This is a genomic window from Paraburkholderia silvatlantica, assembly GCF_003096715.1.
GTDB lineage: Bacteria > Pseudomonadota > Gammaproteobacteria > Burkholderiales > Burkholderiaceae > Paraburkholderia > Paraburkholderia silvatlantica.
In genome coordinates this window covers 1-57,671 of sequence record NZ_QEOL01000034.1, presented here as the reverse complement: position 1 = coordinate 57,671, position 57,671 = coordinate 1, and the positions used below count along the sequence as shown (strand labels likewise).

The window sequence follows — 57,671 nt, the reverse complement described above, 5'->3', positions numbered from 1 at the left end:
ACCCGCTGTTCGTCTGGCTCAATGGAATCTATCAAGAGTTGATGCACCGGAAGGATCCGCTTCTCGAGGCCGCCTTGTTCGTTCCGCTGATCCTGCTGGCCAGCTATCTCATCATGCGTTTCGTCGATACGCCCGCGCGCGCTGTTCTGGTCTCCCGGTTTGGCCGATCAACCGTCAAACCGGTACTCGACAGTACGGCGGCCGATACGCCTGTTTGAGCCGAAGTACGGGAATGACCTGTCGCCGGGGCGGACATACGCACGTGTTTGCGTGCGGTAGCCAGCAGTGCCGCGCTCGCTGTGCCGATAGCATACTGCCTGGAGAAAGCTGCGTTGTCGCGCGTCACGTCGGCAGCGGCGTCGTTGCAGTATCGCGGCGGCTGTTCGAGCGATAGTCCGATGGGCCAGCAGGACTTCATGTGAGAAAGACTGACGCTTGCGTGCATGGGAATGGTATGGAAAGGATCGCGTCGAAAACGATAGCGTTCAACGGCAAGTTCTTCGGGGCAGGGCCGACGGGCGTGCACAAGGTGGCCGAGGAGCTCATCGCCGCGACCGATGCCTTGATTGCAGGGCAAGCCGCAAATGGCATGGATTACGCTGTCGTCGCCAGAGATGGCGTGGAGGTGCCACCCTATCGCCATATTCCCTGCGTTCGCGAGCGTCCGTGGGCCCGCAGGATGCACAAGATAGCGTGGGAGCAGTTCTATCTGCCCCTGGCGAGCAGAAAGGGCTTCATTCTCAATCTCTGCAATCTCGGACCACTGCTCCATCGCAACTCGGCGACGCTGATACACGACGCCCAGGTGTATTCCGCGCCCGAATCATATTCCCTGTCTTTTCGGCTCTGGTACAAATTCCTGTTCTTTTTCATCGGGAAGCGGCACAAGATCATCTTCACTGTTTCTGAGTATTCCAAAAGAGAACTCGTGCACTATGGCGTTGCGCGCGCAGACAAGATCGTCGTCGTGCACAACGGCTGCGATCACGTCTTGCAGATCCGGCCAGACGATAGACAAATTGCGGTGTTGGACCTCGATCGGAGGCGCTATGTCGTTGCGCTCGCGAACACCCAGAAGCACAAGAACATTGGCGTGCTGCTCAAGGCCTTCGCGGGCGAACCGTTGAGAGACGTCCCACTCGTGCTGTTTGGCGGCGCGACGCGAGCTGATTTCGAGAGTCTCGGACATGCCGTGCCACCCAACGTGCGATTTACGGGCCGGATTGCCGATGCGGAACTCGTCGGGCTGTTGGCCAATGCCGGCGCGCTGGCGTTTCCTTCCCTAACCGAAGGGTTTGGTTTGCCGCCGCTGGAGGCGATGGCGCTCGGCTGCCCGGTGGTGGCCGCGCCCTTCGGCGCGCTTCCCGAAGTTTGCGGAAACGCTGCGCTTTATACCGACCCGCTTAGCCCGGATGCATGGCGATTGAACATTCTCTCTGTGCTCAACGACGAAGCCGTGCGGCAATCCCTGATATCCGCCGGGCACCGGCAGGCCGGCGGCTTCACATGGAAGCGCGCGGCACGCGACCTGTTCGAGACAGTCAAAGCCGTGAACGGCTGATTTCATTAAAGAAGGCGATATTGGGGGTAAGCAATGTCTATAGATGTCGATTTCTCATTGGCGCTCAATGATCGAACCGGCAAGCTATTTCTGGGCAAAGATATTATCTCGACGCTTGGCGGCAGGGTCGCGAGTATCCACTATGGACGATTCCACGAATTTCCACGCAACGATTTGATGCGTCGTATCGCGGGCAGGCTGACCCACAAGGAAACCATTGCGAGGGTACATAGCTCGCGGCTGGTTTCGCTTTTGCCGGTCATCCGCGATCCGCGTCCCACACTGCATCTCGACCCGCTGAGCGTCGTGCGCCATCGTCTGGAAGCGCGTGACATTGTGCTCTGCCACGATGTCGGTCCGATCACGCATCCCCAATACTTTGCGCCGGGCGTGAAGGACTTGTACCTTCGGGCTTATGACCAGATCCGGAAGGTGAGGCCTCACATGGTATTTGTCAGCAAGACCTCTCAACGTGAATTTCACGAGCTTTATGGTGATGACTTTGCCTCGTCGACCGTTATTTATATTCCAACCCGTTTGGGAGTCAAGGACGGAGAGGGGCGTCCGGTGAAGGGCGTCTCGCCCCGTTTTCTGTTGACGGTGGGGAGTATCGGTGACCGTAAGAACCAGGCCCGCTGTATCGAGGCGTTCTCGGCAAGCGGGCTGGTGGAGAAAGGGTGGCAGTATGTCATTGTCGGAGGGCGCGAGCCTGGTGCCGACGCCGCCATCGAACTCGCCAGGCAATCTCCGGGCGTTGTGATGCCGGGATATACGCAAGACGACGAGCTTCGTTGGCTCTACCGCAATGCATCTGGTTTCGTACTGATGAGTCTGCTGGAGGGATTCGGAATGCCAGTGATCGAGGCGATAGAGCATGATTTGCCATGCCTCGTTTCCCGCGCGAGCATCTTGACGGAAGTGGGAGGGGACGCAATGCTGTGCGCCGACCCGCTTGCACGGGAATCCATCGCATTCGGTATGCGTTCGTTAGCGGAAATGCCGGGCGAGGAGCGTAGCCGGCGAATTTCCCAGGCTCGCGCGCATCTCGAGACGTTCGCGCGCGAACCGATACTCGCTAGCTGGAGGGAACTGGTAGAGAGGGTGGGCTGAGTCGCTGGATTGTATCGGCCTCATGCCGGACGCTCGACCTGCATCACACGACACGGCGCGCCGCTATGCGCCCCCGGCCCGGCGCGCCGACAAAAGGGCCGTTACCTCCCGAACCCTATTAGGTGACATCTCCAAACGTGTAAAGCCAGGCAGTCGTCCCCTTCAGTGGTACCCAGCCAGGACCGGGCGCGATTTTCGGCATCGATAGCGACACAACGGCTCGCGCTCCGCTTTGAGAGAATGCTGTCATCACCTGTTCACGCTGTTGCGGCGTAAGCTGCGTCCAGAAGATTTCACTGTAATCCGGCCAGAGGGGCTCGTCCTTACGATCGAAGCGATTGCGGTCTTCGGGTTCGATACGGTACGGGAGAGCGCCGAACTCGGCGACGATGCGCAAGCGCGACACATAGGCCCAACTGACCCTGACGGCAGGTGCGCTATCCCGGATAACCGCCACCGCGTCGCCCGGTTGTAACCCTGACGCAGTTAGCGCGTTCGCGAGCTGCCATCCCGGGTCGTCGTGATAGTCCGCACGGCGAAACGCCGCATTGAACGAAGGCGCATCGCTCAGCACAAGTTCGCCGAGGGCACCTGCACCATAGATGATGACGAGCGCGGTGGTGAGCTGGCGACGCGAAGGCAGCTTCACGTCCATTAATGGCGCACAGGACACAAGCGCCAAAACCATCATGAATGCGCTGAGATAGCGATCTTCGACATGAACGAGGAAATACGTGCCAAAGCCTGCGATAGTGGGCAGCAGCAATGGCCACATTTGCACCATTGTCTTGATGAGCGCCGTTCGCCATGGCCGCTTCGCGAGGCATAACAGGAAAGCCGCCGCGACCGCCACTACGCCCGGATGCTGCCTGAGGATCTGCTGCAAGCTCCATAGCGAGCGGCCCATTGCGATAAGTTCGAGCCGTAAGCTGAAGAATGATCGAAAGCCTTTGTACCAGTATGCGACGTCGTTATAGGGCGGGTAAGTCGTGTGGAAAGGTGTCCCAAAGCCAAAAGCCGGCAAGCCCGCTACAAGCTGGCTGGTCGGATGGATCGGCCGGCCGAACTGTGCCGGACCGCCTTGCCAATTGGTCAGATGAGGCAACTCGTTTACGTGCCAGGGGACATTCAACGCGCCGGAGGCGCCAAGCGTAAATTCGCCATAGGACCAGGAGATTCCGGCGACATAGGTGGCAAAGAAAATGCCAAAAACGCCTGCTACCACACCGAACGGTCGCCACAAGCGTCCTCGCGCGCAGCAATAGATGAACAGCGTGAGAAGAAACAGGCAAGCAAACGGAGTGAATACCCCTTTTACCCAGACGCCGACACCCAGGACCAGACCGAGCAAGGTCGCCGACAACACGTCTTTCCGCCGGATCAGGGCGAGAAGCAGGCCCGAACCAAGGATGAAGCCAGTGGTCACCAGCATGTCCGGGCACACGGCCGAAACAGTGTCAAGCCCGAGGCAGGCGCCAAGAAAAACGCATACCCCGATCCAGATCGTAAAGGGATGCTGGGTCAGCGCAAGCGAACCAGGCCAGTACAGCGCGAACGCATTTCTGATCAGACCGCGCCAGGACGCGTACGCAACCAGATAGATCAACCAGTTTGCGACAGTGATCGCATGCCATTCTCCCTCCGGGGTAGGGGCGGCCAGCGCCCGCGCAGCGGCAACTACGGCGGGATATCCAGGATTCCAGAAAGGGTTGAAGATTTCTCGCCAATCAATGTGCGTGACGGCCCAGCTGACATTCAGGTATGAAATCCAGTCGCCGTAGTATTGCGTCCGGCCGTAAATTCCTTCGACGATCCCGAGTGCGCCGATGACGATCCAGGAAAGGACGAGATGTGCATTCCCGGGCGGCCATTTAATTGTCATGAAAGCATCTCCGCGCTCACGGCCAGAAGATCAATAGATAAGGGAGTTAACCGCCCTGAGGTCCGATCAGTAGAAGGAGCCATTAACGCCAAATATCAGCCGAGGTATGACTCCTCGTTCGACGTCGCTCCGGCTGTCGCTTGAGGTCCGGACGCCTCGTGTGCGCCCGTGCAACACAAGTCACGCGACGAATGTAGCCGGCAAGCGATATCCCCTCTGTGCGTTGGACAACGCGGTTTTCGATCGGGCAAGGCAGGCTCTCCTGCCTGCGCTTGCATACAACGCATGGCTTGCCGCTCGTCATCCGGTCTCGATCGTTGAATGGCAGCCTGTTGTATCAGGGTCATCGGGATGCGACAGGACGCGCGGCGATGCACTGTGCGTCAGTTCGATTTCGTAGTGGGCGTCGGGAAACCCGTAACCGTTGGTGCGGTTGGGGATTTCCTTCGATCTGAAACTGCGAGTTATGTCTGTCAACACACTAACGTACTGTACTTGCGCAGGTTACCTTTGCAGCGCAAGCCATTGCAGAAAGCAGCCGGGAAGCGCCATGAGACCTTCGAATACGAGCTCGAGATATGCGACGCTTGACGGACTGCGTGGCGCGGCGGCGATAGTCGTTGTCTTCGTGCACTTCCATGCGCTGTACCACCTGCCCGACATTGAACACGGCTATCTCGCCGTGGACCTCTTTTTTGCGATGAGCGGCTTCGTTATCGCAAATGCATATGACAGACGGCTTTCATCGGGAGAATTGAGTTGGCAGCAGTATTTCGTACTGCGACTGTTCCGTCTGTACCCGCTCTACTGCGCAGGCCTCGTGCTCGGCGTCATTGCCTTGCTCTATCGGCTTCCCGCATCTGACTGGCGTGAAATTGCTTCCGCGGTCCCGGCCGGTTTGCTAATGTTGCCATCGCATGCCCCTTTACGGACTTTCTATCCTTTTCCAGAAAGATACGACTTCATCTATCCGCTGGATTTTCCTGCCTGGTCGTTGTTTTTTGAGCTCGTTGCAAGCCTCGCCTATGGCCTGTTCTTTCGCCATCTGACGACAAGGCTGCTCATCTGCGTCATGTGCGTGTCGGGTGTTTCACTCGGGATAGCGGCTTATGTATCGGGCCTCGCCCACGGCGTCGAATGGCCGACGTTCTGTGTGGGATTTGCGCGACTCGGCTATGCGTTTCCCGCCGGTCTGTTGCTATACCGGTTTCATCGACCGGCCCGCAGGCGCGAATCGCTTTCGGCGGTCCTCATTGTCGCAGTAGTGTTCGGGCTGCTCTTCATGCCATGGTCGACGCTTCATCAACCCGCGGTTGATCTGCTGATCGCGCTCGTCGTCCTCCCGGCAATCGTTTGGGCAGCATGCCGGGTAGAGCCCTCTGCGCGCTTGTTGCCGCTCTTCGCGTTTTCGGGGGCGATTTCGTACGCCATCTATGTCCTGCATGTGCCATTCGCGTTCCTTCTCCAGGATCTCGCCTTCCGTGGTCATTTTCTCTCGCATCCGTATGCCTTGAGTGCCGTGCTCCTGTTGCCCGGCATCGTGCTGCTTACATGGTGCGCAGACCGGTATTACGACACGCCCGTGCGCAGGGCATTGCTCGCACGCTCGCGCCGCTGGCTCACGGCGCGGCCGGTGCGCACTGCCGCAGCGGACGCAACCATGCCGGAATAGGGCCGGGGCGCCGCCAGGCCTCGCGGCCTCCGGAAGATAGTGCGGCGCCCACGCAGTCCATCGCCTCGGCGGGATTTGGCCCGTGGTGCAATCGCTTCGCAGCGGCGTTCAGGATGACGGAGCGTCGTCCGGCGACGGGACCTTGTTGAACGTGGGGGGCATGGACCCATGCGTGCGGCGCCTGTGCTCGTTGAACGTCCACTTCGAGTTGAGCAGGTAGGTCAAGCCCAGAACGAGCGCGGTCGTAACCAGTTGGGCGATCAGATAGTTCAGCCCAGGAATTGTCGTGAAGAACTTCATGCACACGCCGTTCATCAGTACGCCAAGCAAAGCGATGATGGCGAACTTTGGTGCGGTCGACAGAGGGTTGCTGTTGCTTCGGAACGTAATTTGGCGGTTGAGGGTGTAGTTGACGATTGCGCCGATCGTCGCGCCGGCCATGGAACTCACGGCCGGAGAGGCGAGACCGGAGTGGACCATCGCAATGAGTATCGCATACTGCGCGCCGGTGCCGATCGCACCGACGCCTGCATAGACCACGAACCTTCGTGCCGCGCGCAGATCAGGCATCGTTCGCGCCTGCGGATTGATAGCGGCGGCGAATCAGGTAAACCGGCCGGTTCTTCGATTCGTAGTAGATGCGGCCGATATATTCGCCAAGTACGCCAATGCCGATCAATTGAACGCCGCCAAGCAGAAGGACGGCCGAGATCAGCGACGCGTAGCCCGGTACGGCGACCCCTTGAATCAGGGTACGCACAATGAGAAACGATGCATACAGAATGGCGATACATGCCACGAAGCTGCCGACGTAGGTCCATACGCGAAGCGGCAACGTGCTGAAACTCGTGAAGCCCTCCAGCGCGAAGTTCCACAGTTTCCAGCCGGAAAACTTCGACCGGCCGGCGAGGCGAGGTTCGCGCACATACTCGACGACTGCGGTCCGATAGCCGACCCAGGCAAACAGCCCCTTCATGAAGCGCCGCGTCTCGGGGAGCTGTTTGAGCGCGTCCACGACCTCCCGTGTGATCAAACGGAAGTCGCCCACGTTCTCGGGGATCTTCGTGTCGCACATCGCGTTGTGTATGCGATAAAAGATCGCCGCGGTCTGGCGCTTCAGGAAGGAGTCCGTGAGCCGGCTCACGCGTTTGGCGACGACGACGTCGTGGCCTTCGCGCCACTTCTCGACCAATTGCGGAATGATTTTCGGCGGGTCCTGCAAATCCGCGTCGAAAGGAATCACAATGGCGCCGCGCGCCTCGTCGAGCCCTGCCGAAAGCGCGGCCTCCTTACCGAAGTTGCGCGTCAGATCGATCACACGGATGCGGCTGTCTTCCTTCGACATGCCGATCAGCATGCGCAGCGTGTCATCGCGGCTGCCGTCGTTCACGCAGACGATCTCGAACCCGGTTCCGTCGATCGATTCGAGGACAGGAATGACCGTGCTAAAGAAGGCGTCGATCATCTCCTCTTCGTTATAGAACGGCACGACTAGCGACAGCAGGCAGGGTTCATCAACGCAGGGAACTTCCGCAAGCGTAGGACTCGTTCGCGCAGCCATTTCGCGCGCGCCTGCCGGCAAGATTGACGCTTCCCTCAACAGAGGCTCCGGAGCCAGAAAGTGAGGGCGGCCGATATAGTCCATGATTACCTCGCGCAGATGCCGCGGTTGTCCGGCTGGCGTAACGATTTCATCGCGGGCGTTCAGCGTTTGACCAGCCGCCGAACCGCATTCAGCGGGGACTTCAATCGGGTCACCGGCGAGTGAACGACTTCCGCAAACGTTTTGGGATGGCGGTGTTCCAGCGTCGAGATGACCTTTCTCTTCAAGCTGTCGCGCAACGGTGAAACACCTGGCGGCAACGGCTTCAGCCCCATCATGCGCAGAACATAGTTGGCCTGATAAACCCGCGCGCGCTGCTCGAGCGACCTCATGCAATAGTTGATGCTGATACTCACCGAAATGTTGTCGTCATTTTTGACCCAATGCGGCGCCAACGAGGGGTGATGCACCACTTCGCCCGGGTTGAGCCGGAAGATCGTCCCGCGACTCTGCAATTGACGGCGATAACGCGCAGCTTCGAAGTTGCCGGCGTAGTAGCGTTCGACTTCCTGGTCCGGCACCAGCTCGCGATCGGTTGCGGGAAACAGACATACGTCCTTCGAGCCCTGCAACTGGAAGAGGAAGTTGGTTTCGTGATCGATATGGAAGGGCGTCGAGATCTTTGGCGAGGAGACCAGCAGCGTCATCGTCACCAGGGTGATGTCGCTGCGCAGCGGGTAATCGGACAACTCCTCGAGCTCGGCCGTAATCGAGTCAAGGACATGGGCGTAGTCCGTGTCGTAAAGGTGTGCCTGAGTTAGCTTGATCCATGAGCCGTTCTCGTGAACGCTCGCAAACGCCTCTTTCAGCCTCGTGCTATGCGGCATGGCGCTGAATCTGGATTCCAGCGAACTATTCTTGAAGTTGATCGCACGGACGTTACCATTCCTTTCAAGCATCCGCTGGGCGACCTCGGCGATCCTGGGGATCTCGAACAAGCCGCTTTCATGCAATAGATGATTGAATTTGAATGGATGCAGATTGAAGTTGATTTTGAATTCCTGATTGAAAGCGTGCAGGATTTTTCCGTCTGAGGTTAGTCGGGGTGATGCTTCGGCCAACATCGCACCATTGCTAGTCGCAGACATGGCACACCTTCGTAGACTTGAGGGTAGTGCTTGCAGGCTACTATCGCGCCTGGGCACCAGATGTGCGCTGACGAACATCCAAACCATTTTGGGCGTTTACCCGGAATTGAGCGGTATCTTTAACCGGTTCGCCGCTGGTTGCCGGTGTGGTGTCGGCCGCTCTGAAGCTTGGCCTGAGGAAGTCGATCACCTCGGCATCTGTGATCGGAGTGATATGCAGCCCGAAAGCGGCGTTCAGCGAAGTGACAAGGTGCTGCGTCCAAAGCGTATTCCAGACTACGCCCGCGTGCGAGTCTGCAAGGACGGCATTGTGCGGATCGTCGCCCGAGGTGTTGGTAATGGCCCAGCCAGGCCCCAGATGGACCGTCTTGTAGTTCGGACGGCCGTATTCGTCACGACGGCCCCACAGGCTTCTGAACCACGCGCCATCTTCGAGAACATGGACGTGCCGGTCCGCCGCGGCGAGCGCGCGCAAGCCATTGTTGAAGCGATCAATGCCTGCGTCGATATTGGCTATCTCTTTCGCAGATTGCCAACTGTCGAACTCGCCCGGCCAATCCGCGTTGCTGCCCCCAGCCGAGAGCGCGATATAGGTATCCGGGTGATGCTTGCGGATCAGCGCGACGGCCTGTTCCACTGCCTTGATGCAGGCGTTGATCGCGGCCACGGGGCGCGGCGCGGCCGGATCGCGGGACAACTCGTCAAGAACCTCGTGGCTGCCGAGATCATTGGCGCTTGTCCTGATGAACACGATGCCACCTCGCCACGCCTGCGGTTCCGTGTCCATTAAATGGACCAGACGAATCGCCTGACGCTGCGAGTGCCCCATGAGTTCGTCGCAGGTCGCACCGGTAATCGCGAAGTTGTAGCGGAAGTCCTCCTTGGGGGGCGTGCGGGCGAGTGCACCTAAAGCTTCGCTGGCAATAGCCCAATACTTCCCCGTTCCCCAAACGCCCCATTTGCCCTGGTCGATCTGGTCTGCCCGCAACTGGGCAAGCACCTCGGTCCACTGCCAGGTGGTCGCGCGCCACTGGCCTCCTCGCGCACGCGGATCGCCCAACATGAGTGTGTCGTGGTAGGACTGGCTGTCGGAGTCCCCGAGCACGGCAAATCGTATCCTTCCGGATGGACGCTCCGACGCAGTTGCGACGGCGACTGGCGCACGGCGAAGCAGGCCAGGAACGGCCAGTCTGACAAAAAGACACGCTACGGTCAGTGCGCCGAAGCATGCGACGAGCAAGAACTTGCGCGAACGGGACATAGACCATTTACCCTATCGGGACGCATCGAGATCATGGCCCTTCATCGGCGGTTTCCTGTTCGTCGTGCGCGGTTTCGGCAAAGCGCTCCAGCAGTTGCTTGCCCATGACCGCCGCGCCGGCCGCGCGGAACATCTGGTTGTGCATGCCGGGAACCTCGGTGACGACCAGCTTGCCGCTGACCACTTCGCCCCAGCCCATGTCGTGCGCAAAGAGCCGCCCCTTGAGCACCTGGCCGCTGCGAAAGATCTGAACATCGCCGTCGTAGGGCTTTGGACGATACCGCACCTGCTGGTCCCGCAGATAGCCGATATTGCGGCCATACCAGAGGTTGTCGTCGATCATGTTGTTCGCACCGTCGTTCTTCAGGATGCCGAACTTCACCGCAAGCTGCGTGAGACGCAGCCAGCGCACGGTCCGAAACTGCTGGAGGAACGCAATCATGGACATCTCGCCGCGCTTCGCGAGGCGGTAGTCGCGCGGGATGTCGTCCATGCGCACCTGGAATTTGCGCAACAGGCGATCGTACCAGGGCATTGTTTCCCGATATCCCGGGCACCATGAGTCGGTGAGGACGACGAGTTCCACCGTTTCGCCCTCGCGGCGCAGCTGGTGGGCCGCCTCCAGCGCCATCGCGCCCAGCACGCAGTAGCCCATGAGGATATACGGGCCGCGCGGCTGGATCAGCCTGATGAGTCGCACGGCGTCCGCGGCGAGATCCTCGAACGCGCGCAACGGGAAGTTGGGCTGAGGCGTGTTTGGCACCATGGGAACATCGACGATGGGCCGCTCGTCGCCGACCTGTCTGGCCAGCTCATAGAGGACCGCGATGTTGTTGAGCACGATGATGGGCGTTTGCGAACCCTCCTCGTTGAAGTGCACGACGTTGTGCGCTTTCGCCTCCAGTTCGGCCCGGCTGAGGAAACCGCTGACGCCCACGCCGCCCGCAACCTGCTCCGTAGCCGCCGTGTCCTTCCCGGCCGCGGGCGTGAGCGCCCGCTGCGGCACGACCTCGGCGGTTTCCAGCACCTCGCGCCATTGGGCCAGATGCCGGTCGATCGTCTCGATGTCGTAGAGGTCCGTGTCGCCCTCGCACGAGATACGCCAGCCTTCCGGGCGCCGCACCATGAAGAAGTTGAGGTCGTAGAGCGCGCCCGCGTTGAAGGAGGGCGAAGTCGTCGCGGCGAACTCCTGGCGGCGGACCTCGTCGCCCATGCCGACGAAGCTTTGCTGCAAAGCGAAGTTGACCGAGCATAGCGGCGGCCGATGCATACCGGACACTTCGCCCGCTATCTCCATCATCTCTTCGAACGGCAGATGAAGATGCTCGATGGCGTCGCTGAGCTTGGCGCCGCATTGCGCGGTCACATCGGCAAGCGTGCTGCCCTGGGTCACGTCGAGGCGCAGGATCACCGTATTGATGAGCGGCCCGATCACGCCCTCGAGTTCCTGCTGATCGCGCACCGACATCTGCGTGCCCATGGCGACTTTGCTCTGGCCGGTCGCCTTTTGCAGCGACATCGCAAGGGCCGCAGCCGCGACGCTGAAGAGCGTCACGCCTTGCGCCTTGGCGGCCGCGATCAGGCGTTCGCTGAGCGCGTCCGGCAACAGAATGGAGCGAATGACGCCCTGGAAGCGCCGTTGCTGCGGTCGCGGACGATCCCCTGCCACGTCGAAACGGCTGAAGCCTTTGAGTTCCTCGCGCCAATGGACGCGCGCGCGATCGATCGCCGCGCTGGCCAGGAACTCGCCCTTCCACAGCGCGTAGTCGCCGTGGTGAAGGTCGACGTCGGGGTAATCGGGATCATGGCCCGCGTGCAGCGCCGCGAGTCCTTCCACGAGTTCGCGCACGAGGATCGCGAAGGACCAGCCGTCCATCACGAGTGAATGAAAGGTCAGCTGCAACTCGCCTTGTGTGCTCGACCTCGGCAACCACACGGCCCGGAAGAACGATGCGCACGACAACTCGAAAGGCGTGCGTGCCTGCTCCTGACCCACACGCTGCGCCTCGGACAGCGCCGCCTGTTCGTCCAGACCGCCGAGATCCACCACATCGAGCCGGAAGGGGACACGGCTCCAGACCTGCTGGCGCAGCCCCGCGCCCGTCATCAGGAAGCCCGTGCGCAATATCTCGTGCCGCGCCACCAGTTCGCCGAGCACCTGTTCGATGCCCGCGGCCGTGAGCGGCCCCGACAATTGCAGCCGGAAGGCGATGTTGAGCGCGGAGGCCTTCGGCGACGCCTTCTGCTCGTGCCAGTAGCGTACCTGGCAGGCGGTCGCCGGGAACAGGGCGTGGCCCGCTTCGACTTCCTGCACAGGTGCGATATTCAAGGCTATCGAGTTCATCGCTCAGGCTCCCTCGGCAATCCTGCGCTTGAAGTTGAGGATCGACGGCCTCGCCACGGCAGGCGCTTCGGCCAGCGCGTCCGTCTGCGTGCCGTCGAGGCTCGCGGCCAGCTGCTCGATCGTGACGTTCTTCATGAGCTGACGCGCATCCACGCCCAGCCCGCGTTCGTTCATGCGCGCGACGATGCGAAAGAGCTGCAGGCTGTCTGCGCCGAGGCTGAAGAACTTCTGGTCGATGCCGATCTGCTGGAGGCCGAGCACGTCGCCCCAGATCGCGGCGATGGTGGACTGCGTCGGCGTCAGGGCCACGGGTTCGGCCTGGGCGACGATGATCTGCGCCGGTTCGTCCGGCTGCGGCTCGACAGCCGCGGATTCGACCGGCAGCGGCGCTTGCGGCACGACCTTCAGCGCAGCATGCGGCTGGCGCACCGGCACGGCGACCATGTCCGCCGTCGGCACCGGCAGGGCCTTGCGGTCGAGCTTGCCGTTCGTGGTCTGGGGCAGCGCGTCGAGCGTCATCCACAGCGTCGGCACCATGTAGGACGGCAGTTGGCCGGCGGCATGCGCTGCGACCGCGCTCTGGTCCGGCTTGTCAGAGCCGGCGCCGACGAGGTAGCCCACGAGGCGCGGGCTGTCGCCCACGGTATGCAGGGCGACGGCGGCTGCGGCAACGCCGGGCGCCCGGCGCAAGGTGGCCTCGATATCCTCGATCTCGATGCGGAAGCCCCGCAGCTTGATCTGCTGGTCGCGACGGCCCAGGTGCTGCAGCGAGCCGTCGGCGAGCCGCTTCGCCAGATCGCCGGTGCGGTAGAGCCGGCGCGGCGCGGCGCCTTCGATGGCGACCGACCTGAACGCGGCATCCGTCAGGTCGGGGCGGTTGAAGTAGCCCTTCGCCAGGCCTTCGCCGCCAATCCACAGTTCGCCGCTCACGCCTTCGGGCGCCAGATGCAGGTCGTCGGTCAGCACGTGCAGGTCGGTATTGGCGAGCGGCGCGCCGATCACCACAGGGGCGTTCGCCACGACGCGCGAGGCGGAAGACCAGATCGTCGTCTCGGTCGGGCCGTAGAGGTTCCACACCTCCGCGCCGGTCGCGAGCAGCGCGTCCGCGAGGTCGCGCGGCAACGGCTCGCCGCCGCAGAGGATCTTGAAGCCCTTCGGCGCCTTGAAGCCGGCCTCGAGCAGCATGCGCCACAGCGAAGGCGTCGCCTGGAGCACGGTGGCGGCCTCTTCCTTCAGGCGCGTCACCAGTTCGAAGCCGGTGCGCACTTCCGCGTGCCCTGCAATGAAGGTCCGGCCGCCTGCGATGAGCGGCAGGAACAGCTCGAGACCCGAGATATCGAAGGAGAAGGTCGTCACCGCGACAATGCTGTCCCTGACCGTGAAGCCCGGCGCGTGCGCCATCGAGAGCAGGAAGTTGCTCAGCGCGCGATGGCCGATCTCCACGCCCTTGGGCTGACCCGTCGAGCCCGACGTGAAGATCACGTAGGCCGAATCCGCATCCGTGACGGCGGGCAGTGCCACCGTCTCGTCGTCGTCCTGCGCGAGGAGCGCCTCCACGTCGAGCACGCGATGCGCGCCCGGTTCCAGCACTGTGAGGCTGGCCTCATCGCTGAGAACGGCGGCGATGCCGGCGCCATCGAGAATCTGGCGCAGGCGTGCAGGCGGCATCGTCATGTCGAGCGGCACGTAGGCGCAGCCGGCACGCCATACGCCGATCATGGCGGCCACGGTCATCGCCGTGCGTTCCATCGCGATGGCGACGCGTGAGCCCGATGCGATCCCCGCCGCCACGAGCCGGCGGGCGATCTGGTTGGCGCGAGCGTCGAGTTCGCCGTAGGTGAGGCTCGTCGAGTCGTCCGACACGGCAGTCGTATCCGGGGCCTGCCAGGCCTGCGCGGCGATCAGCGCCGGGGTCGTCTGCGAGAGATCGTAGTCGCGCCGGGACGCGTTCAGCTCGTCACGCAGATGGTGGATTTCGGCGTCGCTTAGCAGCGGCAGGGCCGCGACCGGCGTTTCGGCGTCGCGTGCGATCGCCGTCAGCAAGGTTTCGTAGTAACCGAGCCAGCGCTGGATCGTCGTTTCGTCGTAGACGTCGGTATTGAAGTCGCAATCGAGCCGCAGACCCTGCGCCGATTCGATCACGTTCAGGAACAGATCGAAGTTGCTGTAGGCCTTGGCGTTCGGCGTGAAGTGCGTGGTGACGCCCGCCATGTCGAGTTCGCCGTCGACCTTTTCCAGGTTGAACTGCAGATCGGTCAGCGGCAGACGGTTGAGATCGCGCTTGATGCCGAGATCGCGCACGAGCGCGCCGTAGGTGTAGTTCTGGCGGTCGCCTGCGTCGTAGAGGTGATCGCGCACGGCCTTCATGTGCGTGGCGAAAGGCTTCTCGCGGTCGAACTTCACGCGCAGCGGCAGGAAGTTGACGCAGTGCCCGACCAGCAGCGCTTCGCCCGCTTGCGACTGGCCAGCCATCGGTGCGGCGATCACGACGTCGTCATTGCCGGACAGGCGGCCGAACAGCACCTGGGCCGCGCCGAACAGCGTGGCGAACAGCGAGCAGCCCTGCTTCGAGGAGGCGGTCTTGACCTGCTTGAGCAGGTCGGCACCCAGATGGCGGGTCGTCGAGGCACCGCTGAAGCTCTTGCGTTCCGGGCGCGGGCGGTCGCCGGGCAAGTCGGGTTGCGGCGCCGGGTCGCGGTGGACGTTCATCCAGAACTCGCGCGTTTCCTTCTCGACGCCGATCTCGTCCTGCGCCCTGGCGAAGGCGAGGAAGCTCTGCACCTCGTCGAGTTCGGGCTGCGTGCCCCAGACTTGCGCGGCGTAAAGGGCGGCCAGATCGCGCAGGATGATGTTGATCGACCATCCGTCGCAGACGATGTGATGCGCCGTGAACACGAACGCCCACTTCTGCGCTTCGAGGCGCACCAGTGCGGCGCGCGCGAGCGGCGCCTGCGTGAGATCGAAGACCTCGCGGGCTTCCGCGTCGACGATGGCCTTGAGCTCGCCCGCCGGATCGGCGTGGCCGGAAAGGTCGATCGGCACCAGCGGCACGGTCGTCGTCGGTTCCGCGAACATCATGTCGCCCACGCGCGAGAAGTGCACGCGCAGCGCATCGTGGCGGGCGACAGTCGCGGCAAAGGCGCGTTCGAAGGCGGCCTCGTTCAGCTTGCCGTTGAGTTCGAGCGTGAACGACTCATTGAACGCGAGCGAGGCTTCGTGGCCCTGCTGAGCCGACATCCAGATTTCCTTCTGCGGCTCGGTGAGCGCCGACTGCGTGAGCGGCGGTTCGGCCTGCGCAAGTGCCGCGGCGTCGTGCGTCCCGCCGAGAATGCCGACGCGCTGGAGCGCGTCGATACTCGCGATGAAGGCGTCGCCGATCTTGCGGATGTCCTCGTCCGAGTGGCTCGTCGTCAGGAAGCAGGGGAAGCCTTCCATGATATGCACGCCGAGGTAGCGCATGTATGGATAGAAGAGGCTGCCGAGGCGATCCTCGCCCGCGAGATTCACATAGAACCAGCTCGAGAAGGACTCCGCCCGCGTGGCGATGCCGACCTTCTCCAGATGCGCGTTGACGCGCTGCACGAGGCCTGCCATGCGCTCGCCGAGCCCTTCCTGCAGCGCCGGGCCCGCTTCCTTGAGATGCAGGAGGACGGCTTTCATTGCGGCCAGCACGACGGGGTGGCGCACGAACGTGCCTGCGAAGAACGTGGGCGGCACTTCGGGCACCGAAGCATCGCCGAACTGCCATTGACCGCCGTCGAGCGCGTCCATGTACTGCGTGGTGCCGGCGAGCACGCCGATCGGCAGGCCGCCGCCGACCACCTTGCCGTAGGTCGCCATGTCGCCCTGGATGCCCCACAGGCCCTGCATGCCGGCCGGATGGACGCGAAAGCCCGTCACGACCTCGTCGAAGATGAGCGCCGAGTCATTGGCCGCCGTCACGTCGCGCAACTGCTGCACGAACTCCTTCGGACGCAGATTCGGATGGCGCGACTGCACGGGCTCGATGAGCACCGCTGCGATATCGTCGATGTTGGCCTTGATCCACTCGAGGCTTTCGGGGCGGCCATACGGCAGCACGACCATGTTGCCCACGGAGGTCTGCGGGATACCGGGGGCGAGCGGGAACGCGCGCGGCACGCCCGCTTCGCTGCCGGGCTTCACGAGCACTTCGTCGAACTGGCCGTGATAGTCGCCGTCGAAGCAGACGACCTTGTCCTTGCCGGTCACCGTGCGCGCGAGGCGCATCGCCGCCATCACGGCTTCCGAACCGGTATTGCAGAACGTGACGCGCTGGTGGCCCGTCATCTCGGAGAACATCTGCGCGACTTCGCCCGCGAGCGGCGACTGCGGACCGATAGCGAAGCCTTCCTCCAGTTGTGCGTTGACCGCGGCAACCACGAAATCGGGCGTGTGGCCGAACGCGGTCTGGCCATAGCCGTTGACCACGTCGATGTATTCATTGCCGTCCACGTCCCAGATCTTCGAGCCCTTCGAGCGCTGGGCGACGATCGGATAAACGAGCTCCTTCCATTCCTCGCGGAAGCCGCTGGCGGTGCGCGGATCGGCGAGCACGGCCCGGCACGACTGCGTACGCGCCTTGGAGGTGGCGGTTTTGGCCGAGTAGCGCGTGGCCAGATCGGTGATGAAGGCCTTCTGGGCGTCGGTCATCTGGGCCGAGTGCGTGGCGCCGGGCTTGTACGCGGTGAAGCGCGACGGGCGGTTCTCCTCGAACTTGATCTCGGGGCCGGCGGAGCGCGCGGACGCAGCGGCCGATGCGGGCGCTGCGGGTGCTGCCGCTGCAACAGCCTGGGCGGCTGCCACGGCTGCCGGTGCCGCGATTGGTGCCGCTGCAGGTTGCTGCACGGCCAGCGGCGTACCTTGGAGCACCTCGAGCTGACGCGCCATCACCGACTGCATCGCGGCGAGCTGGTCGCGGATCACCGACTGGAGGTCACCCGTGGCAGGCGCCACGGCCATTTGCAGGGCCACAGGCGCGCCCGCCGGTGACGCCGCAATGGCGCCAGGCGCGGCCGCTGGCTGAACAGCGACAGGCGCAACAGCAGATGCAGCAACAGGCGCGGCTTCGGCAGGCACTTCCGGATCAGGCGGCATGGCGCCATCGAGGAACTGCGCGAGGGCGGGCAGCGTCGGATAGTCGCTCATGATCTGCCGGAAGCTGATCGTGACGTCGTAGCGGCGGCGCAGCTGGCGGGACACCTGCCCCATGAACAGCGAGTCGTAACCGAGATCCCAGAAGGTCACGTCCGGATCGGACGTATCGGGTGCCTCGCCGGACATTTCGGCGAGCAGTGACGCCAGTTCGGCGACGAGACGCGGTTTGCGGTCGATTTGGACGGTTTGGGCCATGGCGGTCTGAGGAATATCGATTAGGGCTTCGGACGGGGCTTGTGCGGCAATTGCTGGGGCAACGGTCGTCGGCTGGCGTGAAGAGGCGGTTGCCGGGGCGTCAATCCAGTGCCGTTCCGGCTCGAAGGGATAGGTCGGTAGCGAAACGCGGCGGCCGGTTCCCGCCCCCAGCGTTTTCCAGTCCGGCTTGACGCCGTTCAGCCACAGGCGCCCGGTCGCCTCGGCGAGCACGGCAAGCTCGCGCTCGCGCGTTGCGAAATCGGGCAGCGAGACAATCGCGCCTTGATACCGGTCCTTGGGCAGGCCCTGCAGGACGAAGGTCGAGAGCGTGCGGCCGGGGCCGATTTCGAGCAGCAGCGGCTTGCCCTCTGCCGTGACCGTCGCCAGCGCGTCGCCAAAGCGCACGACATTGCGGCAATGGCTGGCCCAGTACTGTCCCGGGACCGGCTGATCCATCGCCGCCCACTGCCCGGTCACGCAGGACACGTACGGGATTTTCGGTCTCGCGAAAGAAAGGCTGTTGGCCACCTTCGCGAGATCGTCGACGACGCCGGACATCATGCGCGAGTGGAACGCGTGCGAAGTGTGCAGACGTCGATGCTCGATATCGCGCGCCTTGAGCGTGGCCTCGAAGGCTTCGATGGCCGCGAACGGGCCGGCCACGACGCTGAGCGCCGGCGCATTGACCGCGGCGAGATCGACGTCCGCGGGCAGCATGGGGCTCAGTTCGGCCTCCGGCAGGCGCACGACCAGCATCGCGCCCGGTTCGGCCGACTGCATGAGCGCGCCGCGTTGCGCGATGAGGCACAGCGCATCCTCGAAAGCGATCGCCTCCCCCACGCAAGCGGCGACCAGCTCGCCGACGCTATGACCGATCATGGCTGCCGGCTTGATGCCGCGCGAGATCCACAACTGCGCCAGCGCATATTCGACGAGGAAGAGTGCAGGCTGCGCGTAGATCGTCGAGCGGATCGGGTGCGGGGTGTCTTCGCCTTCCGGGGCTTCGCCAAGCAGCAGCGTGCGGATGTCAAGGCCCAGATGGGGCTCAAGCGCCTCTGCGCCCTTGTCGATCCATTGGCGATAGACCGGCTCGGTGCGATAGAGCTCGGCGCCCATGCCCGGATACTGCGCGCCCTGGCCCGGAAACATGAAGACGACTGCCGGCGTGGCCTGCGGCGCCTGTGCTTCGATCGCGCCTTTCTGGAGCCTGGCCTGGGCCTGCTCCACGCTCCCGGCGACCACCACGGCACGGTGCGCGAAATCGCGGCGCCCCGTTTGCAGCGTCGCGGCCACGTCGGCCAGTGCGATCTCCGGATGGCTCGCGAGATGGGTCGAGAGATTCGCCTTCGCGCGTTCGAGTGCGGCGGCGCTGCGGGCCGATACGGGCAGGATCTGGAGTCCTTCGCTTTGCTCGCCCGAGGCGTGACGGCAAGGCGCCTCCTCCAGCACCATATGGACGTTCGTCCCGCCGACGCCGAGCGAACTCACGCCGGCGCGGCGCGGCGTGGCGCCATCAGTCCAGGGACGCACGGCCGTATTGAAGAAAAACGGACTGCTGGTCGGGTCGATGCCAGGATTGGGCGAACGGAAATGCGTGAGCGGCGGCAAGGTGCGGTTGCGCAGGGCGAGCGACGCGGCGATGAAACCCGTCACGCCCGCGGCCGCGTCGAGGTGCCCGACATTGGCCTTCGCCGAGCCGAGCGCGCAGAACTGCCCACCCTCGGCGCCGCCCAGGCGAAACGCCTGCACGAGGCCCGCGAATTCAATCGGATCGCCGAGCGGCGTTGCCGTGCCGTGGGCCTCGATATAGCCAATCGACGACGGATCGATGTCGGCCTCGGCGTGCGCGATGGCAATCGCGCGAGCCTGCGCGTCGACGCTCGGGGCGGTGAAGCCGACCTTGTCGGAGCCGTCGTTGTTGATGCCCACGCCGCGGATCACGGCATAGATCGGATCTTCGTCGGCGATGGCGTCTTCGAGACGTTTGAGCAGGACCACGCCCGCGCCGCTGCCGAACACCGTGCCTTTCGCATCGGCATCGAACGGACGGCACACGCCGTCGGGCGCGCCCATGCCGCCTTCTTCATAGAAGTAGCCGCGCTTTTGCGGGAAGGTGATCGAGACGCCGCCGGCCAGCGCCATGTCGCAGCGTCCCGCGCGAAGATTTTCGACGGCGAGGCTGATCGCGGTGAGCGAGGTGGAGCAGGCCGTCTGTACCGAGATGGCCGGCCCCGTAAGCCCGAGCTTGTAGGCGGTGCGGGTGGCGACGAAGTCACCGGCGCCCATGAGCTTTTGATACTCGCCGATCTGGAACTGGCTCGTGAATTCGTCGATGACCGCGCGATCGGACAGGACGTGCTTGAGGAAGTAGGTGTTCATCGACGTGCCGGCGAACACCCCGACGGCGCCGGCGATCGTTGCCGGGTCGTATCCGGCATCTTCGAACGCTTCCCATGCGATTTCGAGGAAAAGGCGCTGTTGTGGGTCGGTCAGCGCCGACTCGCGCGCGAGCATGCCGAAAAAGCCGGCATCGAAGCGGTCCACGTCCGCGAGTATCGGCCGCGCCTTGACGTAGCTTTTATCGCGGCGCAAGCCGTCATCGAAGCTGTCTTCGAGTTCCGCCACGTCGAAATGCGTGACGCAGTCGCGCCCGGCGAGGATGTTGGCCCACAGTTCGGAGACACTGCGCGCGCCCGGAAACCGCCCGGACATGCCGACGACTGCGATGGCTCCGCCTTGCGCGCCCCGGCGCTGGCGGATGGCGTCCATGCTTGCTGCCGGGAGGGTCGTGCGCAGCTGCGCGGCCAGTGCCTCGACATTGGGGTGGCGGAACAAGTCCACCAGCGCGACCTTGGCCGCGACGTCGCGCGCGATGACGGCGTGCGCGCGCATCAGATCGAGCGAGCGCAATCCGAGGTCGAAGAAGTTCGCGTGGCGATCGACGGGTTTGCCGAGAAGCCCTTCGAACACGGATGCGAGCTTGTCGGCGACATCGTCGTCCACGGGCGGGGCCGCCACCGATGATTCGGATTGCGTATCGATCTGCGAAAGCAGTGCCTTGCGGTTGATCTTGCCATTGGGCGTCAGCGGAAAGTCCGGCAGCACACGCAGCTCCGACGGCATCATGTAGTCGGGCAGCGCGGATTTGAGATAAGCGCGGATTTCCTTCAGGAGGACGGCGGCGTCTGCGGCATCGGCTTTTACGAAGCCCGCGATGGCCTTGCCCATGCGGCCATCGAACGCCGCCACGGCTGCGTCAGCCACGCCGGGCGCCACGCGCAACGCATGTTCGATTTCGTCGAGTTCGATGCGCTTGCCTGCAATCTTGATCTGCCGGTCGTTGCGGCCCAGAAATTCGATTGCCCCGTCCGGGCGGCGGCGCACGAGGTCGCCGGTGCGGTAGAGCCTGGCGCCGGGAGCGAAAACGTCGTCGACGAACTTCTCGGCCGTCAGTTCGGGCCGGTTCAGATAGCCGAGCGCGACGCCGTCGCCGCCCGTGACCAGTTCGCCGACTTCGCCATCGGCAACCGGTGCGAGCTTGTCGTCCACGATGTAGGCGCTTGTGCCCGCAATGGCGTAGCCGATGGGAATGGCGTCGCCATTCGCGAGCGCCTCGCCGTCGCGCGGAATGCGGTAGCAGCACGTAAAGGTCGTGTTCTCGGTCGGACCGTAGCCATTGATGATCTGCAGGCCCGAATGAGCCTCCATGACCTTGCGTACGTGGACGGGGGACAGCACGTCCCCGCCCGTCAACGCCTCCTTGAGCGGCAGAAAGGCTTCCAGCCGATAGTCGGCGAGCGCATTGAAGAGGCCAGCCGTGAACCAGGCGCTGGTAACGCCGAGTCGCGCTATCTCGGACGCGATCGTGTCGAGAGAGGGCTGGACCTCGTTGACGATGGCGGCACAGCCGCCGTTCAGGAGCGGTCCCCAGATCTCCAGCGTGCTCGCATCGAAGGCGAGCGGCGCGAGGTTGAGGAAACGCGTGTGGGGCGAAAGCTCGGTGAAGGTCTGGCCCTGCACGAGGCGCAGAATCGCGCGCTGCGGCACGATCACGCCCTTGGGCTTGCCGGTCGAGCCGGAGGTGTACATCACGTAAGCCGCGTCGTCGCGGCTGCTGGCATGAAGCGGTGCGGGGTCGGCTGCTTCGGCCGCCGCCACGACATGCTCGAGATCGACCGAGACGCCGTTCAGCTCGCCGACGCTGGCGAGCGCGGCCGCTTCGGCGATGATGAGCCTGGGCGCGCAGTCGGCAACGATGAAATCGAGCTGCGCCTTCGGATAGGCGCGGTCCAGCGGTACGTAGACGGCGCCCAGCCGCAGGATCGCCAGCATCAAGGCGAGCGTGTCGCGGCTACGCGAAACCATGATCGCGCAGCGCTCGCCCGGCTCCAGTCCCATTTCGTGCAGGACGGTTGCGAGCCGCGCCGAACGTTCGCCGAGGGCGGCGTAATTTTCCTCGCCCGTGGCGTCAATCACAGCAAGATGATTGCCGAACCCGGCGCATATGGCATCGAAGCGCGCTGCCACGCCAGGCACAGGATCGGTCCCGCCCGGCAAAACGCCTGAAAGTCCATCTCTGTGTGACATTTGCTACTCCCCCACAATTTTGACGAAGGTCCGGTGCTGGGCAAGGACCGGCGATGGGCTCGCGGCACTTACGCCGAACGGCAGCCTGTCACGGGAAGCACAGGAGCCAGGCGGCCTTGCGCACCTGGCTCGTGTCCCAAGTTTGAAATTTGCTGTAGGAGGAAGTTAATCTTCCGCGGGATGCCTATCCGTTCGCCGTCGCACACACGATGTGCTGCAGCAACACGTCGCACCGGGGCTGTGTGGGCGGATTCGTGTGCAGGCTGTGGCCCGCTTTCCGCCATGCGGGTGGGTTTGGCGGCAATCGCGGCGTGGGTCCTCTGTGTGCGCTCCTTCGAGGCGAAAAACAGCGTGGTGTTGTGCGTGGCAACAACCGGATCGCGACTACGACCGCGCGCCGGATGCCTTGCCAGGTCAGTTCATGTCGACGATCGACCAGCCGCTATGGCGGGCCGCCACGGCTCCCGCGCGGGTTGGACCGGGTGACAGCGTGCGAATGCGCCAATGCGAGGCTTCTGCCGCCTCGCCGCCGACGAAGCGGGGTGTCGTGTCGCCGTGAACGGAAAGATCGAACTCGAAATGCTCCGGCGGCAGGGTGAAGCCCGTGCCGAGCGCTTTCAGGCTGGCCTCCTTGCGAGCCCAGGTTTCAAAAAAGACCGTTTGCCGTTGCGATGCCGGAAGCGCGTCGAATTGTTCGCGCTCGCGAGCAGAGAAAACTTCGAGCGGCATGCTCTCCTCGATCGGACGAATATGTTCTACGTCGATGCCCACCTCGAAGCCGCCCGAAATGGCGAGTGCCGCTGTGTTTTCGCTGTGGCTCAGGTTGAAGCAGATCCTCCATCCAGCAGGTTGGCTCGTGCAAAATGGTTTGCCTTCCGGACCATATTCGAGTGCGACTGCCCGCGGGGGGAGCGAGAGATAACGGCCAAGGATCTGTCTGAGTTTTCCCCGTCCGCTCACGTAGCGGCGGCGATGCAGCTCGAAGCGAAAGTTGCCGGCCCGCTCGTGCTCCTGTGCCGACAGCATTGCCCAGTGCCGATCAAATTCACTGCTGCAGGCGTCGAGGTCCCATTGCCAGACATGGACTTCCTGCAGGGTCGGCGGCATAAGTGGCGATGCGGACATGGATGGCCTGGTTTGACTTGCGGTGCGCACGAGAGAATGTACACAGACGATTCTCGTGGATTTGTTGGGCAACCCACGGAACGATACCAGGGACACGCCCTACGATCTGTCAGGGCGTGATGTAATCACGCTGTACATCGTGCGTGCGTGTTTTGCGCCAGTGCGAGTAGATAGCCGCAACGAAGTCGTATCGCGACTTGCCAGATATCGCAGCGTGCTGTTTCAGGACACGCTCAAGCGTATGGCACGTTCGCTGACCTCAAACCTGCGAGGCTCTCCGAAGGTAGCTGGGCTGCATGGTCCTTTGCGACTCGATGCGGTGCCGGACGGATCATCTATTGCTTTGGTTTTCAGAACGCCGGTCGGTTGCGTTCGTTATTGGACCGAGTCAGCTCAATGGCCCTGGAAAAAGACTGGTCCGAGACCCGTTAGGGGAGGGTTTGCCAATCGTTTCCGTATGTAATTAGAAAGTATGTTTAATGTTTATGTAAGAATAATTGCAGGTGTACAACGGATGTTCCCGGTAAGGAACGGTAAGAATATGTGCGATTGACGCGCTATCAGATCGCGGCAGATAGTTCTACGCTTTGCACGAGGAAGTTGTCGAAATTCGGATTCGAGGTGCGGGATGCGGTGTGATTTTGACAATGCCTACAACGTGAGTGTGATCATTCCACACTACAACAGCCTTGATCTGCTGTGGGTGGCAATAGAATCGATTTCCAGTCAAACCGTTGTTCCGCGGGAAATTATCGTCGTCGATGACGCATCGGGGCAGCAGTTCGAACTGCCGGGGCGTTGCGGAGACAACATTGTCTTGCGTCTCATTCGCGAAAGTGAGAACCATGGTGCGGCGTGGTGTCGAAACCGGGGCATTGAAGAGGCCACCGGTGACCTGATCGCCTTCCTCGACGCCGACGACCGATGGCTCCCCGACAAGCTCGAGCGCTGCATCGCCGCGTTCGGCCCAAAGCCCGCCGGAAACGAAGCGAAGGTGCTCTTCAGCAACGTCGTGCTAACCGACGCAGGGCGGCGCATCCTGGGCAACCGCTCTCCCTACGATGGGCAGTCGATGCTCGACTTCATCCTGCTCGAGGGGGGCTATATTCAGACCTCGTCGATCATGATGTGGCGTCATCAGTACCCGCTGATCAGCTTCGATGGATCGTTGCGCCGTCATCAGGATTGGGATTTCGCCATTCGGGCTGAGATGGCTGGCTGCGTATTCGTTTATTTGCACGACGCACTGGTGGAGTATTCCCTGAGCGAAAGTCCCGCGAGAATATCGAAGGCGATCAGTTGCGAACCCAGTCTGGTATTTTTTGAAAAATATAACAAGCTGATGTCCAAAGGGCATGTCTCGTCGTTTATATTTAATGTTCTGATCTACAAGAAAATGAGTCTTGCCTTGAGATTTGCTATTTTCGAGCGAGTCGTGTTGAGAGAGATAGAGATTCCCGGCAAGGATTGGGCGTCACTGTTTGCGAGGCTGGTTATCGGATGGGGAGGTGTGAATTTGATCAAACAGTTGAGACGGATACTCCAGGCTCAGGATTATTCGACTTGAGTTGCATCGGCTCCGAAAAATAAAAGTCATGGCCTGCGATCCGGCAAGCCTGCAGATCCAGTTTCCTCCCCTCCCGTTTGACCCGCCTTTAATTTCGAAGCGCTAGACCAGGGCCGGTTCTTCCCCTTTATATCTCCCCGATCACCCGATTATGTCGGGGACGTTCATAAACGTCGGCGCGCCATATCCGGTTGGGGTTGTGTATGTCGGCGCACAGATGGTGCATCTGCGTTCTGCTCTAATCTCAGAGCCGATACCGCCTGTGTGTGGAGAGCGCTTCGACTTCGAGGTCCCAAATGCGTCAATTTGTCCGCGATTTGTTTTACTCGTCCGTCGCCGATAAACAGGTCAATTTACCGCTGCCGCCGACGTCGCTCGCGATCCAGTCGCGCAAGCTCAATATCCTGCTGCTCGGCACCTGTTCCGTGGAGATGCTCGTCAAGCGAAGCGCAAACTCCGGGCACCACATCCGGCACATACTGATGGGCTCGAGACGCCACGCCCCGATCCCGGAGGCCGCGCCAACCGATGACGTCGTCGTCGTGAATCTCACGCTCCGTCACATTCTCGGTGAAGTGACGCAAACGCCTGAACCCGTGGTGGACATGGTTTTTGCGCGCCTGCGTTCAGACGACGAAGCGCGCTCCTTTCTGGAAAGAACAGCGGAATATCTCGCCCAGAAGGTAGCGCAGGTCGCCGCACAGATCACGACGGCTCCGATTGTCTTCATGTCGTTTTTCGAGCCGAGCTTCAATTACGACGGCGATCTCATCGATCCATTCGCCATGACATCGCCTGGATATCTGGTCCGTGAGATCAACCGGCTTCTGTCCGACGCCGTGCGCAGGACGAATAATTGCTACTTTCTCGACGCAAACGAAATATTGAACTTTATCGGCCGCCGGCACCTGCAGGACGACGTCCTGTTGAGCAGCTCTCACGCCTCGTTCATCAACGATTGGGACTTCAAGCTGGACGCGAATCGGCTGATTGCGCCTAAAGCGATTGGAAATATCATGACATACGAGGTCGCGTCCCGCGAATTTACCCTTGCGTTCCTTTCCCGGATCGAAGCGATCGTCAAGGTCATCGAGCAGCGAGACCCGGTGAAGCTGATTATCGTCGACCTCGACGACACCATGTGGCGCGGTGTGGCAGCAGAAGGCGAGAGCGTGAGCCTGGAACAACGCATCGAAGGCTGGCCGATCGGTCTGGCCGAAGCTTTGCTATTCTTCAAGAAGCGCGGCGGATTGCTGGCGATCTGCAGCAAGAATGAAGAAGCGCCCACCATGGAACGGTTCAACGCCATCTGGCGCGGCGCCATCACCATGGACGACTTCGCGTGCGTGCGCATCAACTGGAAGCCCAAGTCGCAGAACATCCTTGAAATCCTCAAGGAGGTGAATCTGCTGCCGGGCAACTGTGTCTTTATCGACGATAACGACCGTGAGTTGTCGGAGGTGAAGGCGGCGATCCCGGCCATTCGTTGCCTCGGCGGCAATCATTACGACTGGCGGCGCATCATTCTGCGATCGGCCGAAACGCAGGTCGCCATCGTCACCGAAGAGTCATCGCGCCGCACCGAACTCGTGCGCGCGATTTCGCAGCGCGAAGCCAGTGCCGACGCCAACAATGGCGTTTCGCGGGAGGAGTGGCTCGCCTCGCTACAGCTTCGCCAGTCGTTCTTCCTGATCAGGACGCCGCAATCCGGGCACTTTGATCGCGCGTTCGAACTCATCAACAAGACAAACCAATTCAACACGACCGGGAAAAGATGGGAGCGGTCGGAGTTCGAGACGTTCATCAGTCAGGGCGGGTACTGCGTGGTCTCTTCGTTGCGGGATAAATTGATCGACAACGGCATCATCTCCGTTTGCCTGATCCATGGCGAGAAGATCGTCCAGGTCGTCCTGTCGTGCCGCGTGTTCGGGCTTGGCGCGGAGCTGGTCGTCGGGGCGATTGCGACGCGCCTGGCGCTGAAATCCGGCGCTGAGGTCCGCGCCGAGCTGGTGGACACGGGAAGGAACGCAACCTGCCACGACTATTTCAAGCGGCTCGGGTTCTCCCAAACGGCGGCGGGATTGTATTCGCGCACCGCGAACGAACTGCCGTCCTATATCGAGATCGAGAATCTGGGCACGGCCGAGTTTCCACCTGTGCGGATCTAGTGCAGCGCTTGATCGAGGCGTTTGCAAAACAACGCAGGCGTCTCGATCGCCATCCACGGCGCCCAATGAAGGCGGCCGGGTGGGAGGGCCCAGTACGCCGGCGTGGCGCTTCGGCAGCGCTGGTTCTACAGAGAGGTCAAAGAGAATGATAAGCCCGACTAGTCCCTTCGCGGTGTTTGCCGCGGTGCTCGTTGCACTCGCCACCGCCCGGATTCTGATCTGGCGGTTCGGCGCCCCCAGCGCTGCGGGACGCTTTGCGACGATCGACGGATTGAGAGGCTACCTGGCGTTTTTGGTTTTTCTGCATCATTCCTGCATATGGTACTTCTACATCAGAACCTCACAGTTTGATTCCCCTCCAACGAATTTCATGGCGAATATCGGACGAGCCAGCGTGTCCCTGTTTTTCATGATCACCGGCTTTCTGTTTTCGACAAAGATAATCAATGACAAAGAGAAGGGAGTGGACTGGATCAAGCTTTACGTCTCCCGAGTCCTGCGGCTGACGCCCTTGTATCTGTTCGCCATGCTGCTGCTTTTCGTCACTGTCGCTTTCATGTCGGGTTTCACGCTGGCGCAATCTCCTTTGACGCTGGCGATCAACGCGTTGAGATGGATCGGTTTTTCTAGTTTTGGCGAGCCGGATCTCAACGGGGTAGAGGGCACGAAACTCATTTTATCCGGTGTGTCGTGGACGCTTGCCTATGAATGGGGGTTCTATCTTTGCCTCCCTCTGCTGGCGGTCGTGATTGGAGCGATTCCGTCGCTTGCCGTATTGATAATCGGATTTGCTGGCGTGCTCGATCTTGTTCATTTTCATGCGGAATCGAGATTCCTGGCACCGTTTCTCGGGGGGATCACTGCGGCACTTCTTTGTCGTCACGCCTGGTTCCGCAACGTTTCGCAGAAGAAGATCGTCTCACTCGTTGCAATCGCTGCGATCACCGGGGCGATCACCTTGTTTCCAACGACCTATGCGCGCATCCCGTTGGCGCTGCTTTCCCTGAGCTTTGCCGTGATTGCTGGCGGCGCCACCTTGCTCGGCGCCTTGACCAGCCAGCTATCCCGCATGCTAGGAGAGCTTGCTTACAGCATCTATCTCCTGCACGGGTTCATTCTGTTTACGCTTTTCAACCTCGTCGTTGGCAAGCAAAGCGCGAGAATATTCACCCCTCTGGAGCACTGGTTCACGATCCTGCTGATCACTCCCGTCTTGATTCTTGTCAGCTATACGACCTTTCGATTGATCGAGAAGCCCGCCATGCAATACACCGAAAGTGTCAGCAAGTGGGTGCGCCAGGTCGTATTGACGAAGCGCGGCGCGTTGGAAGAGTCGCTTTGAATGCGTGTGCGCGGCTTCCATTTTGACCGAAACTGGCAGCAAGTCGTAGTGCTCGAATCTGCAGGGGAACATCGGCCTGCAACTGGGTCAGGCCGACCGGGTGAAGGTGAGTCGCAAGGGCCAACGGCAGGCCACTGCCGCAACCAGCAGAACGTAGGTTGTGAGGAAGTAGTAGGTTAGAGAATGCACTCGAATATCAAACAACCCTTCGAGGCATAGAGGCAGGATGGTCAGGAACGGGAAGACTTTTAAAAACAGCCCCACCCACCCATCGCCTCTTGATGAAAGGATCATGGACAAATAGAGGCAGACCGCAAAAACGCTGAAATCATACGACATCAATCTCGGATTGAGCAGAATGAGAATGGCGAGGAAATAAAACAATTCGCTCGTCGAGCAGATCTGCACGGAGCGTTGCCCATGTCTGACCCGAAGAACTACCGAAATCAATATAACGAGAAGCATCAGGAGAAGATGAAGGATGAACCCGGCCTTTCCCATTCCAAACCTGGAAAGCACGGCAAAAATAGTCAGCCCTGCGTCCCCATGCTGGATGATCTGATTGTAGATGGCGCCCTGAAATCCCGCCCACAGTTGCGTGTAGAGGGCAGGTTGGGCTATGTAGATACCGGCAACCGACAGCAGCACCGCGACGAATGCAAACAAACTGCGGCGGGGCAGGAAGAGGTAGAGCAAGACATAGGCAAGAAAGTAGGGCTTTATGGCAGAAAATAATATGATCGCGATCGCATGCGGCACCAACGTGTAGACGGACCGTTTCGTGTATAGAAAGTAGGAAAGCGATACGAGGAGCAGGTGTGCGAAGACGCTAATGTTTCCCGTCTGGATCGAAGCAAAGCCCGATCCGCCAATCAGGAAACCAAGAATCAGGCTAGGGGCCAGGCGATGATAGGGAATCAAGGACTTGAGACTCAGGCTAACGCAGGCAATTCCTGCTGCCGAGGCCAGAACCAGGAAGGCAAATGCTGTCGGGAAGTCGACAACGGAAAATACCTTGAGGAAAGCGGGCGGGTAAACAAACGGAAAGTCGCCCGATGCGCACGCGTAGGGGTCCCGTCCCTGCGAGTAGCAGCTCAAGCCTTTCTCATAGACGTGGTAGTCCCAGAAAAACGAGCCGCTTGTTCCGCTGAATGCGAAAACAAGTAAGAAACAGGTGGCGGCAGACAGGCTCCATAGAGGCCATGCCTTGTCGTCGGTAACGCTCGCCATATCCAGCTTCAAGTACGCCCCCATTTCGGCTAATGGTCATTAAATCTTGCAGTGGGCTGATCGCTGAACATGAGTCCCATCTGCGAATTCCCCAACCGGCCGCCGCGCAGTTCGCGCAGATTTTGATCGTGAAGACGATCACGGAGACGTGCATTCGTTAGGGAAATGTGAGGAACCCAGTACGGCGTAGCCCGTAGAGTGAATCAGGCAAACGTAAAGCGTTTATCCAGCTGGTATTTCGTGAAATAGCCGATCACCAGACCGACTGCGCCACCGGCAAGCCGTCCGGCTTCGCCATGAAAGAGTGCGTTCGCGGTGAATTCCACGGACCAGAAAAGGAGCGTGGTGCCGAGCCCCATGGCAACGTACAGCGAGAATGTGCGCACACCGTGCGCAACACTTTGGTGTTCGTAGCGGAATATCCAGGCCTTATCGAGCAGATATTTGACGACAAGCCCAACACCTGTGCCCACGCACACCGAAATTGGCACCGCAAACGGGCCCTGGTACAGGTGAAAGGAGAGGCTTTGACTGCCGAGATTGGCGCCGATAGAAATGGCGGCGAACATCGCGTACCAGAACACGAGCCGCATGCGGCTGAGTGGCATGCTAGCAGCGGTGCTGCTCATAGCGTACTCCTCTTGAACGCCGCACAGGGCAGCGCGCGGATAACAAGCGTGTACTCGGCCCGGGACCCGCTCGCCTCACCACGCACGACGCCGGCTCCAGTCCATTGCGATGAAGCGATCGCAATGGCCCCAGAAAGCGGGCATCAAGACGCTCATGACGTGTGGTCGCCGGACAAAGGAATGACGGTTGACGCATGTTAGGCAAACTGCCGCGGAACTACCGTTCGCCGGAACACAAAGCTCGCCTTATTGAGTGCGCACTCTTCCTTGTCGGCATCCTGAATAGGAGGCACCCCATTCGATCGGGTGGTCGGTGGGCAATATTTCTATCGCATTCGTGTGCAGAACTGCATCACGTGGCGGAACAAGCCTGCCATTTGTCGGGATGCAGGCTATTACGATCGTGCCTACGGTGAGGCCGGCACCGCGGGGCCGCTGCCAGGCGCTCCAGGTGGCAGCGGGTCGATAGGGATGTGCGTATGCCGACTGCATGGCTGAATTTGATCCTGGAGCGACAGCCAGCGAACGTCGTGTCTATCGCTCCCGGGAACAGGAAGAATGGCACTTCAGACATACGAAAGCGCGCCTGTGATGTTCATCACCTGAACGCCTGGATCATCGCGCGGTTCCGTATGCGCGTTCCGCCGCCTGTTGGAAGATGTCCATTCCGTGTCAAATTACTTGCAAAGCAGCAGCAGTCGCTCCTGGTCCGGGCACGGCCGCGCATTGACCTGTTCCATGGCGGCGGCGCGCGGCGGCGCGGCCGCCTGCACCGCGGCACGATGCGCGAAACACGCCTTCAGACGTCGCTCGACGGGCGGATAGTATTGCCAGCCTTTGCCGAGGCCCGGCAGTTCGAGCTTGACCTGCTTCCATTTCGGATGGCCGTGCTCCTGCAGGTTGGTGAAGTTCTCGCAGAGCGAATCGGCAAAGCGCCTCAGGTTGCCGACCGTATCGCGCAGGTTGTAGTCGTAGGTGACGAGAAACGCCTTGACCGTCCACGTCGGCACGTCTTCCTTGAGCCAGTTCGGGTAACTCGACACATGGATCGTCGCGGGATAGTAAGTCTGCTTTGCGCGCGCCGTTTCTGGCGCGTTCGGATCGACGCGCAGGAAGCGGATCTGCTGCAGCAGTTCGGGGTTCATGTCGGTAAAGAGCTTCGCGGGCTGCCCGGCGACGATGATCGCCACATCGATCTTCTTGACGATGAGCGCGGCCAGCGCGTCTTCGTTGCTCAGGTGTTGCGCGTTCTGCTCGGGAATGGGCTGGCCGAACATGAGGCGGTACAGCGTCGTCGCCGACTGCGCGGTGCCGCTGCCGATCAGGCCGACGCTGATCGCCTTGTCCTTGATCTCGTTGATCGTCTTCATCGGCGAGTCGTTACGCACGACAAAGTAAATCTCCTCGTCGTAGAGCGGCATGATGAGCCGTAGCGGCCGTATCAGCGTGCCGGCCTCTTCGTTGCCGGAATTGGCCATGTCGACGTAGGCCTGGTAGACGTCGGACTGCACGAGCGCGAGCTTCACGCCGGGCTCGAAGCGCATGCGCTGCACGTTTTCCGCCGAGCCTTTCGACGGAATCACTTCGAGGTCGATGCCCGCCGGCGGTGCCACCCATTTCGCCAGATCCTGGCCGATCTGAATGTAGGTGCCGCGCTCCGGACCGGTCACGATCTTGTAGTTCGCGTCTGCTGCGGCGGCGAGCGCGGCCGTCGAAAAAAGCTGAATGATCAGCGCCGCCAGTCCCGCGAGTATCGCTTTCAGCATGGTCTCTCTCCCGCCTTTGTGTACGTTGTACGGCACGCTCGAATATTCGCAAATCCTCTTCAATGACTGGCTTCGGAGGACGCGGCGTGTTTCCACCCAAGCTGGAGAATCGCGCGCTCCTCGGCATCGACGCCGTTTTCGTCACTTGCCGGACTGGCGGCAGATGTTGTAACGCTCGCGCTCGCCTTGGCGGGGTCCGGTGGATTCCCGCTCGCCGATGCGCTGGTCGCGCCCGGCAGCGGGGGCGGGGACGCAGCGGTGACCGGGTCGTCCGGTATGGCCGGTCTGGCGGCGCCCCAGTCTCGCGACGAAGGCAGCGGTACGGTGCTTGCGCCGCGCGGCAGTGGCGCGCTCGCATCCGCCTGCGCGGCGCCATTCGGCGAACCCAGCGGGGACCAGCCCGTCGCCACGATGGCGCGCTCCATCAACGATCGCGCGTGCACGCTGCCAGGATCAATTGCCAGCGCCTTCGATGCCTGTTCTCGCACACAATCCCAGGCACGTTGCGAAGCACATCGTTCCGCGCTTTGCAACGCGTCATCGCGGCTTTGCTCCACCGGTGCGCTGTCGCGCTGCATCTCGCGCGCTTGCCCGTTGTTCGCCTCGCGCGTGAGTGCGGCATTCGTGCTTGGCATGCTTTTCTCGGCGAAGTTCGCGCGTGCGGCGCGTACTTCTCTTTCCTGCCCGCGCCTTTCTCCGTACAGCAGAAACGCAACGTATGCGATTGCGACGATCAGCCAGACGAGCAATACGCCCTTCACGAAATGCCTTTTCCCCGTGTGCCAGAACGGCCGCTGATCCTCGAGTCGATAGTGGTGCAAATAGTCGGCCTGCACCGATGGGCGACCGGATATGGCCGCGCCGGCAAGCGATACCTTCGCGACGGCAGGCATAGGCGCTGCTGCCGACCGAAAGACTCTTGTCGTCGCTTTCGGGCGCGCGTGCGCAGCCGTGTCGAGCGGTCGATCCGTGCCGCAGTAAGGGCAGGAATCGACGTGCTGGTAGAGTGCCCCGCCGCAGAACTTGCACGGTGTGGGGAAACTCGGGTTCCAGGTCATCTGAGCGGACATGCTGTCGTTCCACCGTCATGGCGACGCCATTTCGGCATGTTCAGGATCGTCGTTGAAGCGATCGGCGAGGCCTCGCGGAACCCACGATCTGCATGCGCAGGAGAGCGGCGGCGCCTGACCGGGTGCGGCCGCTTGAAAGATCATATGAGTGATTTTCCATTCATACGCAAATTGCCAGTGTTGCCTACCGCACATATACGCTGCCTGCCCGGACGAACGGACTCAAGTCAGGCCCGCCCGTGGCACAGTGATATGGCACCAAAATTGATCGACGTTGGGGATTTCCCCGAGAGACGTCCCAAATGGCTCAGCAGGTCCGGGCGTGCTGGCTGGATATATCTGCCCCCAGATTCATGCGGTTCCCTGAGGAATCGAGTGTCATTGAGGCCTATCGTATTGTTTTTAATTGAAAATATTTCAATATGGCACTCAATTCCGGTAGCCGGTAGTTCTAACTTCGGTCGGCGAAAGTGGCTCCCAGGTTGTCTCGATCTCAACGAAAATTCTCCCTTCCGCCCCTTCTTGAATTTGTCATTCCTCGTCCATATAATTAGCACTCACCGAATGAGAGTGCTAACAACGCTCGGTGCACAAACTTCTCTGGCTGGCGGTTACCGGCAGCCAGGTTTTCTTGAGTCGCTTCAAGTCCTAATCAAGAGAGAGGATCTATCCATGAACCTTCGTCCTTTGCATGATCGCGTGATCGTCAAGCGCCTGGATCAAGAAACCAAGACCGCTTCGGGCATCGTGATCCCGGACGCAGCGGCAGAAAAGCCGGATCAAGGCGAAGTCCTGGCCATCGGCCCGGGCAAGCGCGACGACAAGGGCGCCCTGATCGCGCTCGACGTGAAGGTCGGCGATCGCGTCCTGTTCGGCAAGTACGCTGGCCAGACCGTCAAGGTCGACGGCAACGAACTGCTCGTGATGCGCGAAGAAGACATCATGGCCGTGGTGAACAAGTAAGTTCATTCCACCGCTCACTATTCAAGAATCCAAGGAGTTAGAAGATGGCAGCTAAAGACGTCGTGTTCGGCGATTCCGCCCGTTCCAAGATGGTTGAAGGCGTGAACATTCTCGCCAACGCAGTGAAGGTCACGCTGGGTCCGAAGGGCCGCAACGTGGTTCTCGAGCGCTCGTTCGGCGGCCCGACGGTCACCAAGGACGGTGTCTCGGTCGCAAAGGAAATCGAGCTCAAGGACAAGCTCCAGAACATGGGCGCGCAAATGGTCAAGGAAGTCGCTTCCAAGACCAGCGACAACGCCGGTGACGGCACGACGACGGCTACGGTTCTGGCCCAGTCGATCGTCCGCGAAGGCATGAAGTACGTCGCATCGGGCATGAACCCGATGGACCTCAAGCGCGGCATCGACAAGGCCGTCGCCGCAGCAATCGAAGAGCTGCGCAAGGTCAGCAAGCCCTGCACGACCAACAAGGAAATCGCGCAAGTCGGCTCGATCTCGGCCAACAGCGACACGTCGATCGGCGACCGTATCGCTGAAGCGATGGACAAGGTCGGCAAGGAAGGCGTCATCACCGTCGAAGACGGCAAGTCGCTGCAAGACGAGCTGGAAGTCGTCGAAGGTATGCAGTTCGATCGCGGCTACCTCTCGCCGTACTTCATCAACAACCCGGACAAGCAAGTCGCCGTGCTGGAAAGCCCGTTCGTCCTGCTGTTCGACAAGAAGATCTCGAACATCCGCGATCTGCTGCCGGTTCTGGAACAAGTCGCGAAGGCTGGCCGTCCGCTGCTGATCATCGCTGAAGACGTCGAAGGCGAAGCGCTCGCAACGCTGGTCGTCAACAACATCCGTGGCATCCTGAAGACCGTCGCCGTCAAGGCTCCGGGCTTCGGCGACCGTCGCAAGGCCATGCTGGAAGACATCGCGATCCTGACCGGCGGCCAGGTCATCGCGGAAGAAACCGGCCTCACACTCGAAAAGGCAACGCTGGCCGAACTGGGCCAAGCCAAGCGCATCGAAGTGGGCAAGGAAAACACGACGATCATCGACGGCGCTGGCGAAGCCGTGAACATCGAAGCGCGCGTGAAGCAGATCCGCACGCAAATCGAAGAAGCGACGTCGGACTACGACCGTGAAAAGCTGCAAGAGCGCGTTGCCAAGCTGGCAGGCGGCGTGGCAGTGATCAAGGTCGGCGCTGCGACCGAAGTCGAAATGAAGGAAAAGAAGGCACGCGTGGAAGACGCGCTGCACGCAACCCGCGCTGCCGTTGAAGAAGGCATCGTCCCGGGCGGCGGCGTTGCGCTGATCCGTGCACGTACGGCAATTGCCGGCGTGAAGGGTTCTAACGCCGACCAGGACGCAGGTATCAAGATCGTCCTGCGCGCCATGGAAGAGCCGCTGCGCCAGATCGTCACGAACGGCGGCGAAGAAGCTTCGGTCGTCGTGGCAGCGGTTGCCGCTGGTTCGGGCAACTACGGCTACAACGCAGCGACCGGCGAGTACGGCGACCTCGTGGAAGCCGGCGTGGTCGACCCGACGAAGGTCACGCGTACCGCGCTGCAAAACGCAGCTTCGGTGGCTGGCCTGCTCCTGACGACGGACGCAGCCGTTGCTGAAGTGCCGAAGGAAGATGCTCCGATGCCTGGCGGCATGCCTGGCGGCATGGGTGGCATGGGCATGGACATGTAATCCAGGCTCACGCCGAAATTACATCGAAGTGCAGGGGACGCGCCGCAAGGCGTGTTTCCCTGGCCCGAAAAGAAAAAACCCGCAGCGATGCGGGTTTTTTCGTCTGTGGGATTTGCGTATTTTGTGCGTGCCGCAGCGCCCCGAGCGTTATTGCTTCGCTTCGCCGGGCGAGGCCTCGTCCGTGTCAGCGTCGTTGCTCCGCGCCCAGAAGAACCGGTCAGGCAGCCATGCGCCCATGCCTGGCCTGAACGCGCTCTGCACCGCCTGATACACATACTCCTGCGCCTCGCGCACGGCCTCGGGCGGCTCCTGGCCGTTCGCGAGCAGCGCGGCGATGGCGGCGCCGAGCGTATCGGTCAGGCCCATCATCGGCTGCATGGAGCGGTCCCACAGGTCCTGGCGCAACTGGCCGTCTTCGCAGTACAGCGTGTTGACGACGCGATGCGTGCCCGTTTCCATCGCCAGGATGTACTCGCAGCCCATGGCGAGCAGGTGCGCGATGGCGGCGTCGACGCTGGGCGCCTCCGCGTCGCCGTCCGGTTGCGCGAGCGCGATCAGCGTAGCGGAGTCGGCCACGAGCAGCGTGGTCTGCGGCACGAGCAGGTCAGCCATGGCTTCACGCAGTTCGTCGGCGGCGAGTACGTGCTCGTCGTCGAGCGTGAAATCGGGAGCGAGGATGAGCGGCACGTCGTCGTAGTCGGCGACCACTTCCGCGATTGCGCTCACGACCTCGGCACGCGCGCCTGCGCCTACCTTGAACGCCGCGATGGGCATGTCTTCGAGCAGCATGCGCGCCTGGGTGGCGACGGTTTCCGGATCGAGCCCGGTCACTTCGTCGCAACCCGCGGAGTCGCGCACCGTGTAACCGGTCAGCGCGGTGACGCCATGGCATCCCATGCTGGCGAGCGTGAGCAGGTCGGCTTGCAGTCCGCCGCCGCCCGTCGGGTCGGAAAGGCCGAAGGTGAGGACGATGGGAGGGGTGTCGCTGGGCATGAACGTGGCGAGATGGATTTGGACTTCGGGCGCGGCGTACCGTGCCGTCATAAGAGAATGCTTCAATTATGCGGCTTATCGATGAATCCGGGGGACGGATGACCCCGGCGCGCGCGAGGATTTTTTCGCGCTGCACGGGCCGCTTGCGGCGACGCATTTCGTTTGATCCCGTGCAGGCCAGATTTCCTCTTGCTAGGCATGGAAACGGCAACAAGGTACCATCATGGCTCTCGTTTCCCCGATTTTTTTTCCGACTGGTTTCGGACTTTTCGACGCGGCATAAGAATGGAATATAGAAGCTGGATGTGCCTGATCTGCGGCTGGATTTACGACGAAGAAGCCGGTTTGCCAGACGAAGGCATTGCCCCCGGCACGCGCTGGGAGGATGTCCCGATCAACTGGACCTGCCCCGAGTGCGGCGCGCGCAAGGAAGACTTCGAGATGGTCCAGATCTGAGCGCGTTGCTCAGGTAGCTGGCGATTGCCGGCGCGCAGTCTGGCTGCAGATTCCAGAAGTGTGGCGGGTGTGGAGTGCGGTGTCGCAACGGCGGGCATCGCGTTTGCGCTTGCCGCCGCGATTGTCGAGATCGCCCGCCTGGTCGGCCCGCTAACGTTTTCGGCGCTGCCCTATGAGTCATCCTTCAAGCTCTGATGTGCGGTTCGAAGCGTTGCCGAATCCGCGCGGCGGCACGGTACCGTTCGCGCATGGCGCGCTCGCCCAGGCGCTTGCCGCGCTCGAAGAGCAGCGCGACGTCGCCCGGCCGCTGCGCCAGGCCGCCCGCACGCTGCACGACGCCGGCTGGCTTGCCGCCGCGCGCTTTGCCGACACGCTGCTCCTCGCTTCCCCGCTCGCGCTCGCCGCGCCGGTGCCCGTCGCGCCGCCGCCCGGCTTGCCTGCGCGGCCGCTTCATGCGCCCGAGGAAGCGCAGGGCGCGGAATTCCGTCTCCTGTTCAGTGAAGCGCTCAAAGAACTCGTCGCCGCACTGGAACGCCGCAATCTGCGCGAGCTGGCGTGCTCGCCCGCGCTTTTCGCGCGGCAGCACGCGATGGTGGCCGCGCTCGCCGAGCACATGCCGGGTATCGGACTCGCCTACGAGGACATCGCACTGCTGGGACGGCCGCTTGCGCCCGCCTCGTTGCATCCCCAGCCGGCGCAGCGCTTTGGCCAGGTGCGTGCGCGTTTCGAGCAGGCGCTCCTGCATGCGCTGAAATCGCAGTTCGGCAACGGCAGCCGCGCGGCCAGCGCGCTCGCGCTCGCCGCGTTCGACGAGATGGACGTCTGCATGGCCGAGCTATCGAGCTCCGATCCTTACGACTTCTGGCGACTGGCTGCGGCGTGCGGACGCGCGCTGCGGCGCGGCGTGGCGTCGTGGGGCGACGAGGGCGTGCGGCGCCTTTACGCGCGTTGCAACCTGCTGATCGGCGAGCATGCGCGCGGCCTGCGCTTCGCGCCGCAAACGCTCGTACGCTCGACGCTGGCGTTGCTGTGGCGCGACTACGCGCTCTTCGGGGCCGCGGCGGAAGACACCGCGGATGTCGATCTGCTGCATGACTACGGCTTGACCGTGGAATGGCACATCGCCGGCACGCAAGCTTCGGAAGCGCTGTGGGAAGCCGGCAGCGCGCAGGCCGGCGCGCTCGCGGCGCGCGTGGCGCCAACACGCGAGTTGGGCGCGCTGGTCGTGAACGGCAACGCGTATGAAGATTTCCTGCAGACTGCCGATGCGGCGATGATCGCGCTCGGTACCCACTCGCGCGCCCTGACGTTACGCGGCGCAGGCGCGAACCCGGAGCCCGCCGAGGCACTGGTCGCAGCCGAAGCGGCGTACCGCATCGGCGCCGCGGCCTGGGCGCTCGGGCTCGGTCACATCGGCCAGCTCGCGGATGCGCTGGGCCTCGCGTGGCGGCGCACCGCGCACGCGGCAACGCTCTTGGCCCTCGAGGCGCGGGGCGCGCCGTCGATCCAGGCGCCCGGCGCCGAGGCGATCGAGCACGCCAGCGAGGCCCTGCGCGCCATGCTGCACAAGGTCGCGGCGGGCGTCGCGCAGCCCGATGCCGGGCCCGTAGTGCGAGCGCTCGGGGCGGCGATCGTCAACGGCGCGGCGCAAGTTGCAGTGCAAAATATTGCCCACTGACCGCACCCGGCCTCTGGATTCGCGGCGCGGGCCGTACGTCGCAGAGTCAGGCATCGGCCTTGCGCCATCGGCCCATTGCCTTGCAAGGTCACAGCATGCGCGTGTTAGAGTGAGCCATTCCGTGCAATGCGCAACGCGTAGCGGCCGGCAAGGTGCGAGGCGGCCATCGGGCGCCCGACCTCCGGCCCGGCAGCGCGCCGCCATTGCGCATCGTCTTTGCTAGAATTCAAACCATGTCCAAGAGTACCGATCGCATCAATCTGACCAACCAGTTCCTGATCGCCATGCCGAACATGGCGGACCCCACGTTTTCAGGAACGGTGGTCTACCTTTGCGATCATTCGGAGCGCGGCGCGCTCGGTCTCGTCATCAATCGGCCCACCGACATCGATCTCGAGGCGCTCTTTTCCCGCATCGACCTGAAGCTCGAAATCGAGCCGCTCCTGCACGTGCCCGTCTATTTCGGCGGTCCGGTGCAGACCGAGCGGGGCTTCGTGCTGCACGCGAAAGCCGAGGGCACGAACTACACGTCTTCGATGTCGGTGCCGGGCGGCCTCGAGATGACCACGTCGAAGGACGTGCTCGAAGCCGTCGCCAACGGCAACGGCCCTGAGCGCTTCCTCCTCACGCTCGGCCACGCAGGCTGGGGCGCGGGTCAACTCGAGGACGAAATTTCGAAGAACGGCTGGCTTACGGTCGAGGCCGATCCGAAGATCGTCTTCGACGTGCCCGCCGAAGAGCGCTTCGAGGCGGCGCTCGCACTGCTCGGCATTTCTTCTTCGATGCTCTCGGGCGAGGCGGGCCACGCATGAGCGTGGCTGCTGGGCGAGGGGCCGGCGAGGCCACCTTGCTTGCGTTCGATTACGGCGAAAAGCGCATCGGCGTCGCGCTCGGCAATGCGCTCACGCGCAGCGCCCGGCCGCTCACCGTCATTCCGAACAAAAGCCGCGACTACCGTTTCGAAGCGATAGGCGAACTGCTGCGCGAATGGCAGCCCGATCTGCTGGTGGTCGGCCTGCCGTGCCATCCGGACGGCACGCCGCACTTCATGACGCAGCACGCAAAGCGCTTTGGCAACCAGCTGGGCGGCCGCTTCGGTCTGCGGGTGGTGTGGGTGGACGAGCGCTATTCGTCCGTCGATGCCGAAGCGCGGCTGCGCGAGCGCGGCGAACGCGTCGAACATGTCGACGCCGAAGCGGCCTCCGTGATTCTCCAGCAGTACCTCGACGAACTCCCGCTCTGACCAGCCTGCGAGTTACCCGATGATCATTCCCGACGCTGAAGCGCTGTATTGCGCCCTTCTTGACGAGATCCGCGCGGCGTATCCCGCCGATGCGTTCGGCGCGCCCGGCGGCGTGGCGATCGTCGGCATTCATAGCGGCGGCGCATGGATCGCCGAGCGGCTCGCGCAGGATGTTGGCGCGCTCGAATGGGGCGTGCTCAACGTCGTGCTGCACCGCGACGACTACGCGAAGAAGGGCTTGCACAGCAAGGCAAGCCCGACGGCGCTTCCCTTCGCAGTGGAAGGCCGCCACATCCTGCTCGTCGACGACGTGCTGTACACGGGCCGCACCGTGCGTGCCGCGCTCAACGAGCTGTACGACTACGGGCGGCCGGCCTCCGTCGAACTCGCGGTGCTCGCCGAACGCGGCGGGCGCGAGCTGCCGGTGTCCGCGCGTTTCACCGGCGGCGCGGTGAGCGTCGGTACGCGCGAGACGCTTGTGCTCGCACACAGCGCGGACGGTCTCTTCGCTTTTCACGTCGAGCCGGGCAGCGGCGCCTGACGCGCGCATCGAACACTTTCGGCGGCGGCGATGGCTGAGGTACTGGCATGCACGCTGGCCACGCGTCGCCCATCAGATCAGGAATCACGCGATGAACCCACAACCCGCGCCCGCAGCGTCCCCAGCGGACGACACGCGTTTTCGTTACGGCTTCCTCAAGGGCAATCCGCAGCTCACGAAGAACGGCGAGCTCAAACATTTGTTGTCGATCGAGGGGCTCTCTCGCGCGATCCTCACGCATGTTCTCGACACCGCCACGCAGTTCGTGAGCGTGACCGACCGCGACGTGAAGAAAGTGCCGCTCTTGCGCGGCAAGTCGGTGTTCAACCTGTTCTTCGAGAACTCCACGCGCACGCGCACCACCTTCGAGATCGCGGCCAAGCGTCTTTCGGCGGACGTGCTCAACCTGAACATCAACGCTTCGTCGACGAGCAAGGGCGAATCGCTGCTCGACACCATCGGCAACCTTTCGGCGATGCACGCCGACATGTTCGTCGTGCGCCACGCGTCGAGCGGCGCGCCGTACCTGATCGCCGAACACTGCGCGCCGCACGTGCACGTGATCAACGCCGGCGACGGCCGCCACGCGCACCCGACGCAAGGGCTGCTCGACATGTACACGATCCGCCACTACAAGCGCGACTTTACTAGCCTGCGCGTGGCGATCGTGGGCGACATCCTGCATTCACGCGTGGCGCGCTCGGACATTCACGCGCTCACCACGCTCGGCGTGCCCGAGGTGCGCGCCATCGGCCCGCGCACGCTGCTGCCGGGCGGCCTCGAGCAGATGGGCGTGCGCGTGTTTCATAACCTCGATGAAGGCCTGAAGGACGTCGACGTCATCATCATGCTGCGCCTGCAGAACGAGCGCATGAGTGGCGCGCTGCTGCCCTCCGCGCAGGAGTACTTCAAGAGCTGGGGCTTGACGCCCGAGCGCCTCGCGCTCGCCGCACCGGATGCAATCGTCATGCATCCGGGGCCGATGAATCGCGGCGTGGAGATCGACTCGCAGGTCGCCGACGGCCCGCAGTCGGTGATCCTCGATCAGGTTAGCTTCGGCATTGCGGTGCGCATGGCGGTGATGGGTATCGTCGCCGGAAACAACGACTGAAGCGGCGAGAACGACAAGGGCAGCAGATGAAAATCCATATTCAAGGCGGCACGCTGATCGATCCGGCGGCTGGGACTGAACAGCAGCAGGACGTGTACATCGAAGCGGGCAGGATCGTCGCGCTTGGTGCGATGCCTGCGGGCTTCCAGGCGGACAGAATGCTCGATGCGCGCGGCCTTATCGTTGCGCCCGGTCTCGTCGACCTGAGCGCACGCCTGCGCGAGCCGGGCTACGAGCACAAGGCCACGCTCGACTCGGAGATGAGCGCGGCGCTGGCGGGCGGCGTGACGAGCCTTGTGTGTCCGCCGGACACCGACCCCGTGCTCGACGAAGCCGGCCTGGTCGAGATGCTCAAGTACCGTGCGGGCAAGCTCGCGCGTGCGCATGTGCATCCGCTCGGCGCGCTCACCGTGGGCCTGAAGGGGGAGGTGATCACCGAGATGGTGTCGCTGACCGAGGCGGGCTGCATCGGCTTCACGCAGGCCGACACGCCGATTGCCGATACCCAGGTCCTGCTGCGCGCGCTGCAGTACGCGAGCACCTATGGCTACGCCGTGTGGCTGCGTCCTCAGGACGCGTATCTCTCGAAGGGCGGCGTGGCCGCGAGCGGTGCGGTGGCATCGCGCCTGGGTCTCTCCGGCGTACCAGTGAGCGCGGAGACGATTGCGCTGCATACGCTGTTCGAACTGATGCGCGTGACCGGCGCGCGCGTGCACGTGCAGCACCTTTCGTCGGCGGCGGGCGTGGCGCTCGTGCGCGCCGCGAAAGTCGAGGGCCTGCCCGTGACCTGCGACGTGACGGCCAACCATCTGCATCTGATCGACATGGACATCGGCTATTTCGACGCGCAGTTCCGGCTCGACCCGCCGCTGCGCCAGCAGCGCGATCGCGAGGCGATTCGCGCGGGCCTCGCCGACGGCACGATCGACGCGATCTGCTCCCAACATACACCCGTGGACGACGACGAGAAGCTGCTGCCGTTCGCCGAAGCGACGCCGGGTGCGACGGGCCTCGAACTGTTCCTCTCGCTCACAGTGAAATGGGCACAGGAAGCGCGCGTGCCGCTCGCGAAGGCGCTCGGCCATGTGACGTCGGCGCCGGCTGCGGTGATGCGACGCGACGCGGGACGGCTTGCCGTGGGCGCGAGCGCAGACCTCTGCGTGTTCGATCCCCATGGGCACTGGCGCGTCGAGCCGCGCGCGCTCAAGAGTCAGGGGCACAACACGCCGTTCCTCGGCTATGAACTGCCCGCCGTGGTGCGCGCCACGCTCGTGGCGGGGCGGATTGGCTTTGAGCGCGGGTTCGATTGAGTTGCGAATGAGGTTTCGAGCGCGCATGACAGATTTGTGTCATGCAGATCTGCTAGGATCACGCGATTCCGCCTATCGTCAAACATGTGCCTTTTCATCCGCAAGACCCGCCTGCTCGCGCATCTGCTGCGCGGCGCCTTGACCGTCGCGCTGCGTTTTCCGCGCGCAAGCGCCGACCGGCGCCACGCCATGAACCGCGCATGGTCCCTCAAGATGCTCGAGCTGTGTGGCATGAAGCTCGTCGTGCATAACGATTCGGCGCGGCTCGACGCGGGCGCGCTCGTCGTGAGCAACCACATTTCGTGGATCGATATCTACGTGATCAACGCGTGGCGTCCCACGCCGTTCGTCTCGAAGGCCGAGATCCGCAACTGGCCGCTGATCGGCTGGTTCGCGCAGAACCTCGACACCGTGTTCATCGAGCGCGAGAAGCGCAGCGATGCGAAACGCATCATGCATGAACTGGCCGAGCGTCTGACGCGCGGCGAGCTCATGTGCGTGTTCCCCGAAGGCACGACCTCGGATGGGCTCGCGCTCAAGCCGTTTCACTCGAACATGTTCCAGGCGGCGGTGTCGGCTGGGCGGCCCGTGCAACCGCTGTGCATTTTGTATGAGGATGCGCAAGGGCGGCAGTCGGTGGCGCCGGCGTATATCGACGACCTTTCGCTCAAGGATTCGCTCGACGCGATGCTCAAGGCTGGGCCGCTGACCGCTCATGTTTATGTGGGCGAGGCGATCGAGGCCGGCGACGACCGGCGCAAGCTGGCGGCGCGCGCGCAGGAAGCGGTGGGGCAGGCGCTGGCCAGGATGCGGGCAGAGCCCGAGCATGCGCAACGACCCGGGGCCGTTCAGGTATCGTGACGCCCCGCTGCGTTATCGAAAGCAAAACAATCAAGGCAGGGCAGTCATCATGGATCGCACCGAACTCGGCGCGCGCATCGCGGAGCGCCTCGAAACAGAACGCGCGCGACTGAACGAACAATGGATGCAGACGGCGCCCGTCAACCACTTCCATATCGACGACGTACTCCCGGAAGACGTTGCACGTGCGATTCGCACGGCCTTTCCCGATGCGTCGAAGATGATGTTGCGCAAAAGTTTGCGTGAGCTTAAATACGTGTCGGCGCAAATGGACGCGCACGCGCCGCTACTCGAAGAGATCATCTTCGCGTTCCAGACGCCGCGCGTGGTTGAACTCGTCAAGGAGATCACCGGCCTGCGCTCACTCTATCCGGACGAGCATCTTTACGCTGGCGGCATCTCGATGATGGGACCGGGCCACTTCCTCAACCCGCATCTCGACAACTCGCACGACAAGGATCGCGAACGTTATCGCGTGCTGAATCTGCTTTATTACGTTTCGCCGGACTGGTCGCTGGAGAAGGGCGGCAACCTCGAAGTCTGGCCGCAAGGCACGAAAGCCGAGCCAACGACGATCGTGAGCCGCTTCAACCGGCTCGCCGTGATGGTGACGAACCAGCACTCGTGGCATTCCGTGTCGAAGAACGTGAGCACGGAGCAGCGCTGCTGCGTGTCGAACTACTATTTCTCGGATCACCCGGTGGGCGACGCCGAATACTTTCACCCGACCTCGTTTCGCGGGCGGCCTGAGGAGCCGGTGCGTGACGTCGTGTTGCAGGCCGATGCCGCAGCGCGCGGGCTTGTGCGTCGCGTATTTCCCAAGGGTGTGAAGAGCACCACGCACGTGTACAACAAGAAGCGCTGAATGCGAGCGGCGGCGGGAGCTTCAGCTATTCGCCGCGCGACAGCTCTCGCAAGGCACCTGGGTGAGGATGCGCTGGGACGGATCGGCATCGAGGTGAACGGCCGAGAGCTGTTCGCCCCAAACGCAGCCGGAATCGAGCCCGACCACGTTCTTGCGCAAGGTGAGGCCGAGCGCCGCCCAGTGGCCGAAAACCACGGTGATGTCTTCGGTCTTGCGACCGGGGACGTCGAACCACGGCATGAACCCCGGCGGCGCGGATGCGAGACCTCCGCTCGACGTGAAGTCCATCACGCCGTCGCGATCGCAAAAACGCATGCGCGTGAGCGCGCTGCAGGTCACGCGCAGCCGGTCGATACCCTTCAAATCTTTCGACCAGCGGTTCGGCTCGTTGCCGTAGAGGCCCGCGAGCGTCTCCTTCCAGTTGTTGCGCCGCAAGGCCTTCTCGAGTTCGTGCGCGAGTTCCATCGTGAGATCAATGTCCCATTGTGGCAGCACGCCCGCGTGCACCATCAACAGGCCGTTCTCGTAGTGTGCGACCGGACGATGGCGCACCCAGTGCAACAGGTCTTCGGCGTCGGGCGCGTTCAGGATGTCGTCGATGGTGTCGCCCTTTTTGGACTTGCGGATGCCCGCCGACACCGAAAGCAGATGCAGATCGTGGTTGCCCAGTACGGCAACGCCGCGCTCGCCGAGCGCGATCACTTCGCGCAGCGTTTCGAGCGACTCGGGGCCGCGATTGATCAGGTCGCCCGCGAACCACAGCGGCGTGTGGGCGGAGGGCGCAGCCTTGGCGAGCAGTTCGCGAAATGGTGTGAGGCAGCCCTGGAGATCGCCGAAGGCGAGGGGAGTGGCGTACGGCGCTTGCTTGGTCATTGAATCGGGATCAAATGCGGGATGGCGCGGGGCAAGACAGTGACGGTAGCACAGGAATAGTTTCGCCGCGTGGTGTGAAGGGCAAATGATGCGGGTGATCAATGCAGTCCGACGATATGACCCGGAAAACGGGGGACTTCATTACTATCGCCCGGCAGGTGCGAGCGTCGGCCGCCGTGACATGGTTACGTAAGTGTCAAATCGCAATTTGTCAAGCTGTTTCAAGATGTTAGCGGTATGGCATTCGCTCAGGCTGGCCTTATAATTGTTGGTCATAAAATCAGAGCTAGAAGTATGCCAGGTGGTTGAAAGCGACCGTTCGCTCGTCGAGCAGCCATTTTTACAGCATTCTTTCGAGCATTCTGCTATCGGGGTCTGCAGGCAGATTTGCTATCAAACTTGCGCGCTATAAAGGAGTTCCATGATTCTCGTAACGGGCGGCGCCGGCTTTATCGGTGCCAACTTTGTGCTTGACTGGCTGGGCCAGTCTGACGAAGCGGTGCTGAACGTAGACAAGCTGACCTACGCAGGCAATCTTGGAACGCTGCAATCCCTGCAGGGCAATCCGAAGCACATTTTCGCGCGCGTTGACATCTGTGACCGTGCGGCGCTCGACGCGCTCTTCGCCGAGCACAAGCCGCGTGCGGTGCTGCATTTCGCAGCGGAAAGCCATGTCGACCGTTCGATCCATGGTCCCGCCGATTTTGTTCAGACCAATGTGGTCGGCACCTTTACGCTGCTCGAAGCGGCGCGCCAATACTGGAATGGCTTGCCCGAAACCGCAAAGGCGGCATTCCGCTTCCTGCACGTCTCTACCGACGAGGTGTTCGGCTCGCTCTCCGCAACCGATCCGCAGTTCTCGGAAACTACAGCGTACGCGCCCAACAGCCCGTACTCGGCGACCAAGGCCGGCTCGGATCATCTCGTGCGCGCGTACCACCATACGTATGGCCTGCCTACGCTCACCACGAACTGCTCGAACAACTACGGTCCGTACCAGTTCCCGGAAAAGCTCATTCCGCTGATGATTGCCAACGCGCTCGCTGGCAAGCCGTTGCCCGTCTATGGTGACGGCCAGAACGTGCGCGACTGGCTGTACGTGGGCGACCACTGCAGCGCGATCCGCGAAGTGCTCGCGCGCGGCCAGAGCGGCGAAACGTATAACGTCGGCGGCTGGAACGAAAAGAAGAATCTCGAAGTCGTGCATACGTTGTGCGATCTGCTCGACGAACTGCGCCCGAAGGCAAACGGTTCGTACCGCGACCAGATCACCTACGTAACGGATCGTCCCGGCCATGACCGCCGTTACGCGATCGACGCCCGCAAGCTCGAGCGCGAACTCGGCTGGAAGCCCGCCGAAACGTTCGAAACCGGTCTTGCGAAGACTGTGCGCTGGTATCTCGAGAACCAGGCGTGGGCTGATGAAGTCGCTTCGGGCGACTATCGCAAGTGGGTCGAAACGAACTACGCGCAGCGCGCGTAAAGGCAGCAGACATGGCGCGCAAAGGCATTATTCTCGCCGGCGGTTCCGGCACGCGGCTCTATCCGATCACCCATGCAGTCTCGAAGCAACTGCTGCCGGTGTACGACAAGCCGATGATCTACTACCCGCTCTCGACGCTGATGATCGCGGGCATTCGCGATGTGCTCATCATCTCGACGCCGCAGGACACGCCGCGTTTCGAATCGATGCTCGGCGATGGCAGCCAGTGGGGTATGAACATCCAGTATGCGGTGCAACCGTCTCCGGATGGTCTCGCGCAGGCATTCATCATCGGCAAGGAATTCGTGGGGAACGATCCGTCGGCGCTTATCCTTGGCGACAACATCTTCTACGGCCACGATCTTGCGAAGCAGCTCGAGCGTGCGGATGCGCAGGAGTCGGGCGCGACGGTGTTCGCCTACCACGTGCACGATCCGGAGCGCTATGGCGTGGTCGAGTTCGACAAGGGCTTTCGTGCACTGTCGATCGAGGAGAAGCCTGCACAGCCGCGCTCGAACTACGCAGTCACGGGCCTGTACTTCTACGATAACCAAGTGTGCGACATTGCGGCGGACATCAAGCCGTCGCCGCGTGGTGAGCTGGAGATTACTGACGTCAATTCGCGTTACCTGAGCGATGGCGCGCTCAACGTCGAGATCATGGGCCGTGGCTATGCGTGGCTCGACACCGGCACGCACGACTCGCTGATCGAGGCTGCTACGTTCATTGCGACATTACAAAAACGCCAGGGGCTCGTAGTCGCATGCCCAGAAGAAATTGCGTACCGCAAGTCGTGGATCGACGCGGAGCAACTTCAGGCATTGGCCAAGCCTCTCGCCAAGAATGGCTACGGGAAGTATTTGTTGAACATTCTCATGGATCAGGTCGCATGGCCATCACGGTAACCGCTACGGCACTCCCCGAAGTCAAAATCATCGAGCCGAAGGTGTTCGGCGATGCGCGTGGCTATTTTTACGAAAGCTTCAACGGCCGCGAGTTCGAAGAGCTGGTCGAACCAGGTGTCGTGTTCGTGCAGGACAACCATTCGCGCTCCGCGAAGGGTGTGCTGCGCGGTTTGCACTATCAGATCCAGCATGCGCAGGGCAAGCTCGTGCGCGTGGTGGAAGGTGAAGTGTTCGACGTAGCCGTGGACTTGCGCCGCAGTTCGCCGAATTTTGGCAAGTGGGTTGGCGTGCATCTCTCGGCTGAAAATCATCGTCAATTGTGGGTGCCGCCGGGCTTCGCGCACGGTTTCGTCGTACTGTCGGAGTCGGCGCAGTTTCTCTACAAGACGACCGACTACTGGTTCCCGGAGCACGAGCGCAGCGTTGTGTGGAACGACGCGGATATCGGCATCGAGTGGCCGATCGACTTCGAACCGCTGCTGGCGGCGAAGGACGCGGCGGGCAAGCGGCTGGCCGAAGCCGAAGTGTATGCGTGAGGGGGCGATGGCGTTACGCAAACAACCTACGATTCTGCTCACTGGCGTAAATGGGCAGGTCGGCTTTGAGCTAGCGCGCAGCCTGCAGGGGCTCGGTCGAGTCGTTGCGGCCGATCGCAACATGCTCGACTTGTCCGATCTGGACGCGGTGCGTCGTATCGTAATGGATGTGAAGCCGCAACTCATCGTGAATCCGGCCGCACATACGGCGGTTGACAACGCCGAGAGCGAACCGGACGCGGCGATGCGTCTCAATGCCCATGCGCCAGCAGTGCTGGCCGAAGCAGCAAAACAGCTTGGTGCCGGCCTTGTTCATTACTCGACCGACTATGTCTTTGATGGTACGAAGGACGGTGCGTACGTCGAAACGGATGCGACCAATCCGCAGAACGTATACGGGGCTAGCAAGCTTGCGGGCGAACAGGCGATAGAGGCGTCGGGTTGCGCGCATCTGATCCTCAGGACGAGCTGGGTGTATGGCACGCGAGGCAAGAACTTTCTGCTGACGATGCTTCGTCTTGGGGGCCAACGGGATGAGCTGAGTGTCGTCGCGGACCAGATTGGCTCACCGACATGGTCGAACACGATAGCCGCACTGACCGCGAACGTGCTGGCACAGTTGACCGCCGCTTCAGATGGCGCTGAATGGTGGAAGCGGCATTCTGGCGTATATCACCTTACGGCCAATGGCGCGACCTCCTGGCACGGCTTCGCCGAGGCAATCTTCGAGGCGTCAGATTTGCCAAGAAAGCCCGCTGTCAAGGCAATTCCGGCGTCTGCGTATCCGACGCCGGCTAAGCGCCCTGGCAATTCCCAGCTCTCGAACGACAAGCTTGCGCAGGTGTTCGGGTTGCGGGCGCCGGAATGGCGGGAGGCGTTGCGTTTGTGTATGGCGGCACGTTGATCGACTCGATGCGTCGGCGTCGCTGCCGACAAGGGTAAGGCGCTGTCGCAACTTGCGCCCGCGGGCGGCGGGAGGCGACACACCTATACATGTAATAATGGCCTGTTTACCGCCCTTGACATTAACCTCATGGGCAGTGCCCTCGTACGCTCACCATTAACGACTATGACGATTACCCCGGTCATTCTTTGTGGCGGCTCTGGTACACGCATGTGGCCATTGTCCCGCAGCGGATATCCGAAACAATTTCTGTCCCTTTGCGGCGATTTGACCTTGTTGCAGCAGACGGCGAGGAGGCTCGATGGTCTCGCCAACACCGCAGCGCCGCTGGTCATTTCGAACGAGCAGCAGCGGTTTCTCGTTGCGGAGCAGTTACGCGAGATCGGTGTGCAGGGTCGTGTGGCGCTTGAGCCGGTGGCCCGAAACACGGGGCCTGCGATTGCAGCCGCAGCGTTGCTCGCATCGAAGGAAGACGCTGACGCGGTCCTGCTGGTGCTGCCGTCAGATCACATGATCGAAAACGATGCCATTTTTCGCGCGGTTGTCGAAAAGGCGCTGCCGCAGGCGGCCGAAGGAAAGCTCGTCACGTTCGGAATCGAGCCCACCGAGCCTCACACCGGATACGGCTACATCCGGCGTGCGGCGGCGCGGGGAGAGGGCTGCAATGTTTTCGAGGTCGATTCGTTCGTCGAAAAGCCAGACGAGGCGCGGGCCAAGGCCTTCCTGGAGGAAGGCGGCTACTACTGGAACAGCGGCATGTTCCTGTTTCGTGCCGACGCGTACCTGCGCGAACTGGCGTTGCACGCTCCGGATGTGCTCGAACAGGTCACGCAGGCGGTTGGCCTCGCGAAGCAGGATATCGATTTCCTGCGCCTCGATCACGGCGCGTTTGCGGCGAGCCGCTCAGACTCGATCGACTATCTGGTGATGGAGCGAACCTCTCACGCGGTGGTAGTCGCGGCGGCCGGGATTGGCTGGAGCGATGTGGGCACGTGGAGCGCGCTTGCCGCGATCAGTCGGCGGGACGAGCAAGGCAACACTCTGCAGGGGGATGTGATTGCGCTCGATGCGACCAACACGTTCGTGCGCAGCGAGTCCCGGATGGTGGCCGTGCTTGGCGTCGACGACCTGGTCGTCGTCGAGACTGCCGACGCTGTACTTGTTGCGAGCAAGGAGCGGGCGCAGGACGTCAAGAAGATCGTCGATCGACTCAATGCGGATGGCCGCGTCGAATCCGAATTGCATCGCAAGGTGGCGCGCCCCTGGGGCACTTACGAAGGCGTGGATAGCGGCGATCGATTTCAGGTGAAAAGGATCATCGTCAATCCAGGTGCGTCGTTGTCGCTGCAAATGCATTACCACCGTGCGGAGCACTGGATCGTCGTGCGAGGCACTGCACGTGTCGTGAACGGCGACACCACACTGCTTCTCTCGGAAAACCAGTCGACCTATATTCCGCTTGGTACCCAGCATCGCCTCGAAAACCCGGGGAAGGTGCCGCTGGAGATGATTGAGGTCCAGTCCGGCGCCTATCTTGGAGAAGACGATATCGTCCGTTTCGAGGATAACTATGGCCGGATGCCTAACCGCTGATTCTCGGCGGCTTCCTTCATCGTCTGCATGCCTGCGCGCTGGGGAGCCAACAGTCTCTTCCTGAAGAAATATGCTGCGTCTAATTGACTACCCGAAGCGCATGCTCCGCATGATCGTTGTGAACCGAGGCCTCATCGCTGCACTGGCGGTTCGTGAGGTGCTGGGCCGCTACCGTGGTTCGATGCTTGGAATGTTCTGGGCGGTCTTTCAGCCCGTCCTCATGCTCGCTGTCTATACGTTCGTGTTCGGCGTGATATTTCGTTCGCGTTGGCCGGGCGGCACAGGGTCGCGAGCAGAATTCGCGCTCGTGCTGTTCTCCGGTCTGCTCGTGTTCAACATGTTTGCCGAATGCTTGAACCGAGCGCCGAGCATCATTCTGTCGAACGTGAACTACGTGAAACGCGTGGTGTTTCCGCTGGAAATCTTGCCGCTCGTGGCAGTCGCGGTTGCGCTCTTTCACCTCTTCATCAGCTTCCTGGTGTGGTTGGTGTTCTATCTGATTGCGATCGGCGTGCCGTCTGTCACCGTGCTGCTGTTCCCCATTGCGCTGCTTCCGCTAATTTTCTTGTCGCTCGGCATCGCCTGGTTTTTCTCCGCGCTCGGTGTTTTCATTCGCGATACCGCGCAGATTACCGGCCTGTTCACGACTGTGTTGATGTTCCTCTCGCCCATCTTTTATTCGGCGGACTCCATTCCGCCACGGTTTCGCCCGATCGCGGAGTTGAACCCACTCGTTCCAGTGATCGAGCAGGTCCGTCGGGTTCTGATGTGGCATGCGGGGCTAGACCTGCATGCATACTTGCCAGTGCTATTGCTGTCGATCATCGTGTTGCTGGCCGGCTTCTGGTGGTTCGAGAAGACACGAAAAGGATTCGCTGATGTCCTCTGATTACGCCATCAAGATCGACAATCTAAGCAAGTGCTATCACATTTATGATCGTCCTCGGGACCGCTTGCTGCAGATGCTGTTTCGGGGCAGGCGCACTTACTTTCGCGAGTTCTGGGCCGTGCACGATGTTTCGTTCACGGTTGAACGCGGTACGACGGTAGCGATCATCGGGCGCAACGGCGCAGGCAAGTCGACCTTGCTGCAGATGATTTGCGGCACTCTCTCGCCTACCGAAGGAAATATCGAGGTTCATGGCAGGGTTGCGGCATTGCTGGAACTTGGCGCTGGCTTCAATCCCGAATTTACGGGCCGCGAGAATGTGTATCTGGCGGCTTCGCTGCATGGTTTGAGCCGGGAGCAGACCAATGCGCGGTTTGAGGCGATCACTGCCTTCGCGGGTATTGGCGACTACGTGGATCAACCGGTCAAGACGTACTCGAGCGGCATGTTCGTGCGGCTCGCGTTCGCTGTGATCGCACACGTCGACGCCGATATCCTCATCGTCGACGAGGCGCTGAGCGTGGGTGACGCATTCTTTCAGCAGAAGTGCATGCGCTTCCTGCTCGACTTCAAGGCGAACGGCGGCACGTTGCTCTTTGTCAGCCACGATATGAGTGCGGTGAACGCACTGTGTGAGCACGCGATCCTGTTGCGCCGCGAAGGAACGCAATACCTTTACGAAACGGGAACGCCGAAAGAGATTGCAATGATCTATCTTCGCGATCTCTATTCGGAGAAGGCTGCTTCGCAAGTTGGTGAAATCGGAGCATCGAGTGGAACGGCCGGCGCATTGCTGCCTGCCGATTCGTCGGGGGAGCGGGCTGGACAGACACGCAGGTACGAGGTCGAGTCCGTTGCGCCCGTGCGCTACCATGCATCGCAGTTCCGGTCTGAAGCGGAGAGCTTTGGTATCGGTCGCGCAATTATCACTGCGGCCTTCTTCCGGAATGGCGACGGGGAGGTAGTCAGCGAGTTTCACTCCGACGAAATGGTCAGCCTCGTGATACGGGCTACTGTGAAGTCCGATATGACTTATCCGGCGATTGGATTCGTACTTAAAGACAACCATGGGCAAAAGCTGATCGCCGAAAGTACCGATAGCTATCTGCGCGAGCGTGCGATCTTCGTCAACGCGGGCTCGGAAATCGAGGCGACGTTTTCCATGTGCTTCCCCGCCCTCATCAGGGGCGAATACCCGATCGATGTCGCCTTCGCGGAAGGCCCGGGTAGCGATCACGTGCAACATCATCTGATGCATGACGTCATGGTGCTGACTGCGCTCGGAAGCAATCTCGTGCATGGCAAGTTTGGTGCACCGTCGCTTTCCATTACCTTCGATGTGGCTCAATCTGAAAGTCTTTCCGATGGCGCAAATGCAATGTAAATACGGCTTCTTCGAGCTTTCCGGCAACTGCGGACGCGCGGTGGATTCGCTGCGACGGTACGGAGAGTTCGCCGAACGTCAGCTCGTCATGATGCAGCGCTTTCTCGCGCCGGGCAGTGTGGTCGCGGACATTGGGGCCGATGTCGGCGCGTGCTCGCTAGCTTTCGCGCGCCATGCGCAGGACGCGGGGCACATTCACGCGCTTGAGATGCGAGGCGTAGTGTCCGATGCGTTAAAGGCAAACGTTGCGCGCAATTTCTTGCAGGACATAGTGCTGACGCGCGAGGTTGACGGTGGGGCAGACGCCTCATTGGGCGAGGCGCTTTGGGGGGCGTTCGAATCGCTGGCGCTACCGAGCGTCGATCTCGTTCACATAGGGCGCGGAGTGGCAGTACCGCCGTCGGCGTTGTTCGACTCGGCAACAGCGACCATCGGCCGATGCCGACCAGTCGTATGCGTCGATCTCGCTGCAGTGCAGAACGGCGAAGCCTGGCTTGCCGCTGCGAAGCGCGAACGCTATACAGTATTTGGACATGCTGCATTCACGTTCAATCCCGAAAACTATCGTCGCTGCACCGAGAATATATACGGCGATGCACGTGATTGCATGCTGGTCCTCGTGCCGGACGAGCAGGCTGAGCGTTTCCATACTCAGGATCTGCTCCCGGTCGGTTCGTCCGAGAATCTGAGCGAATTGACACAGGACGCAGTGGCACACACGAACGGTACGCCTTGGACATCGATGCGCGAGGCTGCGACCGGAGCCGCCGCCGACGGGTTTTCTCCACCCTATGAAGCAGTCTGCTCGAAAAGCGAATTGCACATTGTTGTGCCGTTCTACAAGAAAGAGGAACTCGTCCCTCAGTTGTTCGGTTCGCTCAATGCGATCGGCGACGAACTCCGGCGGCTCGGTGCCAAGGTCTTCTTCTACAACGACAGCCCTGACTACGCACCCCTCCAGGCAGCACTTGAGATATGTCGTTTCGATGACCCCGAGATTAGCTTCAAGGTGGTCACGAACGAGAGCAATCTGGGCTTTATCGGAACGTGCAACCGCGCGTTTGCGCGCGCGAAGGCGGCGCGTGCCGAGGTCGTTCTGCTGAACTCGGACACGATCGTTTTTCCGGGGGCGCTGAGCGAGATGCTCGATGTGGCGGCGCTAGATCCGATGATCGGTTTCGTCTCGCCGCGCAGCAACAATGCGACCATCGCAACGCTGCCCTATTCATTTCTCGATCAGGACGTGACGCCGCAGCGGGGTTACGCGGCATTCGTGCAGACTGCGCCGACTTTGCCGCGTTACTCGTTTGTACCCACGGCAGTTGGCTTTTGCCTGTTGATCAAGTGGACCGTCCATAGCGAACTGGGCGGTTTCGATCCTGTCTACGGAACCGGTTACAACGAAGAAAACGATCTGGTCATGCGCGCGAACCGCTGCGGCTATCGTGCGGTGCTCGCGAATCGGGCCTTCGTCTGGCACATGGGTGAACAGTCGTTCGCCGAGTCTTCGCGAGCCAAGGCCGCACGTGAGGCGAAGAATGCGCCAGTCCTCCATGCACGCTACCCGGAGTATCCGCAGCTCATCCACTCGTATTTCGCTTCCCCTGAATTCCGTGCGGAGACGTTGATTGAATATGGTGGCGGCAGGAATGGACAACTCGTCTACGCGTTCGATTTTTCGAGTTTTGGTCCGTACTTCAATGGAACCTTCGAATCGGGCATCAAGCTGCTCGAAGCGGCTGTGCGCACCTGGCCCACGCATTGCAAGATCGCCGTATACATGCAGAAGGCGGCATGGGACTTCCACGGTCTTTCGCGTTTGGAAGGCGTTACGCGGCTGGAAGTCGACGGGCAATCGGAGAAGGTCACCGCGATCGTGCGCATTGGGCAGCCGTTCGATGTCGATGCAATCTCGCGTCTCGTGAACCGTGCTCCGGTGGTCGGCATCTTCATGCTGGACACGATCGCATACGACTGCGGATACCTGTCGTTGAACTTCGATGCCCGTATCTGGCACTTCGTGTTTCGTCATATCGACGTGCTGTTCACGAACTCGCGCTTTACGCTCGATCGCATAATGAACCGCTTCGAGATCGGATCCACGGTAATCCAGAAGGTGTCGCCGCACTCGCTTGACGTTAGCGAATACGGCTCGCCGAGTGAAAGGCACAATCAGACTAAGTCGCACATTTTTGTGATTGGCAACCACTTCAGTCACAAGTTCGTACGCCCGACAGTTGACGCGATCGCCGCCGCATTTCCCGACGAGCACATTGTCGCTGTGGGGTATGGCGATGAGCCTTCACCGCACGGTAATGTCGAGGCTTTTCAGGCTGGACATCTCTCGGACGAGGCGTTCGAAAGGTTTTATTCAGATGCCGCCGCAGTCGTTTTTCCCAGTCACTACGAGGGCTTCGGCTTTCCGGTTCTGCACGCGCTGGCGCGCAGGCGGCCGATTTACGTGCGGGATTCGGCGCTCTATCGTGAGTTGGCCGCAGGTACGGAAGGTGCGGAGAACATTCATTTCTTTTGCACGATCGAAGACCTGATCTCCGATATTCGTGCGAATGGCATGCATTGGAAGACACCAGAGACGTCGGGCGAACGCGGAGGTTGGGACCGCTCGGCAAGGGAAGTGTTCGCCACCATGGAGGAAGCGCGACGAACCGTGAGGTACGGTACGCTCGTAGATCGCCTGCGCCAGTTCGACCAGCTTCGCCTCGCGCTTAGCAGCGGTGGCGCAGTGGCGCTGACCCCTGGGAAATGGGTTGGCCTGAGAGTTGAAGCGGGCGTAGAGCGCGTGCTGCGCGTGCCTGGCATGACACCGCTGGCGCGTCGTTGTTGGCACTTCGCGCGGCGCTTGAGAAACCGGCGCAGAGGTAATCGGTAAGCGGAATGGCGATGATAACGATTCAGGGCAATAGTACAGACTGCAAAGAGACCATGAATGCGGCGGCGAGCACGAGGCTCTCAGACGGGCTCTCCGCGGCGCGTGTACTGGTGGTCGGAGACGTCATGCTCGACAGGTACTGGTTCGGCGATGTTCACCGCATATCCCCGGAAGCGCCGGTGCCCGTCGTGCATGTTTCTGCCACCGAGGATCGCCTCGGCGGGGCGGCAAACGTAGCTCGCAATATTGCCGCACTGAATGCACAGTCGGGGCTGCTGTGCGTGGTCGGTACCGATGAGGCTGGCGAGCAGATCGTTTCCTTGCTGCGCGACAGTCGCGTACAGGCGCATCTGGAGCGGGATCCTTCGTTGCCTACCACTATCAAGCTGCGCGTGCTGTCGCGTCATCAGCAACTGCTTAGGGTGGACTTCGAGAGCGCGCCCGCGCATGAGGTGCTGCTTGCCGGTCTGGCGCGTTTCGAGGCGTTGCTACCGTCGCACGACGTGATTCTTATGTCTGACTACGCGAAGGGTGGCCTAACGCACGTGACGAAAATGATTGCCGCTGCGCGCGCGGCCGGCAAGCCGGTGCTGATCGATCCAAAGGGCGACGACTGGGAACGCTACCGAGGGGCGACATTGATTACGCCGAATCGCGCCGAACTGCAACAGGTCGTCGGACAATGGAAGTCCGAGGTCGATCTTCATGCGCGCGTTGCGCGCCTGCGCGAAGGGCTCGAGCTTCAGGCGCTGCTTCTGACGCGATCGGAAGAAGGGATGACGCTTTTTACCGATGCGGGTGCGATGCATGAATCGGCTCGTGCACGCGAGGTGTATGACGTCTCAGGTGCCGGAGACACCGTCATCGCCACGCTCGCGGCGATGCTCGGCGCCGGAGCGTCGCTGGTCGATGCTGTCTCCGTTGCGAACCGGGCGGCGGGTATCGTGGTCGGGAAACTGGGCACGGCAACTGTCGAATTTAACGAACTCTTTCCCGAAGCGACGAACGATAAACAGGACGCCGCGCTGGAGACTCAACCATGACCCTCATCGTCACCGGCGCGGCCGGCTTCATCGGCAGCAACATCGTCAAGGCGCTGAACGAACGCGGCGAAGACCGCATCATCGCCGTCG

General features: G+C 61.8%; 42 protein-coding genes (1 of these 42 running past the window's edge). 28 read left to right on the top strand and 14 right to left on the bottom strand.

Translation table 11 applies throughout. From position 1 onward, the window contains the following. The 3 genes from C7411_RS32990 to C7411_RS32980 all read left to right on the top strand — a co-directional run. A protein-coding gene (locus tag C7411_RS32990) for an acyltransferase family protein (RefSeq protein WP_110388313.1) crosses the window boundary here: on the top strand, nucleotides 1-218 show its 3' portion. It extends 877 nt beyond the left edge of the window; only the last 218 of its 1,095 coding nucleotides appear in the window; its start codon lies off the left edge, out of view; it ends in the stop codon at nucleotides 216-218. Between the two features lie 236 nt (nucleotides 219-454). Beyond that, nucleotides 455-1,561 (top strand): glycosyltransferase family 4 protein, encoded by a 1,107-nt coding sequence (locus C7411_RS32985; protein ID WP_110388312.1) that lies wholly within the window; start codon nucleotides 455-457, stop codon nucleotides 1,559-1,561. A 33-nt stretch (nucleotides 1,562-1,594) separates the two neighbouring features. Continuing rightward, nucleotides 1,595-2,671 carry a glycosyltransferase gene (locus C7411_RS32980; protein ID WP_110388311.1) on the top strand — a complete coding sequence of 359 codons (1,077 nt, stop codon included), beginning with the start codon at nucleotides 1,595-1,597 and terminating at the stop codon, nucleotides 2,669-2,671. 118 nt (nucleotides 2,672-2,789) lie between these two features. Here the strand turns inward: C7411_RS32980 and C7411_RS32975 are convergent, their stop codons facing one another. Continuing rightward, nucleotides 2,790-4,553 (bottom strand): hypothetical protein, encoded by a 1,764-nt coding sequence (locus C7411_RS32975; RefSeq protein WP_110388310.1) that lies wholly within the window; start codon nucleotides 4,551-4,553, stop codon nucleotides 2,790-2,792. Nucleotides 4,554-5,103: 550 nt separating this feature from the next. On the opposite strand from C7411_RS32975, the gene C7411_RS32970 reads away from it, so the two are divergent. Continuing rightward, a complete protein-coding gene (locus C7411_RS32970) occupies nucleotides 5,104-6,225 on the top strand; it encodes an acyltransferase family protein (RefSeq protein WP_165822940.1) in 1,122 nt (373 codons plus the stop codon). 108 nt (nucleotides 6,226-6,333) lie between these two features. On the opposite strand, the gene C7411_RS32965 is transcribed toward C7411_RS32970, so the two are convergent. The 7 genes from C7411_RS32965 to C7411_RS32935 all read right to left on the bottom strand — a co-directional run bounded on the left by C7411_RS32965 (nucleotide 6,334) and on the right by C7411_RS32935 (nucleotide 23,603). Then, nucleotides 6,334-6,795 carry a GtrA family protein gene (locus C7411_RS32965; protein WP_110388308.1) on the bottom strand — a complete coding sequence of 154 codons (462 nt, stop codon included), beginning with the start codon at nucleotides 6,793-6,795 and terminating at the stop codon, nucleotides 6,334-6,336. Then, nucleotides 6,788-7,786, bottom strand: coding sequence for a glycosyltransferase family 2 protein (locus C7411_RS32960; protein ID WP_165822945.1), 999 nt, complete (start codon nucleotides 7,784-7,786; stop codon nucleotides 6,788-6,790). The genes C7411_RS32965 and C7411_RS32960 overlap by 8 nt, the downstream gene beginning before the upstream one ends. 143 nt (nucleotides 7,787-7,929) lie before the next feature. Then, nucleotides 7,930-8,916, bottom strand: a complete 987-nt coding sequence (locus tag C7411_RS32955) for a cupin-like domain-containing protein (RefSeq protein WP_110388306.1) — start codon at nucleotides 8,914-8,916, stop codon at nucleotides 7,930-7,932. A 40-nt stretch (nucleotides 8,917-8,956) separates the two neighbouring features. Continuing rightward, entirely contained in the window at nucleotides 8,957-9,979 is a 1,023-nt protein-coding gene (locus tag C7411_RS32950) for an SGNH/GDSL hydrolase family protein (protein ID WP_243413431.1), read from the bottom strand. Between the two features lie 229 nt (nucleotides 9,980-10,208). Further along, on the bottom strand, nucleotides 10,209-12,521 hold the full coding sequence (locus C7411_RS32945) for a condensation domain-containing protein (RefSeq protein WP_110388305.1): 2,313 nt from the start codon (nucleotides 12,519-12,521) through the stop codon (nucleotides 10,209-10,211). 3 nt (nucleotides 12,522-12,524) lie between these two features. Beyond that, a complete protein-coding gene (locus tag C7411_RS32940) occupies nucleotides 12,525-22,478 on the bottom strand; it encodes a non-ribosomal peptide synthetase/type I polyketide synthase (protein WP_110388304.1) in 9,954 nt (3,317 codons plus the stop codon). 414 nt (nucleotides 22,479-22,892) lie between these two features. Continuing rightward, nucleotides 22,893-23,603: a 4'-phosphopantetheinyl transferase family protein gene (locus C7411_RS32935; protein ID WP_110388303.1), complete on the bottom strand. Its 711-nt coding sequence runs from the start codon at nucleotides 23,601-23,603 to the stop codon at nucleotides 22,893-22,895. A gap of 658 nt (nucleotides 23,604-24,261) precedes the next feature. On the opposite strand from C7411_RS32935, the gene C7411_RS32930 reads away from it, so the two are divergent. From C7411_RS32930 to C7411_RS32920, 3 genes are all read left to right on the top strand, one after another. Then, the gene (locus tag C7411_RS32930; RefSeq protein ID WP_243413430.1) at nucleotides 24,262-25,170 is read left to right on the top strand and encodes a glycosyltransferase family 2 protein; all 909 of its coding nucleotides are present in this window, start codon (nucleotides 24,262-24,264) and stop codon (nucleotides 25,168-25,170) included. A gap of 296 nt (nucleotides 25,171-25,466) precedes the next feature. Then, entirely contained in the window at nucleotides 25,467-27,338 is a 1,872-nt protein-coding gene (locus C7411_RS32925) for an HAD-IIIC family phosphatase (protein ID WP_110388301.1), read from the top strand. Nucleotides 27,339-27,483: 145 nt separating this feature from the next. Further along, on the top strand, nucleotides 27,484-28,680 hold the full coding sequence (locus tag C7411_RS32920; RefSeq protein WP_110388300.1) for an acyltransferase family protein: 1,197 nt from the start codon (nucleotides 27,484-27,486) through the stop codon (nucleotides 28,678-28,680). Between the two features lie 87 nt (nucleotides 28,681-28,767). Here the strand turns inward: C7411_RS32920 and C7411_RS32915 are convergent, their stop codons facing one another. The 4 genes from C7411_RS32915 to C7411_RS37715 all read right to left on the bottom strand — a co-directional run bounded on the left by C7411_RS32915 (nucleotide 28,768) and on the right by C7411_RS37715 (nucleotide 33,198). Then, nucleotides 28,768-29,922, bottom strand: coding sequence for a hypothetical protein (locus tag C7411_RS32915; RefSeq protein ID WP_133253740.1), 1,155 nt, complete (start codon nucleotides 29,920-29,922; stop codon nucleotides 28,768-28,770). A gap of 191 nt (nucleotides 29,923-30,113) precedes the next feature. After that, nucleotides 30,114-30,539, bottom strand: coding sequence for a GtrA family protein (locus C7411_RS32910; protein WP_110388298.1), 426 nt, complete (start codon nucleotides 30,537-30,539; stop codon nucleotides 30,114-30,116). A gap of 677 nt (nucleotides 30,540-31,216) precedes the next feature. Then, on the bottom strand, nucleotides 31,217-32,305 hold the full coding sequence (locus tag C7411_RS32905; RefSeq protein ID WP_110388297.1) for a TAXI family TRAP transporter solute-binding subunit: 1,089 nt from the start codon (nucleotides 32,303-32,305) through the stop codon (nucleotides 31,217-31,219). Between the two features lie 59 nt (nucleotides 32,306-32,364). Further along, nucleotides 32,365-33,198 (bottom strand): hypothetical protein, encoded by an 834-nt coding sequence (locus tag C7411_RS37715; protein ID WP_165822939.1) that lies wholly within the window; start codon nucleotides 33,196-33,198, stop codon nucleotides 32,365-32,367. Between the two features lie 849 nt (nucleotides 33,199-34,047). Here C7411_RS37715 and groES point away from each other — a divergent pair. Beyond that, entirely contained in the window at nucleotides 34,048-34,338 is a 291-nt protein-coding gene (gene groES / locus C7411_RS32895) for a co-chaperone GroES (protein WP_028202123.1), read from the top strand. Between the two features lie 44 nt (nucleotides 34,339-34,382). Continuing rightward, complete coding sequence (groL, locus tag C7411_RS32890; protein WP_110388296.1) at nucleotides 34,383-36,023, top strand: chaperonin GroEL; 1,641 nt, start codon at nucleotides 34,383-34,385, stop codon at nucleotides 36,021-36,023. A 147-nt stretch (nucleotides 36,024-36,170) separates the two neighbouring features. Here groL and C7411_RS32885 read toward each other — a convergent pair whose 3' ends face one another. Continuing rightward, nucleotides 36,171-37,016: a hydroxymethylpyrimidine/phosphomethylpyrimidine kinase gene (locus C7411_RS32885; protein ID WP_110388328.1), complete on the bottom strand. Its 846-nt coding sequence runs from the start codon at nucleotides 37,014-37,016 to the stop codon at nucleotides 36,171-36,173. Between the two features lie 285 nt (nucleotides 37,017-37,301). Between C7411_RS32885 and C7411_RS32880 the strand changes: the two genes are divergently transcribed. The 9 genes from C7411_RS32880 to C7411_RS32840 all read left to right on the top strand — a co-directional run bounded on the left by C7411_RS32880 (nucleotide 37,302) and on the right by C7411_RS32840 (nucleotide 45,081). Continuing rightward, nucleotides 37,302-37,472, top strand: a complete 171-nt coding sequence (locus C7411_RS32880; RefSeq protein ID WP_008342674.1) for a rubredoxin — start codon at nucleotides 37,302-37,304, stop codon at nucleotides 37,470-37,472. Between the two features lie 172 nt (nucleotides 37,473-37,644). Next, nucleotides 37,645-39,150 carry a hypothetical protein gene (locus C7411_RS32875; protein WP_110388295.1) on the top strand — a complete coding sequence of 502 codons (1,506 nt, stop codon included), beginning with the start codon at nucleotides 37,645-37,647 and terminating at the stop codon, nucleotides 39,148-39,150. A gap of 233 nt (nucleotides 39,151-39,383) precedes the next feature. Continuing rightward, on the top strand, nucleotides 39,384-39,962 hold the full coding sequence (locus C7411_RS32870) for a YqgE/AlgH family protein (protein WP_110388294.1): 579 nt from the start codon (nucleotides 39,384-39,386) through the stop codon (nucleotides 39,960-39,962). Next, complete coding sequence (ruvX, locus tag C7411_RS32865) at nucleotides 39,959-40,393, top strand: Holliday junction resolvase RuvX (RefSeq protein WP_110388293.1); 435 nt, start codon at nucleotides 39,959-39,961, stop codon at nucleotides 40,391-40,393. Before C7411_RS32870 ends, ruvX begins: the two co-directional genes overlap by 4 nt. 19 nt (nucleotides 40,394-40,412) lie before the next feature. Next, nucleotides 40,413-40,934 carry a bifunctional pyr operon transcriptional regulator/uracil phosphoribosyltransferase PyrR gene (gene pyrR / locus C7411_RS32860; RefSeq protein WP_110388292.1) on the top strand — a complete coding sequence of 174 codons (522 nt, stop codon included), beginning with the start codon at nucleotides 40,413-40,415 and terminating at the stop codon, nucleotides 40,932-40,934. A 91-nt stretch (nucleotides 40,935-41,025) separates the two neighbouring features. Beyond that, entirely contained in the window at nucleotides 41,026-42,045 is a 1,020-nt protein-coding gene (locus C7411_RS32855) for an aspartate carbamoyltransferase catalytic subunit (RefSeq protein ID WP_110388291.1), read from the top strand. Between the two features lie 26 nt (nucleotides 42,046-42,071). Next, on the top strand, nucleotides 42,072-43,355 hold the full coding sequence (locus C7411_RS32850; protein ID WP_110388290.1) for a dihydroorotase: 1,284 nt from the start codon (nucleotides 42,072-42,074) through the stop codon (nucleotides 43,353-43,355). 84 nt (nucleotides 43,356-43,439) lie between these two features. After that, nucleotides 43,440-44,216: a lysophospholipid acyltransferase family protein gene (locus C7411_RS32845; protein WP_110388289.1), complete on the top strand. Its 777-nt coding sequence runs from the start codon at nucleotides 43,440-43,442 to the stop codon at nucleotides 44,214-44,216. Nucleotides 44,217-44,265: 49 nt separating this feature from the next. Further along, nucleotides 44,266-45,081 carry a 2OG-Fe(II) oxygenase gene (locus tag C7411_RS32840; RefSeq protein ID WP_110388288.1) on the top strand — a complete coding sequence of 272 codons (816 nt, stop codon included), beginning with the start codon at nucleotides 44,266-44,268 and terminating at the stop codon, nucleotides 45,079-45,081. 21 nt (nucleotides 45,082-45,102) lie between these two features. Here the strand turns inward: C7411_RS32840 and C7411_RS32835 are convergent, their stop codons facing one another. Then, entirely contained in the window at nucleotides 45,103-45,954 is an 852-nt protein-coding gene (locus C7411_RS32835; RefSeq protein WP_110388287.1) for a symmetrical bis(5'-nucleosyl)-tetraphosphatase, read from the bottom strand. A 421-nt stretch (nucleotides 45,955-46,375) separates the two neighbouring features. On the opposite strand from C7411_RS32835, the gene rfbB reads away from it, so the two are divergent. The 10 genes from rfbB to C7411_RS32785 all read left to right on the top strand — a co-directional run. Next, nucleotides 46,376-47,437, top strand: a complete 1,062-nt coding sequence (gene rfbB / locus C7411_RS32830; protein ID WP_110388286.1) for a dTDP-glucose 4,6-dehydratase — start codon at nucleotides 46,376-46,378, stop codon at nucleotides 47,435-47,437. An 11-nt stretch (nucleotides 47,438-47,448) separates the two neighbouring features. Continuing rightward, the gene (rfbA, locus tag C7411_RS32825) at nucleotides 47,449-48,342 is read left to right on the top strand and encodes a glucose-1-phosphate thymidylyltransferase RfbA (RefSeq protein ID WP_110388285.1); all 894 of its coding nucleotides are present in this window, start codon (nucleotides 47,449-47,451) and stop codon (nucleotides 48,340-48,342) included. Beyond that, entirely contained in the window at nucleotides 48,327-48,878 is a 552-nt protein-coding gene (rfbC, locus tag C7411_RS32820; RefSeq protein ID WP_110388284.1) for a dTDP-4-dehydrorhamnose 3,5-epimerase, read from the top strand. The genes rfbA and rfbC overlap by 16 nt, the downstream gene beginning before the upstream one ends. Nucleotides 48,879-48,885: 7 nt before the next feature. Continuing rightward, nucleotides 48,886-49,782: a dTDP-4-dehydrorhamnose reductase gene (gene rfbD, locus C7411_RS32815; protein ID WP_243413429.1), complete on the top strand. Its 897-nt coding sequence runs from the start codon at nucleotides 48,886-48,888 to the stop codon at nucleotides 49,780-49,782. A 165-nt stretch (nucleotides 49,783-49,947) separates the two neighbouring features. After that, nucleotides 49,948-51,375 (top strand): mannose-1-phosphate guanylyltransferase/mannose-6-phosphate isomerase, encoded by a 1,428-nt coding sequence (locus C7411_RS32810; RefSeq protein WP_110388282.1) that lies wholly within the window; start codon nucleotides 49,948-49,950, stop codon nucleotides 51,373-51,375. A gap of 70 nt (nucleotides 51,376-51,445) precedes the next feature. After that, nucleotides 51,446-52,264 (top strand): ABC transporter permease, encoded by an 819-nt coding sequence (locus tag C7411_RS32805; protein WP_110388281.1) that lies wholly within the window; start codon nucleotides 51,446-51,448, stop codon nucleotides 52,262-52,264. Beyond that, nucleotides 52,254-53,648, top strand: coding sequence for an ABC transporter ATP-binding protein (locus C7411_RS32800; protein ID WP_110388280.1), 1,395 nt, complete (start codon nucleotides 52,254-52,256; stop codon nucleotides 53,646-53,648). The genes C7411_RS32805 and C7411_RS32800 overlap by 11 nt, the downstream gene beginning before the upstream one ends. Further along, a complete protein-coding gene (locus C7411_RS32795; RefSeq protein WP_110388279.1) occupies nucleotides 53,563-56,538 on the top strand; it encodes a glycosyltransferase in 2,976 nt (991 codons plus the stop codon). The genes C7411_RS32800 and C7411_RS32795 overlap by 86 nt, the downstream gene beginning before the upstream one ends. 53 nt (nucleotides 56,539-56,591) lie before the next feature. Continuing rightward, nucleotides 56,592-57,581, top strand: coding sequence for a D-glycero-beta-D-manno-heptose-7-phosphate kinase (gene rfaE1, locus C7411_RS32790; RefSeq protein ID WP_165822943.1), 990 nt, complete (start codon nucleotides 56,592-56,594; stop codon nucleotides 57,579-57,581). After that, nucleotides 57,578-57,671: NAD-dependent epimerase/dehydratase family protein (locus tag C7411_RS32785; RefSeq protein ID WP_116603299.1), on the top strand; the 94-nt coding region annotated here is incomplete at its 3' end. The genes rfaE1 and C7411_RS32785, both read left to right, overlap by 4 nt.

Bases quoted from the DNA above. Each gene is read 5' to 3' on its own strand.
- C7411_RS32985 (WP_110388312.1), top strand. From the start codon at position 455: ATGGAAAGGATCGCGTCGAAAACGATAGCGTTCAACGGCAAGTTCTTC.
- C7411_RS32980 (WP_110388311.1), top strand. From the start codon at position 1,595: ATGTCTATAGATGTCGATTTCTCATTGGCGCTCAATGATCGAACCGGC.
- C7411_RS32975 (WP_110388310.1), bottom strand. From the start codon at position 4,553: ATGACAATTAAATGGCCGCCCGGGAATGCACATCTCGTCCTTTCCTGG.
- C7411_RS32970 (WP_165822940.1), top strand. From the start codon at position 5,104: ATGAGACCTTCGAATACGAGCTCGAGATATGCGACGCTTGACGGACTG.
- C7411_RS32965 (WP_110388308.1), bottom strand. From the start codon at position 6,795: ATGCCTGATCTGCGCGCGGCACGAAGGTTCGTGGTCTATGCAGGCGTC.
- C7411_RS32960 (WP_165822945.1), bottom strand. From the start codon at position 7,786: ATGGCTGCGCGAACGAGTCCTACGCTTGCGGAAGTTCCCTGCGTTGAT.
- C7411_RS32955 (WP_110388306.1), bottom strand. From the start codon at position 8,916: ATGTCTGCGACTAGCAATGGTGCGATGTTGGCCGAAGCATCACCCCGA.
- C7411_RS32950 (WP_243413431.1), bottom strand. From the start codon at position 9,979: ATGTTGGGCGATCCGCGTGCGCGAGGAGGCCAGTGGCGCGCGACCACC.
- C7411_RS32945 (WP_110388305.1), bottom strand. From the start codon at position 12,521: ATGAACTCGATAGCCTTGAATATCGCACCTGTGCAGGAAGTCGAAGCG.
- C7411_RS32940 (WP_110388304.1), bottom strand. From the start codon at position 22,478: ATGTCACACAGAGATGGACTTTCAGGCGTTTTGCCGGGCGGGACCGAT.
- C7411_RS32935 (WP_110388303.1), bottom strand. From the start codon at position 23,603: ATGTCCGCATCGCCACTTATGCCGCCGACCCTGCAGGAAGTCCATGTC.
- C7411_RS32925 (WP_110388301.1), top strand. From the start codon at position 25,467: ATGCGTCAATTTGTCCGCGATTTGTTTTACTCGTCCGTCGCCGATAAA.
- C7411_RS32920 (WP_110388300.1), top strand. From the start codon at position 27,484: ATGATAAGCCCGACTAGTCCCTTCGCGGTGTTTGCCGCGGTGCTCGTT.
- C7411_RS32910 (WP_110388298.1), bottom strand. From the start codon at position 30,539: ATGAGCAGCACCGCTGCTAGCATGCCACTCAGCCGCATGCGGCTCGTG.
- C7411_RS32905 (WP_110388297.1), bottom strand. From the start codon at position 32,305: ATGCTGAAAGCGATACTCGCGGGACTGGCGGCGCTGATCATTCAGCTT.
- C7411_RS37715 (WP_165822939.1), bottom strand. From the start codon at position 33,198: ATGCCTGCCGTCGCGAAGGTATCGCTTGCCGGCGCGGCCATATCCGGT.
- groES (WP_028202123.1), top strand. From the start codon at position 34,048: ATGAACCTTCGTCCTTTGCATGATCGCGTGATCGTCAAGCGCCTGGAT.
- groL (WP_110388296.1), top strand. From the start codon at position 34,383: ATGGCAGCTAAAGACGTCGTGTTCGGCGATTCCGCCCGTTCCAAGATG.
- C7411_RS32885 (WP_110388328.1), bottom strand. From the start codon at position 37,016: ATGCCCAGCGACACCCCTCCCATCGTCCTCACCTTCGGCCTTTCCGAC.
- C7411_RS32880 (WP_008342674.1), top strand. From the start codon at position 37,302: ATGGAATATAGAAGCTGGATGTGCCTGATCTGCGGCTGGATTTACGAC.
- C7411_RS32875 (WP_110388295.1), top strand. From the start codon at position 37,645: ATGAGTCATCCTTCAAGCTCTGATGTGCGGTTCGAAGCGTTGCCGAAT.
- C7411_RS32870 (WP_110388294.1), top strand. From the start codon at position 39,384: ATGTCCAAGAGTACCGATCGCATCAATCTGACCAACCAGTTCCTGATC.
- ruvX (WP_110388293.1), top strand. From the start codon at position 39,959: ATGAGCGTGGCTGCTGGGCGAGGGGCCGGCGAGGCCACCTTGCTTGCG.
- pyrR (WP_110388292.1), top strand. From the start codon at position 40,413: ATGATCATTCCCGACGCTGAAGCGCTGTATTGCGCCCTTCTTGACGAG.
- C7411_RS32855 (WP_110388291.1), top strand. From the start codon at position 41,026: ATGAACCCACAACCCGCGCCCGCAGCGTCCCCAGCGGACGACACGCGT.
- C7411_RS32850 (WP_110388290.1), top strand. From the start codon at position 42,072: ATGAAAATCCATATTCAAGGCGGCACGCTGATCGATCCGGCGGCTGGG.
- C7411_RS32845 (WP_110388289.1), top strand. From the start codon at position 43,440: ATGTGCCTTTTCATCCGCAAGACCCGCCTGCTCGCGCATCTGCTGCGC.
- C7411_RS32840 (WP_110388288.1), top strand. From the start codon at position 44,266: ATGGATCGCACCGAACTCGGCGCGCGCATCGCGGAGCGCCTCGAAACA.
- C7411_RS32835 (WP_110388287.1), bottom strand. From the start codon at position 45,954: ATGACCAAGCAAGCGCCGTACGCCACTCCCCTCGCCTTCGGCGATCTC.
- rfbB (WP_110388286.1), top strand. From the start codon at position 46,376: ATGATTCTCGTAACGGGCGGCGCCGGCTTTATCGGTGCCAACTTTGTG.
- rfbA (WP_110388285.1), top strand. From the start codon at position 47,449: ATGGCGCGCAAAGGCATTATTCTCGCCGGCGGTTCCGGCACGCGGCTC.
- rfbC (WP_110388284.1), top strand. From the start codon at position 48,327: ATGGCCATCACGGTAACCGCTACGGCACTCCCCGAAGTCAAAATCATC.
- rfbD (WP_243413429.1), top strand. From the start codon at position 48,886: ATGGCGTTACGCAAACAACCTACGATTCTGCTCACTGGCGTAAATGGG.
- C7411_RS32810 (WP_110388282.1), top strand. From the start codon at position 49,948: ATGACGATTACCCCGGTCATTCTTTGTGGCGGCTCTGGTACACGCATG.
- C7411_RS32805 (WP_110388281.1), top strand. From the start codon at position 51,446: ATGCTGCGTCTAATTGACTACCCGAAGCGCATGCTCCGCATGATCGTT.
- C7411_RS32800 (WP_110388280.1), top strand. From the start codon at position 52,254: ATGTCCTCTGATTACGCCATCAAGATCGACAATCTAAGCAAGTGCTAT.
- C7411_RS32795 (WP_110388279.1), top strand. From the start codon at position 53,563: ATGGCAAGTTTGGTGCACCGTCGCTTTCCATTACCTTCGATGTGGCTC.
- rfaE1 (WP_165822943.1), top strand. From the start codon at position 56,592: ATGAATGCGGCGGCGAGCACGAGGCTCTCAGACGGGCTCTCCGCGGCG.